Below are 57,671 nucleotides of genomic sequence, written 5' to 3'. Positions count from 1 at the left end.
AAGCTCGCGATTGAGCAGCTCTCTAAATTCATAAAGGAAACCATCGATATCAAAATTCTTTCCAAGGCCAATTACCCTTACAATAAGAGGCTTGATGTCGTTAAGTATTGCAAGATCAAGGTTGATAGTTTCTATTAAGTTGGGCCTTGTTATCTTTACAGCGACCCTTTTTCCATCAAGCTTTGCTTCATAGACCTGGGCAATAGAAGCACATGCTATCGGCTCTGTATTAAACTCATCAAATATTTCATGAATATCAAAATATGAATTTGAAAAGGCCTCATTAATCCTTTCAGCCCCTATACTACAACTGAACCCCTCAAATGCTACCTTCATGGTATCAAATTCAAGAGGATTGACATTGTCCTGAAGGTTACCAAGCTCCTCTATGTAGATAGCAGGCACGATATCAGGCCTTTTGCTCAGTATCTGGCCCAACTTTATGAATGTAGGACCAAGTTCCTCCATGGCTTTTCTGAGCTTTACAGCTTTTTCCCGGTTTTTGGAGACAAATACACAGGGATTTCTCCTGTTGGACACATAATACTGATTTACCTCACTATACACAAGACTGAATAAACTATATTTCGAGAATACCCTAAAAATAGTAACGTACCTGCGGATTTTCCTGAACATCAGTATTACATTTGACCTGTTAGTAGATATAGATTAGCATCATTCTAACAATTCTTGTGTTTAAATAATAAACAAAACCAACTTAAATAGAATACTCATTTAAATTACTGAAATAAAAAAATATTAACTTTTGGTAACACTAAACAAGTATTTATAACAGGATTCTTATGTAGAATGAATAAAGCTCCTGTCAAAAACAGGTTTTTTGGCTGGTTGTAAAATCAACGTGTGACTATAATGACCAAAAAACCTATCGTCCAACTAAAAGGAGTATCCTATTTCTACGCAAGCAGCAAGACAAAAGCTCTTGACAACATCAATCTTGACATATACCCCGGAGAGAAGATAGCCATCCTTGGGGCAAACGGAGCTGGAAAATCTACACTTTTCAAACACCTCAATGGCATAATTAAACCTGCTTCCGGAGAAGTACTTGTAAAAGGTGAAGCCATTTCAAAAAAGAATATCAGAAATGTACGCCAGACAGTGGGAATCGTGTTCCAGAATCCTGATGACCAGATACTTGCACCTACCATCGAACAGGACGTGGCATTTGGCCCTATCAACATGGGACTTGATGAAGAAGAAGTTGAGAAAAGAGTTAAAAAGGCACTAGAACTTGTGAACCTTTCCGGATTTGAAGAACGTTCACCCCATCATCTCAGTGGAGGGCAGAAAAAACTTGTTGCCATTGCAGGAGTACTGGCAATGCAGCCTGAAGTGGTTGTACTGGATGAGCCGACTGCAGGACTTGACCCCTTAAGTGCTGAAAATATTATGAAGATAATAGACGGCATGAATAAGAAATTCGGGATAACTGTTATCCTGTCAACTCATGACGTCGATATAGTTCCACTTTTTGCAGATATCGTCCATATAATGCACCACGGAAGAGTAGAAGCCAGTGGCACTGCCATGGAGATATTCCAAAAACATGAAGTACTGGAGAATGCACACTTAAGGATGCCGCGAATAGCAGAAGTATTCGAACTCCTGCAGGAATCCGGCCTTGATGCAGAAATAAAGATAACACCCCGGGACGCCAGGGATGAGATCATACGACTTGTTGAAAATAAAAGATAGACCTGCCATGGAGATTACACTTACTGATATTGAAAGGGAAGCATACAAGGACAGCACTGTCCACAGACTTGATGGACGAGTAAAGATACTTGCAACCATTGCAATTATTGTTTTTGCTGTCAGCCTTCCGCGCATGGATGAAGCGAACTTCATGAAACTTGCAATCCTTGAGCTTTATCTTATATCAGTCATGGCAATTGCAAGGCTTAATCCTGTGTATACGATTATGAGGTTCCTTTCAATACTGCCTTTTGGACTTGCTATTGTGATTATACAGCCATTTGTCAGGCAGCCATTCATCGAATCCTTTACGACTTACCCTATAGACCTTCCACTTGGAATAAACCTGACATATGAAGGGATATTCTTTGGTATGGTGCTCCTCGCAAAATACATAGTCTGCATAACAGCCATTGTACTTATGTCCTCAACGATGAAAATGAGTGACATGGTAAGTTCTGCAAGACGTCTTGGAATGCCAGCAGAGTTCACCCTGATACTTTCAATGATGGTAAGGTACCTTTTCGTATTCTGGATAATACTCAAACGCATAAGAATTGCACAGAAGACACGTCTTTTCTATATATGGAACAGGGATGTACCGCACCGATGGGTACTTGAACAGGTTGCATATACCATCAGCTCTTTGTTCATCCGTTCTTATGAACAAGGCGAAAGGACATATATCAGCATGCTTTGCAGAGGATATTCAAGTACGAGCAAAGTGTATGTGCATAAAAGCAAAATCAAAAACACAGATATCCTCTTCTCGATAATAACTATCGGAATATTACTACTTGCTTTTGCAGTCTCATAAAAAAAGGAAGAAAGAAAAGGGAAAGGATTATTTCTTTGCGAGTTTTCCAAGTCCAAAGCTAATTCCCAGTACAAGAAGAGTACCTGCCACAATTGCAAGGATTTCACCTGTCTTGCCCTGGCCTTCAATTGCATAGTCTGGCATTGGAGATTCCACGAAAGGAGCAGATGTTTCCATCTCAGATAATGTCGCTTCATCCATGATATTTCCTGCAGCACTTTCCAGACCATCAGGATCAGGAGATGCTAAAAATGGCGCAAGGACAGATATAAGTAAAGCAATTGCAATTCCCGCATACAGGAATTTCATATTCGTACCTTTGCTGACATTCACACTCATGCCTCCACCCCTGTAGCACTGGTGACAGATGAGTCAAGCAGATCAGGTCTTGCTTTTTCTATGGCAGTGATGACTATGGCAGTGATGAGACCCTCACCTACAAATCCTATAATCAGATGATAAAGACCCATTGCTACAAGTCCTGCTTCCAGAGGGAAAGTGCCTGCGACATACATCTCTATGGCACATGCAATTGCAGAGACAAACAATCCAAGCCATGCTCCTACAAAAGCGGCGGCTTTTATTCCTGCCTTGTTCTTCAGGGCTGCAAATGTATAGTATCCTACAAAACCGGAGATAACTCCCATGTTTACGATATTTGCACCCATCGTAGTTATTCCACCGTCACCAAAGACAAATCCTTGAACCAGCAGCACAAGTGTTAGTACAAGAACGCCGGCCATGGGACTTCCAAATATAATAGCAACAAGTGCAGCGCCAACCATATGTCCGCTGGTACCCATGCCTATTGGAATGTTGAGAGCCTGTATGGCAAAAATTCCTGCAGCAAGTGCTGCCAGGATTGGTACTTTCATGTCGTCTAGTTCTTTTCTTGCCCATTTCAGGGATAGAAATATGAAGGGTAGAGCAATGACCCAGTAGATGATTGCCTGGCCCATAGGTATAAATGAATCAGGTATGTGCATTTTAACTCCTCATAATGTAATAAGTTGTAATGTGAAAATATTAATGTTTAGTAACACTTGTGGATACGTAATCAGAAGTATATATACTTAATGAATTAACATTATGAATAATCGTATTACATCACCTGGGTTTGCAAGACCAAGATATATAAAAGAGAAAGTGATAGAGCAAGTAAAAACGGATGAGAACACCATGGCAAAATATTCCCCTCTTATTGCTGCAAAAGCAGTCTGGCAGATGCGGATAAGAAAACGTCCCTTTGTATTGTCCCATGCCATTAACTCCAGATGTAACATGAAATGCTCTTTTTGTGACTACTGGAAAAACGAAGGCAAAGAGATGGAACTTAATGATGTCTTCAAGCTACTGGAAGACGCAAGAGCTTTCGGAATACTGGTTTACAACGCATGGACAGTGGAACCCCTCCTAAGAGAGGACCTGCCTGAAATACTGGCCCACGCAAAGGAACTCGGCATGGTCACTTCCCTCATTACCAACGGACTCCTATTAGAAAAAAGAGCAGATGAACTGGAAAACCTTGACTACCTCTCAATATCTGTAGACGGAACTTCAAGCTACAAAGACATCAGAGGAGTAAGCCTTGAAAAGATTATGCCAGGAATAATTAAAGCAAAAAGCATAATCAAAAACCCACTGCTGATGAATTGCGTGATCAGTGGCAAAAATCTGGATGATATTGAAGAGCTAATCACCATGGCAAAGGACATGGATGTTAAGATATCATTTGAACCCATGTACGAATTCCAGGGAATAGACAAAGACACATGGGAAAATATGGGTATCAGAGATACCGACAAATATCGCAAGACTGTGGACAGGATCATCGCAATGAAGAAAGAAGGTTATCCCATCATCAATTCCTACACATACCTGAAGATGGTAAGGGATCTAAAGACAGAGTTTGTCTGTCACGCCAATGACATTATACTTGACGTAACCGCAGACGGAAGTATTGAGAACTGCAGGATACACCGTAATCCAATAGGTAATATCCGCGAGGGAATTGGAAATGTATGGCAGAAGACAAAGAAGCTCAGGAAAGATACGGCACATAATTGCGATAAATGCCTTTTCTTTGGTTATGTCGAAAACAGCCTTATGTATAACTTTAATATGGAAGTTGCGCAACATTACGAATGGATGTAAGCATCCCCATAATGTGAATAAAAAGAACTATTAAAGGATTTAGAATCAGTCATTGCTGATAATTCCTATTGTTATTTCATTGCCGTTATTCAAGTGCAGCAATTTAGAAGCACTTCCATGATTTACTGCTATCTCAAAAAAACCGTGGCTTCCTATTAGTGACAACAACGTCCCCTTTGGAACTTCACCATACGTCTTGAAAAATGGCATTTGCCTTCCTGCAATTGAGAGGACAGCACCCTGATGCAAACTTTTAACGAAATTTCCTTCCGGAATATTAGTAACCAGGTTGCCAAACTCATCGATATAGATCACTTTTGTTTTGATGTAATCTTTCTGTATCATATACCCTGAAAAATCAAGATTAACATATTCATCAGCAATCCGACCAATCTTTTTCAGATCCATCCCCTTTGAGAGATATGCGGCCACCGGAGCAAAAATATCCCTTCCATGGAACGTTGAAGACACTTCATCAGGTATCAGCTCTGATTTTATTTCATAGACTTCCAAGTTCCCAAGAAATGTTGCAGCAGGTATGAGCAAGCCATTGTCCGGACCGACAAAATACTGACCCCCAGCACGTACAACAATAGCCTTTCGATCTGTGCCCACCCCAGGATCGATTACAGCAACATGTATTGTACCCATAGGAAAATGACTGACAACAGAGTACAACGCAAATGCACCGGACTGAATATTTGTAGGTGGTATTGAATGAGTAATGTCAACAATTGTTGCAGCAGGATCTATGCGGAGTATGATCCCCTTCATAGCTGCAGGATAGAGTGAACCAAAATCCGTTGTGAGAGTGATTATTGCCATAAGATGATTTTAGTAAGTTTTGATATAAATATATACTCTGGAGATTCGGATATATTGAACAATTACAACTAAAGATAAGACAACATAAAAATACATGCGAAGTGATTGTTTTGAAAATGATGTTCTTAGCTGTACTTTTAGAGAATGAATATAAACCATAACATTAAGTAAAAAGGAGGAACAAGCCTTTGCGGAGCATTATAGTCCCAGAAGAGATTACTAAGCATATACTCCAAAATGAGAATACTCACTGAAAAGACAATTATCACTCTAAAATCGAGATAACGGAAGAAAAATAAAAAGAAGAAAATAATGCCTGCGGCATTATTTTGCGAGGTTAAAGCTCTTGTTCACGATTTTAAGTGCGCAGAAGTCACCGCACATTGTACATGCATCTTCGTCTGCTGAGGCTCTCTCGGTTCTGACTTTTCTTGCGAGTTCCGGATCGAGTGCAAGACCGAACTGCTTTTCCCAGTCAAGATCTCTGCGTGCCCTGCCCATTGCAAGATCCCAGTCACGGCTTTCCTTGTTCTTTACCATGTCACCAACGTGAGCTGCAATCCTTGATGTCTTGACACCCTCTATAACATCTTCAAGGTTTGGAAGTGCAAGGTGCTCTGCTGGCGTTACGTAGCAGAGGAAGTCACAGCCTGCTGCTGCGGAAGTTGCTGCACCGATAGCTGTTACGATATGGTCACGGCCTGCACCGATGTCAGATACCAGAGGACCGAGCATGTAGAATGGTTTCCCACCACTCATTGATTTCATGAGCTTAACGTTCATTTCAACCTCGTCGAGTGGTACGTGACCTGGACCTTCTACGATTACCTGAAGGTCGTATTTATCGTGTGCTTTTTGTGCACATTCAGAGTTGATGATGAGCTCCTGAACTTGTGCCCTGTCGGTTGCATCGGCGATTGCACCTGCGCGCATTCCATTACCTGTTGAAAGGGTAACTTCGTGTTCCTTGAGAATCTCACAAAGATAGTCGAAGTTTTCATAAAGTGGGTTTTCCTTCTCATTGTGGAGCATCCAGGTACTCATGAATGCACCGCCACGGGAGCAAAGGCCACCGTATCTGCCGTGTGCCTTCAGTCTGTCAAGGACAATGTTGTTGACACCTGTGTGGATAGCCATGAAATTTGTACCGAGCTTTGCCTGCTCTTCGGTTGCACTCCATAGGTCGTCCTCTGTCATGTGGACAATAGAACCATCTCTCTTTGCTGCGGTGATGAATGCCTGGTAAAGAGGTACTGAACCTACTGAAAGGGAAATTGCGTCACATACCTGTTTCCTGATACCAAGGAAATCCCCACCGGTACCGAGCTCCATAAGTGTGTCTGCACCTGCTGCTTCTGCTGCCTTTGCCTTTGTAACTTCCATATCTACATCAACGATATCTGATGATGCGCCGATGGATGCATTGACCTTTGTCCTGAGTCCTTCACCAATACCACAGAGTTTGATGTCCCTGTATGGGGTCATAGGGATTACAATCCTTCCTGCAGCAATTCCACGCCTGATGTATTCAGGGTCTTTGTTCTCATTTGCTGCAACGATCTTCATCTCTTCTGTGATCTTACCACTTTTTGCATCTGTTACTATTGTCATATTTATACCTCAGAGTTTGATGTACCCTAGTAGAACTAAATCGTATATAATAGTTGTCGAAAAATTAACTTTCGATAAAATCAAGTTAACTTTATTAAATGAAAAATAGCACCCCGTGTATGACAATACACGCCATAGCATATGATAGAAAACAGATACAATGGGCACACTACACATAACAAGCATGGACAGTACGAAGATTTACTTTAATTCAAAACAAATAAAGTTGTTTTGTTTTACACTTGTTTTGATTTGTTTTTTGCTTCAAAAACAAGAGTATATGAATCAGGTCCGAATTTAAAATATGAAAGCAAATATACCGAAAAACATGTATTGTTGAGAAGGAAGCGACTATTGACCTATCAATTGTCGATACAACAGGACTAAATGCTATTTTTGCAATACTTGCTAACCAATTAGTTATGAAAGAACAAAAACATAAATTAAACAACTGTTATTTCTTCTTATCTTCACTTAGCACCCTGAGCATACGCATGTTTTCCCTGTGAAGGGTTACCACAAGGTCACTCAACATTCCAAAAACGAACATCTGGAAACCTGCTATGATAAGAAGAGTAGTAAGAATGCTCATAGGTATGCGGGTAACTCCCTGGAACCACTGTATTACAACATAAGTACCAACTATCAGTCCAGATACAATGAAAATCCCACCAATTATGCCAAAATAGAACATAGGATTGTGAAGCCGTGCCATTTTATAAATGGTAGAACCAATCCTGAAACCATCTTTAAGAGGATTTAACTTGGTGGCTCCCTCGGTATGCCTTGCAAGGTAAGTAGTAGGAACTTCTAATATCCTCAGATCTTTCTTAACACTCTCGATCGTAATTTCAGATTCGATCTCAAATCCTAATTTTTTCAATTCAAATGATTTGATAGCCTTTTTGTTAAAAGCCCTGTATCCAGTAAGAATATCTTCAAGCCACACGCCATAGGCCAGCCCAAACATCTTGTTGATTATTTTGTTGCCGAATAGGTTAAGCCTGGTAAATGCCCCTTTCTCATAGTCCACTAATCTGTTTCCCATGACATGGTCAGCTTTCCCTTCAAGAACAGGGTTGAGTACCGCATGGATATCTTTTGCAAGATTGGTACCATCGCCATCTGCCATAACGATGTATTCTTCATCTATAAGTTCAAATGCCTGTTTTATTGCCTGTCCTTTGCCCTTCCCGGTCTGAACTACAACCCTGGCACCTTCGGCTTCTGCAATCTCACGTGTCCTGTCCTTGCTGTTGCCATCTATAACAAGTACATTGTCAAAGCCTTCTAAGCGAAAGTCCCTGATGACCTGACCGATGGTAGCCTCTTCGTTTAGAGCAGGTAACAAAATGCAGACATTATCATTTGTCATTGCATCAAAAATGTAAATAATAGGCCTTAAAGCAGACCCATGCTGTCAAGCTGCTGCCTTACGACTTCAACACCCTGTTCACAGTTTTCAGGGGATTTTCCGCCGGTGACCACAAGCTTTCCGGAACTGAAAATAAGCACTACGACCTTAGGATCATCGATACGGTAAACAAGACCAGGGAACTGTTCTGGCTCATATTCGATGTTCTCAAGACCAAGGCCAATTGCAATAGCATTGAGATTCAGTACTGCCTTAAGATCTGCAGATGCCACAATGTTCTGCACAGTTATCTCAGGGTCAGCAATTGTTTTCATTCCAATTCCATTAAGTTTTTTGGCCATGTTGCCTATGACAGTATGAACATCAGCTACATTCTTTGCACCAGTACATACCACCTTACCGGAAGTAAATACCAAAAATGCAGCTTTTGGGTCAGTAACACGATAAACAAGACCAGGGAACTTCTGTTTGTTATATTCCGCACCCTCAAATTCAGCTTCTATCTTTGTAAGATCGAACTCCTCTGCAAGTTTGGTAGATGCAACCACATTTTCAATTTTGATGTTATAATCTGACATAGTATAATCCTCATATTTAAAGCAGGTTGGTTATATTCAACAATTCAGTATATAAACTTATACCCCCTTGTTTATATAAGTATTTAAAGATAGCATAAAATGAAAAAAGTAACAAGGAATTTTTGGGTATTTCTTCTATTTTTCAACTATCTTCCAGCTTCTTCAGTCCTTCTATAACAGCATCGTATTTGCTGCATACCCGGTCTAGCAGGTCACCATCCATGTTCCTGTGAGTAGGTATCAGTATGTCGGCTCCTTCTGAAACATCAACACCATCTGTAGATGTACCATAGTCAGGAGCTATTACAATTCCCGTGGATGACACGCCTAGTCGTAAATCACTTACAATGCGCGCAACCATCTCTGTGGCAGGCTGAACTTTCTTGCTTATGACAAGAGCCTTTGATGTATATCTTTCCTTAAGGTCCGTCACCAGACTAATACTCGACTCCGCCCTTTCATGATCACCTATACCCTCAAGAAGTTTGATCGAGTCAATCAGGTCATCGAATGTAGTTGAGCTTACTTCAACTATTTCTCCATCATAGTGTTTACTTACCTTTTCCAGATAGCCTGTGGAGATTATCAGTTTATAAACATCCTCAAGCTCATCCAGTTCTTCTTCTGTAGGGTCGTAAGCATTGATAACTTTGTATTCCCTTATGCCGCACATTTCCATAAGAGACTCATACATTGGAGTGACACCAATAAATCTCCTGCCAAGCCACTTGTTAAGGCCACTCTGTCCACTCTGAAGACGTGAAAGCTCAACGATCTTTTTCTTTACAAGATCAGGATCATTGGAATCAAGACCGAAGTAATCTGCAAACAATGATGTGGTGCGAAGCATCTTTGTCCTTCCGTGCGGCACTGCCTCCACAAGTCCCCTTTCCTTCAGCTCCCTTATGTGATCATAAGCGGAATTTCCCCTCATATCCACAAGATCTGATTGGATAAGCGGTTGATGATACGCGATCATTGAAAGCGTCCGCAGCATGGGTGCACTCAGTTCCTTTGGAGCAAATGACCTTACCATATCAGTATACTTTGGCTTCACCTGCATAACATAACGTTCACCAAGGTCTATAATCTCAAGACCGGTTTCCCTTGAATCATACTCATTCATAAGATCAAGGGCAACAGAAATAACATGTTTCTTTGACTTGCCTACAAGTTTTCCTAAGGTTAACGCATCAATTGCGCCCCCTGCTGCAAAAAGCGCTGCTTCGATAACTTCCCTGTCACTCACACTGTTACTCATAATTGGCAATGCACCCCTTAAACAGCCTCGAGAGCCGGAGCAAATGGATAAACATATAATTCACCGAATAGTTCCTTCTGCGCTAGCCAGACTTTTTTATCAGTTGCAAGGAACAACAATGAGACATAGGTCATAATATTCTCAGACCTGTCATCGGTCATTAGGTCAGAAAAAACGACACGTTCACATTCCTTAAACGACTCATTAAGCATTGCTTCCATATCCCTGACACGCCCAAGTATGTCTTCTTCGTGGGCAATACCAAGAACCTCATCCGTTGTCACTGCAGATCTTTCTTCCAGTCTGCGATAAACACTGCGATCCTTTCTGCGGGTTTCGACTTTCTCAGCCTTGCGCAGCTCCACAATCAGTTCATGAAGAGTCACCGGACGTGTAGCCCTGCGGCGGATGGGGAATTTTGGCATCGGATACTCGTCCACTTCATAGAAATCCAGTTCGGAGTCAAACATTTCAAAGCAATCTTCTTCCTCTACTTCCTGGACTATCCCCGTGGATTTCATGCGCAGAAGGATGGCTGCATAAAGAAGTGTCCTGCCGGAAATACGAAGATCCAGCATCTGCATAACTTCAATGCGTTCAAGGAACATGTCAGTAACATTTACAATATCAATTTCCCATGGATTGATGGCACCATCCTTTGCAAGATTCATGAGAATCTCCACGGGTTCGCTGAGTACATCATCGGGGAACTCAAGGAGAGCTTCATCGACACCCAGCTCCCTTAAAGTCTCAACAAAAGCAGGGTCGATGGTGAATGGCGATAAAATGCCAGCTACCGGAGCAATGTCAACTGCCGGAACCATTTCCGTGTCTTCTGCTATTTCGTTCAACGTAATTTCACACCCGTAATACTTGTAATGTTATTTTCCTGCATTGCAACTCCGATGGTACGCTCTGCAGCCTCTATCATTGGTTTTCTGAGGGAGACTACAATAAACTGTGCATTGGCAACAGCTGTTTTAACGCGTTGTGCAACCTTTCCTGCATTGGCACCATCGAGGAACATGTCGATCTCATCAAATGCATAGAAAGGGGCAGGCCTGTACTGCTGGATAGCAAACACAAATGACAGGGCAGTGAGACTCTTCTCCCCTCCTGACATGGCCTCCAGGCGCTGCAGGGTCTTTTCCTTGGGCTGTGCTTTTAATGTCAGTCCGCCTGCAAAGGGATCATCGTAATTGTCAAGAACAAGCTCACCAATACCATCCGAAAGTTCATTGAATATTTCCTTGAAAGGCTCATTGATACCTTCATACGTTTCCATAAAAGTATCTTTTTTGAGCTGCTCGTATTGCTTTATACGCTCAAGTATCTGCTCCCTTTCCGAAGACAGGGTATCGCGCCTTGTAACGAGTTCATCAAGCCTTGACTCTACTTCATCATATTCATCGATCGCACGCATATTTACAGGTTCAAGACGCTCCATAGCTTTTTCGATGGAAGCTATCCTTGTGCGCACGGTCTCATAGTTAGGAACCTCCTCAGGCTCCTCAATTCCACGCCTCTGTATCTCTTCTGCCAGTTCGACCACCTGTTCAGCAAGGGCATCCTTTGTGGCCTTCAGAGCCATCATCTGCCTGTTTCCATCGTCGAACCTGACACGTATCTTCTCAAACTCCCTCTTCACAACCATATGTTCATCATGAAGACGGACACGTTCCTGCTGTAGTTCCTTCAACTCTTCAGTAAGCTCACTTTCACGATGCTGTTTTTCTTTGAGAGTTTCTTCAAGTTCGGTGATCTTTGTCTTAAGATCAGCAACACGTTGTTTGTGGCTAGCCTTATTTTCATCCATTGATTTAATAAGATCCCTGTTCTCTTCAATTTTTGAAGTTGCGTAATTATGATCAAGATTAAGTGCATTCAAAGTGGAATCGATGTCCCTTACACGACCATCCAGACGCCTGATCTCCTCATCAAGCTGTTCTGCCTGCCTGTTAAGTTCAGGAACCTCTGAGCCTGCAAGCTTTTCTTCCAGAACCTCAATGTCCTTTTCGAGAGAAATGACAAGTTCTTCCTTTTCCTGCTTCTGGGTTACAGTCCTTTCCATATCTTCCCTGAGACCTTTGCGTGACTCTTCGATCTCTAAAAGTTCATGGCTCTTAGCCTCGATGAGCTGAGTGAGACGCTCTCCCCTTCCTGCAATCTCATCGACCTGCATCTGTTTCTTGGAGATTTCTTTGTCATGCTCATGGATCTCATTATTGATCTGGGAAATATGCCCTTCAACCTGATCAAGTTTCTTAATAGCATTTGCACGCTTTGAATCAAGTTCAGTTATCCTCTCAGCAATCTTTACAAGCTTGTCCTTTTCAGAGGCAGCAAATGAAAGACCGGAGCTCTGTTGCTGAGAACCGCCCACCATTGCACCACTCTTCTCAATAACCTCACCTTCCAGAGTGACCATTCTAAGACCACCCATGAGCCTACGAGCATTTGTGAGGGTGTCAACAATGAGAGTATCCCTGAAAACATACCAGAATGCAGCTTCGAATTTATTATCAAAATCTATAAGATCAATAGCATAGCCAACCACGCCTTCCCTGTCAGAAAGATTTTTGTATGGTCTGCGGGATTCCATTTTATTCAATGGAAGGAATGTAGCTCTTCCGCCTCGTCTTTGTTTAAGGAAAGATATTGCTCTGGAAGCATCTTCATCGTTTTCCACAACAACTGCCTGCATACGTCCGCCTGCAGCAATACCAAGAGCATTGGAATACTTCTGATCAACACTTCCAAGTTCTGCAATGGTCCCATAAATACCTGGCAAACCATGGTGCTTTTTCTCATTCATCACCATGTCTACAGCTTTGGAATACTTACTATGGTCCTCTGCAGCACGCACTCGCATCTCTATTTTTGCATAATCATTCTCATGTTTGCGAAGCTCATCTTCGAATTCCTTAACAATCGTTTTTAGCTGGGAGCGATTACTTTCAAGATCATCAATATCCTTGGTGAGAACATCGATTTTCTCATTGAGCTTTTGAATATCGTACTCAACCGACTTCGTATCACTGTCAGAAGACTCTGATTTTGATTTTGCATCTGCAAGCTCACTTTCGATATCCCTTACCTCTGCAGATTTTCTTCTAAGAGAATCAAGTAAACGATCCTCCTGGCGCATGAGTTCATTCTTCTCATCTTTTACAGCTTCAAGCTTAGACTTAAGAGTGCTGAGCTCATCCCGGGTCTGGGCAAATTTTATGTCCACATCGGCAATCTTGCTCTGGAGGATCATACGCTCAGTCTTACGCTCAGACATCTCAGCCAGGATGCTTTCCTTTCTCATTGTTTCTTCTGAGATATTAGAATCAAGCTCTTCCAGCTTACCTTTTATTTCATCAATTTCGACAAAAATCTTCCGGCGCCTTGATTCGACATCTTCCATTTCCTTTTCAGAAAGCTCGATGGTGTCAACGCACCTTGACACTTCACCCCTGATACCTTCAATATCCTTCTTGATCTGGATCTGCTCATCCTCACCCATCCTTTGGATGTTCAGGGTCATTTCCTCAAGCTCCTGTTCGAGCTTCTCCACAGCAAACTTTTTAGTATCGAGATCAAATTCCAGTTTCCCAAGAACTTCTTCCTTGGCAAGAATGTCATCACCAACGGATAATAGTTCTACCTTGGCATCCTTGAGTTTTGCAAGCAGAACAAAACCCTCAAATTTCATCTTTTCTTCTTTAAGAGATTGGTACTTTAATGCCTGGTCACGCTCTGTTTTAAGCTTTCCAAGCTGCTGACCGACCTCTTCGATGATTATGTCAACCCGTTCTACTCTTTCACGCACTATCTCAAGTTCACTGAATGCCCTGTCCCTTTTACTGTCAAATTCAGCAACACCGGCAATCTCATCGATGATCTTACGTCTCTCGGTAGGAGTCATGTTGATAATACGGGTAACGTCTCCCTGCATAACAACATTATATCCCTCTGGAGTAACACGGGCTTTAGCGAGATGATTGTGAACCTCAGTAAGGCTCACAGCCTTGCCGTTCAAATAAAAATAACTGTAATACCCGGAATCTGTTTCACGTATCTTTCTTGTAATAGTTATCTCATCAGCATCATATGGCATTTCACGATCATTATTATCAAAACGAATCGTCACCTGTGCAAAATCAGGCTTTTTTGCAGCTTCTCCATTATAGATTAGATCAGTGAGCTTTTCAGCCCGCATGGTCCTTGAGCTTGATAAACCCAGTACAAAGAGAATGCCATCTATTATGTTAGACTTACCACTGCCGTTTGGCCCGGAAATTGTGGTAAAACCATCAAAAAAAGGTATTTTTACCTTTTTCCCGAAGGATTTGAAGTTTATAAACTCAAGTTCCTTGATATACACGCGATTCCTCTGTTTTTATAAAAAGGATTATTTTCTTCGTGTGGTGACTACTACCGCATCCTCATCCTCACGAGCTTCAACCGTTTCGTATTCATCGCCCGGATCCTGGCAGGTAGGTTTGTCCTCTTCTGCAACGATATAATTGCAGGAGCTTACCTCCTTGCGCGAGGTGGTGTCGAGCCGAAGCTTGCGTTCATCATCTGTTTCTGCAATAATATATTCGGACCTGTGAGCAGGTTCGGACATTTCAGGCTGCTTTACTGGAGGGACTTCTCTTATATTAAAATGCACATTTGAAGAGGATGATTCTGATCTACTTCCTGAAACTGATGTCTTATCATCAGACCTGACAGAAACTCTTGAATTAATAGGTTTTGCGGAAGGTATTACATCTTTTGGAACTGACTGAGTAACAGAGGGATTTACTTGTGATGGCGGAACAGGCTCTGATTTTAATGAGGGAACAGAAGATTCAACCGGCTTAGGTTCCGGCCTGTATACTTTCGGAGTTGTTGTTTCCTCTACAGGAGGCATAACTGAAATTCTTTGATCCACTTTCCTTTCACGAGGGACAGATAATTCCCCCAGGGAACGAAGCATTGATTTCTGGTCAAGAAGTTCATCCATAATGCCATTCAGATTGCTGCTCAGGGACTGAACTTTGCGCTCAAGTTGGACAATGCGGTTATGAAAATCAAGGTCATTCTTAAGATCGCTTCTTATCTCACGGAGTATAGACTCGCGGAGATTAGTTTTAATATCGTCTAATTCTGCTTCTTTTTCCTTGAGCTGGCGCTCAAGGCGTTCAATGACAAAGTCCCTGTTTTCAGTGTTCATGAAAAGCCTCGTAAATCCATTCAGTCCCTCATCGCTGTTAAGCGAAATACCACGTTATTATATGAATAAAAGTATAATATACCTTATGGTCATCACGTGTATTTTTTTCAAGCAATAAATAAGTATTTAATCTGCTTTACCGGGCGTAAATACAAGAATTATTGGTAACGGGGTCCTTCTCAACTGCAAATACATGGTCGGCAGAGTCAATAAGAGATTCATCATGGGAAACTATGAGAATCTGCGCCACTCCTATATCCCGCATCATATCTATAAGTTTGATCAACTGGTGTACATGCCCCCTGTCAAGGAACACTGTAGGTTCATCCATTATAAGAGGAGGAAGCCCTGCACCATCACGAGAAGACGTACCAAGTGAAAGCAGCCGATATATTGCACAACGAAGCACAAGGTTAAACAATGCACGCTCGCCGCCGCTGAGAAGTTTTGGTTCAAGGGCAGTACCATCCTTTTCAAAAACAGTCAAATTGTAATCTGCATCCAGCGTCACATGAGAGTAAGCGTTGTTGGAGTACATAAATGAGAAAATCTCGTTTATCAACATGTCAAGGGTCTGTATATTACTGGAACGAAGTTGTGCACGTATGCGTATGTACATGCTTTCAAGCTCTTCAGCGTCGGAGTAAACTGCGTTTAGATAGTCCCCACGGTTCTTTAGCTGACTAAGATTTGTTTTCATATCTGAAAGCCGTTTTCTGTCACTCTCGGCCATTCCAGCTTTCTTCAGGATATTTTCTTTTTCAAGATTCAGCTTTTCTATTTCAGAATTTATACCCTTTAAGGCAAGTCCATAATCTCTGCTTAGGGATTCGAGTTCTTTCCGGTCAAATTCCCCTATCCTATCATCAATTTCTTTCAGAGATTCTTTTTTCTCCCCTATCTGGCCTTCAAATAATGAAATCATTTCCTGAATACTTTTAATCTTTTCTTCCATCTGCTCTATCTCTGAAGTGATTTTAGCAAACTCACCAAGAATTTTCTGCATCTCCCGGGCAAGTGCAAGACTTTCAAGGAGCTGAGAGTGAACCTTTAAAGCAGAATCTTCTTCCTGCCTCATCTGCAATACTTTTGCTTTGGTTTCAGCGAGGGTTTTTTCCAGAACTTCTTTTCCTGAATGAAATTCCCTGATCTTCTGTTCATTCTCCTTTACATGCAGGTCGTATTCTTCAATTCTCTTCCTGTCCCTTTCAATGGCTTCCCGGGAGGAGACCATATCCCTGACAACATTATCAATTTCAGACTTGTAACTTCGAGCAGACCTGACTTTCTCCACTCTTGCGTCTGCTTCAGCCTTTTTTACTTTAAGCTCTGAAAATTCGGATTCGAGTTTATCCAGGGACTCATTATCTGAAATTGTTGACTCTTCAACACAGGAACCTTTAAGGTCCTGTCCGCATGTGGGACATTTTCCAGTACCCAGCAGCTGCTTTGATTTCTCAAGCTTGTTTTTAAGTTCAGATACCTTTACCTTCAGTTCCACCTCCCTGCCGTGGAATCTCTTCTGCTGGTCATTGAGAAGGTCAACAACTTCGTCGATATTCTCTAATTTTTCCAGACTGAAACCTAGGGACTCTACTTTTGATACGATATCCTTGTACTTTGTTTCAAGTTCTGTAATATGTCCTTTATACGTATTGATCCCAGAGTTAACAGCCATTATTCTGGATTCGGCTTCCTTCGTTGAAGCCTCAATGGATTTCACCTGTTTTTCGGCATCCTTTGCAGACTGATCAATATTAAGAAGGTCTTTTTCATAAACCGCTTTTTTGCTTTTCAGATCGCTGAGATTATCCCTTAAAGAACGTTCATCCTCATCCAGCTTTGCAACAAAAGATTCCACATCTTTTGAATCCATTTTTAACTGTGATTCTATTTCAGATACCCTTGACTTCTTGACTTCAAGAAGCTCCTTGCGGGAACGTATATCCTTTGAAAGGGAATCAATTTTAAGGAATGATTTTGATTTCCGGTCTGTGATGTCCTTTATCTGCTGCTGAACAGAATCTTTCCTGCCGGATAGCTCATTTAACTCGGATATTCTCTTTGAAACCTCATCTATTCGGGAAAGTGTTCGATCCCTTTTCTCATTCATGGAGGAGATTTCTGTATCAATCTCACTGGACCTTGTCCGTAAAACTGCCAGCCTTCCGCTGGGATCACTATCCTCTATAAGTTTAATTTCAGCAGCAACTTCTTTGGTGCGTCTTTCATTGTCCCTTTGGTGACGTCCCACACCCACCCTGGCACTTGAAGCTCTCTCACGGTACTCCTCAAGTTTACCCAGCTGCAAAAGATCATCGATCATCTTCTGACGGTCCTTAGGCTTGGAGTTTATCAGGACATCGATCTCCCCCTGACGTATGTAGACACAATTCCGATAAGCCTCTTCATCCATATTCAGAAGCGATGTCACTGCGTCATAGGTCCGCGTTGCCTGATCAAATATTATTTCCCCGTCTTGTTTGAAGACTGATTTTGTATTGGAAGCACGTCCTTTTTCAGGATCGTTCCTAAAAGACTGCTCCACGGAATAATTATGACCATTCTGCTCAAACTCAAGTAACAGGGATGCCATTGGAGCCCCTTTGGTGATGATATCGGAAAGCACAAAATCCTTATCCAGCGTTTTACTTCCGAAAAGTCCGGTGAAACATGCCTCAAGAAGACTGGATTTGCCACTTCCGTTAACACCGGAAACTACCGTAACACCATTTTTGAATGAAATGTCAAGCTCTTTGTAGCTTCGGATATTCTCAATTTTCAGGTGTTTTAGCATCACAGATAATCACCCAGATTATACTGACGTGGTTTTACGGGTTCATGCTCTTTTTTCCCTTCGCCCACTGACTTTTTTTTGTTCTTTTCGACTTCATCAGATGTGTCTACATCCTCACCTTTTGTGCTATTGTCAGTTACATCCGTATCAACAGGTGATTCAGCAGGCACTACACCTATTGATTTTTCAGTCACATAAACATCCTTACTCTCGGAAACAATATTCTGCAAAACCGTATTGGTCATATATTCTGTCGATGTGTCCTCATCTTTCACTTTTATGTCGACAACATTACCTTTATCCGAAACCAGAGTTTCAGTTTCTTCATCTGCAACCATGGAGATAACAGGAATATTAACAGGAATAGGCTGACTAAAATCAATCTTTTCAAGAAGCTGACCTAGTTTTAACTCGGCCTCATCGCCAACCCGGGTCTTCACGATCAAAGGATCCCTTATGATATCGTCAAGCAGGAGCCCGCCTGAGCTAAGGTTCATTTTCTTGATCTCTTCTTTGACAACATCATCAGGATCTGAGAAAGATACTTTCAGAGAAGGGTCTGCCAGTGTATCAACACCGGTACGAAGATCCTTAATTCCTGGTACCAATGCACCCCTTGATAGAATAAATCGCTCAATTTCACTGAAATCCAGCTTTGCTTTAACATCACCAAAAAGTTCCACAAACACAACTTTTTCAGAAATATCATATTCCATTATTGTAGAAAAAATATCCTCGTGGTTGTCAGGCCCTCCTGTGAGAGTTACAGGTATGAACACGAATTCACGGGTCGGTATTATACGTTTACTTATCTCTATACCATTTTCCCCGACAGCGACTATATTATATGACCTTGGTTCACGCTCTGAAGTACTGTTACGTTCTGTGCTGCCGGAGTATGTAACCCATGTATCGCTAACTTTTGTGATATCATACTTGTGATTGTCCCCCAGAAGCACTGCATGCAGATCAAAGGGAATGGAATCAATAACCTCTTTTATATCCCAGTCACCAAAAGCGAATGGCTTTACAAGCTGGTGCATCACTAGCAGATTATATTTTGCGTCAGTTGCCTTGTCTTCAAAAACGGTAAAATCAAATAAGGGAATCTTTGTCTTTGGAACACTGTCGATACCATACAGTGCCACTTCACCAAGCCTGTAGGCTTCATTTCCAAGCCGTATTACAAGACCCAGACTGCTATAGAGGTCAAGCCACTGAGTGCTCTGTTTACTCTCATGATTACCAACAATGGCAAGCAGAGGAATACCTGCTTTTTGCAGCTTTGAAAAAAGGCCCATGGCATCAAGAATATCATCAAGTGTGGGATTCCTGGAATCAAACAGGTCCCCGGAATGCACTACAGCATCCACACCCATATCAATAGCATCATCTATCACAGTGGAAAACGCATTGAGAAAATCCTTCCTGCGCACATCGCTATGATACTGCCGGTATCCAAGATGTGTATCCCCTGTGTGGACTATCCTTATCTCATCCATCAGGGATTATGATATGTTTTTTCAGTTTTTAATTGTTTGGGATACAAGCAACATTCACAATGAGCAATAAACTAATAATATATCGGGTACATACTATAATAGCAGATAATATAATTAGCGCTATATTATATAGAGGAGTTATGAATTCCAAAGGCCAGATAACCATAGATTACCTTATCAGCGTTACCATTTTCCTGTTTGCAATTGTTTTCGTATTTAACTATACATCAGGAATATTCACACCTTTTAGTTCAAACTCTGACGAAGTAACGCTTCTTGCTGACAGAACAGCAACCGTCCTTGTGGAGAAACTTCTCAACAAGGGAGATGAGACAGTCCCAAACATGGCCAATGAAACAAAAGTCGAGAACTTCCTGACAGAACTTGATACAAACTACGATGCCACCATTGCGTATCTGGGTCTGACCGGCTCGTATCTCAGATATGATCTCAATGTCACAATGGAAAATGAAAGTGGTGTTGTTGGCATGGCAGGAAAAGTAATACCATCCGGAGTAAATGTTGGACAGACAAAAAGAGTAGTGTTACTGAAATATGAGGAAACAGGCAATACAGAAACTGTCATGATGTCATTCAGGGTGTGGTGATGCAGACATGAATATATTTTGCAAAAAAATGAATTCATCTGCTCAGATGCATACACTGGAAGCACTTATGGCTTCTATGATAATGATAGGAGTCATTGTCTTTGCAGTGGAAGCAACCTCCCTTACACCACTTACCTCATCAACTGCAAATGCTCATATTGAATCCCAGTTGTAAACATTGGGCCAGGATATGCTAAATGCCCTTTCCTACGCAGGCTATGGCCATGGCTCTGACCTCAAGAGTGATGTAATGAACTGGGATGGAAAAGAATACGTATGGAACGGTACAGCATACCAATCAAGGGACTCAAGTAACATATCCCTTACAAACAGCTCCCTGGGAGATATATTTACATTTATAGCAATTCCAAGAGGAATTGCCCACAATGTCCATTTCACATGGATCGATGATAACGGGATTACGGCTTCAAAGCCTTACATTTACAACGGAGATCCATCGGATAATGCCGTTATTATCTCGAAAAAAGTGTATCTGTCAGACTATGATATAGGGAACACTTCAACTTTCATGATAAATACAGGCATACCGGATGCTGACAACAGTACTGGTTTTTACAATATAGTTAATGTCAAGATGACACTCTGGAGAATGTGAGAATATTGAAACGTGATGGAATAAGATCGCTTGATGAAAGTGCACAACTGCTCCTGATAGCAGGATTTGCAGTAGGAGTTGGTATAGTTGTGCTTACTATCATGCTGAATAATGTAATCTATGCCAGTAACATCGCCTCAGAATCAAGCATAGACACCTCACGTTATGATATAGCAAATGCAATCCAGATGACAACTGAAGCTTATGAAGATGCCTACAAAGCTGCAACCGAATCAGGAAGTATCAACAACACAACATTTGAAAATCAACTTCAATCTTATGAAATAATGGCTTCCAAAAACTTTGCCATATCAGGATTCACATTTAATTTTGACAATAATACCCGATATGAACCATATTTCACCCAGAACGGTTTAGCCAGCGGCCGGGACAATTGGACAATTATCAGCAATGTCAATACAACTGATATGTTCCTACTGGAAATCAATGATAATACACTTGAAAACAGCTCTAACAGCCTTTTGATAACAGCAACTAATAATACAGGATTGCTATGGTCCGTTGAAATTTATAATTCAAGTGGAACCATACAGATTAATGTTTCAAATGCTACAGCAATATTAAATACAGATTCATTCCCCGCTTCTGGTATATCTTCATTCAACATAACAGGAGACGTTTCAACATTCCAATTCCAGTCCTATACTGAAGGAAATAATTACTCTATAAATGTTATAGGTGGAAGTAATTCAGCCGGATGGTGCACCTTTTCAGGTAATCTGACAAATGGAGAGGATTACAGATTTGCAAGACTCTGGGTAGTAAACCCTACTATCACAATGCATTCCTATGAAATGGAAATTGCCCGCACCCTACCAATCTCTTTGCCAGGGAGGGTTATATGAAATTAAATAACTTCAGAGAGGATGACAGTGCAGTTTCAATTACTATAGGATTCATTCTCACGTTTTCAATAACCGTTATTATACTTATGACAGTGCTTAGCTCGTTCTATTCTCTGATGGACAAAGCTGAAGAAACAGTCATGCGTGATGAATTCGAGATACATGGAAACGATATTGCAGTGCGTATTGCAACTATCGATACTATGGTAGGAACTGCCGTTGATTCCGGGTCAGATGTTGGAGAGTTACGATATAAGATATCACTTCCAGACAAAATCGCAGGAAAAACATATTCTGTGGAGTTTGTAAATAGCACCAGGGATATTGTGTTCATATCAGAAGAAAGAAGTGGAACCATAGTAAAAGTTCCATATTATGCAGAAAACACTGTCGTTCTTTCAACTACAATACACAGTCCCAAGGCAGAATTTGTGATAAGATACGATCCTGGAGCAGAGGCCATAATCATATCCTGATGAGCAGGGAATAAAATGAAAAGAAGAGACAAACTACTTGACTCCAATGATGCAGTTTCGGAAATACTGGACTTTAGCATTACACTGGGAATAATGGTCCTGGCAATCAGCATCATAGGTCTTGCAGGTTATCCCCTGGTCGAGCATATGAAAGAATCCGGGCACATTGAGAATATAAAGCAGAGTTTTTCGGTACTTACACCAAACATGAATAAGATCGCATCAGGTAAAGCCCCTTCACAATCAGTAGAACTGAAGATGTATGGAGGGAGTACCGTTTCTGTCAGTGGGAACAGCTACATGAATATCACCATGGATGTCTGGAATGCTACTGATTCCTCAGTGGATATCATTCCTTTTGAAAGACAATTGCGCATGATAGAAAATGAATATGCAGATACCTCAATAGCCTATGAGAATACAGGAGCATGGGCAAAGTATCCCATGGGAGAATCTGTAATGATATCAGAACCGATCTTTGCATATGGCGATGATTCCCTGATCATACCTATAGTGACAATAACCGGAACCAGAGCAATCTCAGGTTCCGGACTTATCAGAGTTATATCAGATGGTGGGCAGCTTTCAGTTGAGATGTATGAGAACGTATCGAACGTGGAAATAACACTTTCCAGCGAGTACTACAGGGCATGGGAAAAATATCTGAATGAATCAGTCGGGATGCAGGTCAAAAACATTAATGACAGCACTAAAACCATTATTATGGAGAAGGATTACACCCCGAATAACATAGATGTATTCATAACAGTATCCCCTATGAGTGTGACTGTGGAATAAAAAAGGGTTAATGGGTGGCCAGCATGAAAAAGTTAATTCAATCTGAAAATGCCGTATCGGCGATTATAGGAATGGTAGCAATACTTGCACTTACGATTACATCTATAAGTGTGATCTTTCTTTACGGGGTTCCTACTCTCTATAAAATGGAAGACATGGCGAATGCACAGAAAGTTGAACAGGCCTTCACTATATTCGACTCAAGAACAAGTAAGGTCGCACTTGGAGAATCACCAAGTCAGACAACTTCATTTTCAATGATGGATGGAGATATTATAGTCAAAGGAGACAACACCTCATATGAGAATAGTAAAATTGTTGTCATCTCAGTTGATATTGATGCTCCATGGTATAGTGGCAGTGGTGGCTTTGAAGATAAAAAACACAACTGGAAATCATGGGATAGTTATGTCACCAATATTGGTATGAATGAATTCAATTCATCTATGGGAAGTATTGTTTTCACAAATGAGGACCGTATAATCGGATATGAAGGCGGAGGCGTATGGTCAAAATACCCTAACGGAAAATCCATAATGATATCGCCTCCTGAATTACATTACAATGGGGAAACCCTGACACTTCCCATAATGAGGATAGAAGGGGATGCCGTATCAACAGGTGTATCCGATGTTGCTGTTACAGTCAGTTCAGATAACATGCCTACTGTCCTTTATCCAGACCCCAGTTCAAATGCAAACAGAACAAATCCCCTTACTTCAGATAAAGTTATTATCTATATCAAAAGTGAATTCTACACTGCATGGGCAGATTATGCGAATTCCCTTGCGTATGCCAGTGCCACAACAGATGATGCAAATCAGACTGCTGTCATTGAACTGGAAGTTATTCCTGCCATGGGAAAGGATTCACTTAAACAGAATTTTAAAGTCGGAGCAGTGAACCAGAATAATCCTGCACCCATATACAATTTCTCCTTTGATCTTGAAGCAAGGGGAAATGCCGGACTCAATCCAAGTAATTATAAGATTACTGCAAGTTCCGGCACAAGGTCCCTCACTTATACCCTGCAAAAGAAAGGAGGACAGAACAAACTTCTAATGGATGTTCTTTATGAAGATATTGCACCAGGAGGAGGTGTGGAAACATGGGATGGACAAGGATATTTCCTTATCAATGGTACACAGGACGATGCAGCATCTGTTGTTGAACTTTTAGACCAGACTTTCATATTTGAATATGATGAAAGCAGTGATTTCTCCTGGAATAACAGCAGTTCTGTCGGTACTGGACCGGATATGAACTTTGAAGATGGAGATACGACATCACTCTATAATCTTACCCAGCACTACATGAAACTCATAACAATGGACGGATCTGTGGTGTTCAACCTGAACCATCCTGGATACGGAGGAAACGGCAATGGAGGAGGATCTGATCCTGTGGACTATGATGAATCAACCATCACGTTATATTATGATGGAATGCCGGGAAGTATAACATATCTGCATGTGAGCAGAAATGATCTGACAGCAACTTTGAATTAAAGAATATGAGTATGTTTGCACAAAGCACCATTATATGTGTATCATTCTTTTATTTTTAAACTTTTTCAATTATATTATTTGGCTGATATACAATTCGAATAATCATTGAGAATCTGCAACACTATATAAACACAATTTTAACAAATGTTTTTATATTAAGCATACTATATATTCACAAGATGGTTGACGACAGGGGACAAATTGCAATCGACTTTCTACTAGGGATATCATTATTCCTTATTGCCCTTATTTTCACTGTGCAGTTCATTCCGGGCATGTCCATGGCCGGATCAGCGAGAGAAGGCAGTCTGGATTATACAGCATACCGTACAGCCACTATCCTTGTCGAGGACACTGGATGGTGGGGAAACAATACAAGTAGTGGAACAGATTGGGAATCACATCCAACCGACAACATAGAGAGAATCGGACTTGCCGTAGATGATGATCCTACCTCCAGACTTACAAATAGTCCCAACATACTATCAAAAAACAAGACCACTCAATTGATGCTTCTGAATGAGAATGATCTGACAGAGACACTCGGATTATATAATCAAGTGGATAACACACATTTTTCCTATGGATACAATATATCCATCACAAAAAATAATGCACCTCTTGTCCTGAATAACACTCCTGTGCTTTTAGGAGAAACTGTCCCATATGACAGAGAAACGTCAAAGATTACACGCATAGTGTTAGTTGAAACCGGAACTATAGCAGACTTCAGCGGAGAAGAACTTCCCATGAAGGCTGCTAATCAGGAAGAATACCCATTAATTGACATCACAGGCCCGTTGAATGAGGAGGTTACACTGTATATTAGTAATTTTAATATAACTGGTGGAGACCCAGGTTTCAAAAAGCTACGGCTGGATGGGGCACCCCTTAGTGAGGTATCTGATTATTTAGCCTATAAAATATCCCCTAACGGCACTATCGAAATTATTGGAACTACCGGAAAAATAGACAACGATGACGTAGTCGCATTTGTAATATACCAGGGAATTTTAACCGGGAGCCAGACATATCAACTGGAATTCCAGTTTAAGGATATCGAATTTGGACCAACTTCATTACCTGTCCCGGAATATCAGGACGTACTTACTACATATTACGAACCAGCCTACCTGACGGTGGAGGTGTGGAATTGAACGATAAAGCACAATTACATACCATGGAGGGACTGCTTGCTGCAATATTAATGACGATGACAGTGCTTATGATCACACAGAGTACTGCGATAGTAACTCCCCAGAATGAACTGGCAATAGATGTTCAACTGGAACAAATTGGTTCAGATACACTAAAGGTAATCGACATTGCACCTCAAACATCAATTATTCGTAATAACCTGACTGAGTGTGTTGCAAGCTGGGACACAACAACAGAAGCCAGTTATCCTACGAATAATCTGGAGATTCTTGATAACAGTATCTCAAACCTTATGCCTGAGATACTATACAATGTGAATTTTGCTTACACTCGAAATGGGAACCTGACCGTTAAAAAAGTAATAATTCATGGACAACCGGCAGATAATGCAGTTGTTGTCAGGCATTATGTAACACTCACGAACGAGACTGTAAAAACTATGGGTGGCGGGTGGAATCTTGCAGATGATGAAATAAAAGTGGTTGAAGTGAGGATGACAACATGGAAAGTCTGAAAAAAGATACAAGGGGACAGTGGATAGCTCTTTCCGGGCTGGTCTTATCACTTATACTCATTGGTCTTGCAGCGCTGGCTAACCAGGCACTAATAGCAGGATACCACTCATCAAATGCTGTACTTGAGTTCCCAAAAGAGAACATCCGTGAATTGAATTCTCATACGAGAGACAATGCAGAGATATTAAAGAGCCTTTCATTTGAGATAAATAACTCAACCAACAATACAGTACCTGTGATCTTTGAGCAATTGTTTGATAATTACAGCACACAGATGGAAACCCTCTATGCAGCCCACGGGGAAACTGTTGATATATCGTTGGTTTCTATCAATTCCAATAATGGTACCTACAATAATAATAGTGACATAGATGTAATTTTTGTAAATTTAACCTATAACGATGGCAGTACCCATTACGTATCAGAACCTGAGGTTATTAGGGTGACAAAATGAAAAGATTAATTGAAAACGAAGAGGGAGTATCGGTTATAATCGAATACATATTGATCTCTCTTATTTGTGTTGGTTTTTTCATGATAATAACCATTAACTCCGATGCAGTCTTCCTCGACACTCCAAATGACGTTGTGATGGAGCGCGAAATGAGCGATGTTGGGAACATGATGAGCACCATGATTACTGATATGTACCTCATTCTTCCTGACAATGGATACATTGATACCGAATATAGAATACCTGCAAAAGCAGGCAGAGAGACATACATAATCGATGCGGATGTCGCATTTACTGATCAGATAATTGAGGTCATCTCGCCATCATCCGGAAAGAAAGTAAGAGTAACAATCGGCGGAATTGCTACGACAATGCCGATCAACGGTACTGCATCAAGCAGTTCCACAAACCACAAGATCAGCTATGAATCAAGAAAATAGAAAAGAAGCAGCCGTTTCCGAAACACTTGGATACATCCTGCTGTTTGCAATCGTTACGCTTTCAATGGGCGTTATCTACGCCATAGGATACCCGGCATTGCAGTCAAACATCGATGCTAATATATTCGAAAGTGCAGAACAGAGTTTCATTGTACTTCAAAGCAATATGAATAGGGTCGCTTTTGACCAGACACCTGTAAAGGAGCTCAAGATCAATCTTATGAGCTCTTCAGTTTCAGTAAGTAACGAATCATCCATCACTATCGATGATGGCATCAATCCGCCGTTGCTTATACCCACTGGAGAAATAGTCTTTGAAAAAGATGGTAAGACCATTGCTTATGAGATGGGAGGGGTCTTTAAAACATACCAGCGTGATGCCACGGTTATGGTATCAGAACCTCCTATATACATTACAGAAATTGATGGTACCAACGTAACCACCATAGGACTTATCTCAGTTAATGGATACTCCTACGTATCAGGAAAGGGAATAACCACACTTACCTTAAAACATAACTCGAGTTCTCTGGAAAAGAGTACTGGCACTGTTCCATATGTTGAGGTCGAGATTAACAGTATCAATGCCCCTAAATGGGAGCAGTACTTAGAAGAAGCTGGCTTTACAATAATATCCCCTTCTAATGGATCATCTGTCACTGCTCAGAAGAACAACACAATGTTGATTCTTAGCAGGCATATTGTAGATGTAGATATTGACTAAAATAAATAATCCATTGATAAACATATCAATAGGTGTTTCTCTTTTTTATTATTTCTGAATGACCGGTATTAACACCGGAACTAAATAGGGATTTGCAAACAACATAAAATGCCCTGCATTTCGTGTTTTACAAATAAATGATAGTGGATCTGCTAAGATCCCTTCATCTCAATAAGTCAAATATGAAGAGTGCTTCCTAAAACAAGGCGCACACTTCCATTTATGTGAAAATTATACATAGCTAGTCTGCATTCATAGCTTTTACCGGCGGTTCAATTCATTGAACAATTATTTCATGTAAGGCCACACCATATAAAGATACATATCAGAGCTTATGTCAAATATTCTATAAGACGCCTACAATCTCTTTTTCAATATAAAGATAAAACAAAAAAGAAGGACCTGATAAAACAAATTCTAATCAAAAAAGGAAAAATCAATGCTTCGAACATAGCCCGAAGCATCTGTTCTTAGCTGATAGTTATTCTTCCCATTGGCCTGACAGCAATCATGTCCCAAGCCCCAATAACATCACTTGCATTATTAAGATTGTATGCATAAGCTGTTATATGGGCTTTGCTGGCAACAGCACTTGTGAAGTCAACATTGTCAGACCCTACAACTGTCACATTGATAGGATTCTCATAATTTCCAAAATATCCAACATCAGTATAAAGGTGCACATAAGCAGCACTATTATCCCCATTTGTATCCTTGACTGACAACTGTATACTTGTAGTATTGTCAACAAATACTATAGACCTGTCAGGAGCCATGTTAAAAGTACCTAGCAAATAGGAACTGATGTTCCCAAAACCACCACCTACACTTGTACCACCTGATGCAGGTATGATAACATTGACTACTTCAGAACTTAGATCAGTATATGTTACTGAGGATGTTGGCATAATAACGGGTATATAGCCTACACCTTCTATCCTCAACTGGTACCATACACCCCATTTATCACCGGAATCCATGTTTGGCAAATACCACTGAAGCCTTGTTCTATCACTTAGTGACGTGATAGAAGGTTCAGCATTACCTGTAGAAGGTGCCTTTGGAACTTCAAAATAAGACTCGTTACCAATTGTGGAATTGCTGCTTCCTGAGATATAAGTAGTCTTTGCAACAGATAGTGGAGTGACATAGTTGTAAGGGATGTCAATGTTCATTGCAGTACCACTTGTCGAGAAATTGGTGATCTGGGCTGCAATTCCCCTGAAAATGTCTTTCAGGACACTGGAGTTAGGTGCAAAATAGTATTCTCCACCGGTTATGATTGCAATTTCTTCCAGCATAGGATCTACTTCAGATTCATCATTACCGAATCCTACTGTATAAATCACGGAATTGTTGTCCCTTGCTCTATATGCTTCTTCCAGCAAGGAATGATAACCTGCATTATCCAGTCCGTCTGACATTATAACAATTGTAGAGTTACCTTCCACTGAGGAAAGTTCGTTGTTGGCAACAAACAAACCTTCATCAATTGCAGTTAAACCGTCTGCATTCATCGTGTCTATTACGCTTTCAAGATGAGTGAGTGAGTCATTGTTGAAAGTTGATTCCGCACTGGCTGTCCACTCGTTCCATACAACAGGAGTATCCTCAACAATATTTTCCTTGTCATCAATTACCAGATCAAAGCATTCAAATAGCCTTGTGGATGAGGCTTCCATTTCATAAATGTATACCCACGAAGAACCATTCCATTTCTGGACATTAATATCATGACCACCATCTGAGGTCATAAGGAAAATCTCATCGGTTTCAGGTATCGACGTTAGCTGCACCCAGCGCGTATAACCGCTTCCAAGATTGTTTGCTGAGAACTCACTACTCCATGCTGAACCGTCCCATGTACGATACTTGGATATGTATGAATTATCACCCCATACAACTATACCTTCACCACCGGAGGCTTCAAAAGCAACATCTACGGATCTTCTGTTAAGTTCATAAACATTGAGTTCAACTTCGAGTGGCACTTCCCATGACAAGCCATCCCATACGGTTACATGAACATCTTTATATTCATCCTGTGTTGCCAAGAGAATTTCATCTGAATTCGGGTTGCTTGCCATCTTTATCCAATACACATGTTCAGTAGAAGAATAAAGTGTCTTTACAGGCATCCATAGATTTAAGCCATTCCAAATACGGTATTTTACAGAACCGGACTGGTCATACCATGAAACCATTGCCCTTCCAGAGTCGTGCTCATACACCACATCAAAGCACTGATAGCCGTCCATGCCTGCATTGATTGATAGTTCTTCAAATTCATCCCAGGAAGAACCATCCCACACACTACCATAAAGATGTCCTGCATCATCAAGTGTCATAAGAACCATATCATCAGACTCCGGATCTGTAGCAAGCTGGATCCATTCAATACTACCATTTCCTGTTGGACTGAAACCTTCTACTGCAGTAGCGGAACTCCATATAGAACCATCCCAGACTCTGTACAGAGGTGTGGAATTGCTTATATTCATATCCATATAAACAACGATAGCATCCCCTGATGTCTGTTCATATTTGATGTCAAAACTTCTTGTGTAATAATCGACTGATGCATCTAAATATGGCTTCGAATCCAGATTCTCAGAGAGTACTTCTACATCACTCCATGAAGAAGCATCCCAAACCTGTGCCTTCAAGTCAAGGAAATCATTTGCGGTACACATGATTACCTCAGAATTTAGCGGATTGGACTCAAGTTTCAGATAATAAGGCCATCCACCTACGTGATTGGCATATTGTTCTGCGGACCACGAATTACCTTCTTCCAATGTACGGAACTTAGGAGTAGAACCGTCTCCACTGGCATCATAATATGCAGCCATGATATTATCCAGTACAGTTGTTGAATCCTCTATTGTGAATTGTGTATCAGTGAGAGAATTATCCCCTTTGACAATATCCAGATGATACGTCTTCCCTGCTGTAAGAGTCTTGGAAACTTCACAGGAGGAAGTTCCGCTTGATGAGGCCACGATGTCTGCACCACTATAGAGATTTACATCCATCAGTGAACCATCATCCCAGGAAATATCAAAAGTGTAATAACCATCTTCCTGTGCTGTAAAATACCCTACCCAGGTACTATTATCCAGAACGTAACTTGTTTGAGTATTACTTAATACCAGGTCTTCAAAACTGTAAAGGACAAGTCCTGCCTGGTCGCCCCTTGTTTCATCGAAACTGGATGTGAATGCATGAGAAGACAACTGAGTCGCACTCTTCTTGTCTATATATGTAGAGATGGCAAAATCCTCTGAACCTGTACCAAAACCTATGACTTCAACTGTCCAGGTGCCCATTTCAACTGCATCTACATCGTCATCTGGATAGGTAGTGAACACCGGACGAATCCAGATATACTCGGATGTATTGCTCTCTGCATAGTATCCACGACTATCGTTAAGAGTACCATATACATGCCCTGAAGGACTTGTCAGCTGAAGATGAAGCTCATTAGCATCATCCTCCCAATCAAGCTGGACCTTAATATCATTTATCGTTTCGTTGATAACAAACGTGTTGTTATAAGAATCTGTATTGGGCAGATCCCAGGAGAAAACATAAGGTTCACCGTTCAAAGGAAAAACACTTGAATTAGATGCTATCGAATAATTATTCCAGAAAATTCCTACGTTCCTTCCCATATTATCATAGGCAGATAGATTCAGATACTCACGGTACTCGTAGAATGTTAAATTATTTGAAACTGGATTCAGATAACCGCTCATGTTGTATTCGTACTCTACCCATTTTCCATTATTAGCGGGTATGTTAACAGATGGAATTAATGTGAAGTTAGCCCCGTTCACCTGGACAAGACACTCTCCGGCATTTGCTCCACCGAACTGGGAACCTGCATTAAAAACAGTATCTAAGTCATATCCTTCAAATTTAAGAATAACAGAATCTTCATCTAAAGGACTATCCATTTCAAGGGAATCATGGAATATATAATCATAAGGAGTAAATCCATCCACACCAAATTCAACATCTACCGCGTCATAGTCACTTAATTCCTGAGCAATACTGGCGTATATCCCTTTCAATTCGGAACTTGTTGGTGCATTATAATATTTACCACCTGTTTCTGAGGCTATATGCATTAAAAGAGATTCATCCAGGTTATTTCCCAAACCTATCGTGTAGATAACAATTCCATTATCTAAGGCATTATTAATTGCACTATCACCCTGTTGGTCCTCACCTGCATTAGTATTTCCGTCTGTTAGGACTACCATTGCTCTTTTGGCAATTGAACGGCCATCGTTAATAAGCATATCATTTGCATCCCCCATACCTTCACCCATTGCAGTCGAACCACCATCCACTATAGCATCAATTGCATTGTGTGCAAGACTGGTGTTGGTGTATGAGTCCAGGTGAGTAAGACCCAAATCCGTAGAACTAGTGCCTGCAAATGAAACAAGACCGACCTCTGCGTTAGAAGCAAGGTGGTCTACAAATTCTTTTGCTGCTATTTTTGCATCTGCAATTGGCGTTCCTGACATACTTCCTGAGCGGTCCATCACAAGAACAACATCAAGAGGATTGCCTGCATAGTAGTCAGGATCCATACTACCTGATCTGTCAAGGACAAGCATAGCACTTGCAGCTGGCCTTACAATCGGAAGTTCACCTTCAACAGAGATTACTGTCGTTACATTTACAAGTGATCCACTGTCTACCGAAGGTGGGTCTACAGTAATCGATATACTCAGAAAAGGTTCGTCTTTGACAGTGACATTCGTTAATAGACTGAAATTACCACTTGTAGCTATAATGCTTGAATTTCCTGAGATATTACCGGTAAATGTAGCATATAATCTACCGTCTGAATCAGTACTGGCATTGATGTAATCAGTTAAACCGATACCATCTACTCTCAATGTTCCAACTGTTGTATTGGTGTTATTAAGAGTCACAGGGATATCTGGTAATGAATGTCCCCACTGGTCCAGAGCAACTAAAGTGATAGTTGAGTTGTGGTTTCCATTTTGAGTATAATCCAGTACCATATTAGGAACTGCGTAAAGATCCAGCGAATCCAGCTCATCTGCTGTAAAATTTAATTCGGTGCTGTTGGTGAAGCTAGTATATCCGGACTCATTTCTGTAGGTAGCTGTTATCGAAAGAGATTCCACATAAGGGGTTGGGCCAACCTTGATTTTTGCGCTTCCCTGACTGTTCAGTGGAACCAACACTGAACCACTGCTTGATGTAAATCGTACCTGCTTTTTGATGTTGCTTATGGTTGGTAATATTGGATTTTTGAACTGATCTACAGGACGGGCTGACAAAGTATAGTAGTCCATATTATTTGCTATAGCATATTCGGGAGAATGAGTAAGGAAGAGCTCGTCGATACTATCTGCAATACCGGTTATTGTGATATTATGTTGAAATGAACTGTTTGCCACACCTATACTTACTATGTTGTCACCTGATCTCTTATCGGTTGTAAAAACATTGTGTAACTGTCCATCGACATCAGTTAACCCGCCGTTGACATTTACGGAAGCGGAATTGTATGTAATCGGACTGTTATAATTTGTATTTGCAGGCGAGCTTGCATTGAATTTAACATATGCATTTTCGATAGGGTTTGAATATTGATCATAAACAATGACATTAACATTTGAACTTGTATTAACAGTATAATCAGCATCATATGAAACCCTCATCAAACCCGGGGAAGCAGGAATTATCTGAAGGTATGTACTGTTTGAAGCAGACCCTGCAGTTGAATTGATGTAAATACTGCCTGCAATTGTTGAATTTATCTGCAGTACAGCACCGTTGACGGAGTCGTTTATGTATGATTGACTTGAATCTGTTTTATTGGCTTCTAAAAGTTTGACATTGCCAACAGTAACAGATAAATCAATATCATGAAGTAGGATTCCAAACCTGTCATTTATGATGATGTTTAAAGAGATTGCTTCACTCGAGTTGATATTTCCAAAAATATCAATCGGATAGAATGTAATGTTGGTGAGGTTGCCTGCAGCATTGACAGAATAATTGGATTCAGCAGGCAAGGACGTAATTTCCAGTGGAACAAATGTTACATCTGTCAGGTTATATGCACTGCCTGCACTTGCATTGAGATGTGCAGTTCCTGCTATAGTAGAATTAAGCAAAACTTCTGCAATACCTGATGAATTTGTGTATCTAAAAGAAGGACTAAGGATTCCCAGGTCTGCTGTGAAATTCACCAGCGTATTATTGACAGGAGTGCTATTGCCAGTGTATGTAACTAATACACTAATATTAACAGGAACACCTGCGTTACTTTGAAGATCAGTTGTTAAAAATTCAACATCCAGCGCTGAGGCCGATATTGAAAAGAAAAGAAGAATTAGAGAGATATTGATTGATTTTTTTAAAAGTTTCATGAAGATACCTCAAGCTCACCCTATTGTCAACCTGTTTATTGAAATTAAATACCGTACATTATAGTATGTGTAATAGATATATAAGTGCAAATATAAATTAGTTGTTATACTATATGTGCTCATAAAATTAACCCATATTATTAAGCTACCTTACAGAAACACTTAAATCCGGCACACCCATTAACAAATCTCATTAAGGTGAAATTCATGAAGAAAGCAATCATCGAAACCGACAAAGGAACCATCACTCTGGAACTGTTCGAAAAGGATGCACCAAAGACTGTTGCAAACTTTGAGAAACTCATAAAGGAAGGCTTCTATGACGGACTTACGTTCCACAGAGTAATCCCCAATTTTATGATCCAGGGAGGATGCCCAACAGGAAATGGAACCGGTGGACCAGGATACTCAATAAAGTGTGAAACAAAAGGAAACCCACGCAAACACGGTAAGGGCGCACTTTCAATGGCACATGCAGGGAAGAATACCGGTGGAAGTCAGTTCTTCATTACACACTCACCACAGCCACATCTTGATGGTGTACACACTGTCTTTGGTCAGGTAATTGAGGGCATGGATGTCGTCAATAAGATCAAGGGAAAAGACGTAATGAAAAAATTGACTGTTGTTGAAGAATAACTCAACATCAACTTATTTTGCAGCATCTTTGGTGCTGCTTTTTTCTGTTTTTAAGCAAATCTGTTTATCCATTTGAAATACTCCTTAACTTAGCAGTATCCCTGCCAGGAAAGATACTTATATCAAAAGAAGGAACTGTTGCGTTATGTTTAGTTGAACATAACGCATGAAGAACATACCTTCACCGCAAAGTGCAACTGAGCAAATATGGAAAGGTAATAATTATGGTACAAAGCAAAATACTCATTCTGACTATTGCAGCCATACTTACAGTTGTACTCTTTGTAAGTGGATGTGCAGACACCGGTAATGATAGTGGCATGGAATCAGAGCAGGAAAAAGTTACAATAATAACAGTGTCCGCTGCAGCAAGCCTCACCGAGGCTTTCACAGATATTGAAGAACAATTCGAAGACGAGAATCCGACAATAGATATCAATTTCAACTTTGCAGGATCAGGAACCCTCAGAATGCAAATTGAAGGCGGTGCACCTATCGATGTGTTTGCATCTGCATCACAGAGTCACATGGATATATTAAACAACCAGTCCCTTATCATTGAAGACTCAAGAAAGGACTTTGCAGCAAACACAGTCGTTCTGATAACACCTGTTGACAGTGAACTGAATATCAGCACACCTGAAGACCTTATCTCAGAAGAAGTAGAGACAATATGCATCGGTAACCCTGAGACAGCACCTGTTGGAAAATATACTGTGGAAGCACTTGAAGAAACAGGCCTATGGGATGAACTTGAATCAAAGACATTGCTTGCAGATGATGTTAAACAGGTTCTCGTATATGTTGAAAGAGGAGAGGTTGACGCAGGATTTGTCTACAGTACAGATGCAGCAACATCAGAACCTGACACCATCGAAATTAAGGCAACAGTACCTACAGTAACTCCCATAAATTATCCGATAGCAGTGCTTTCAGCATCAGAACATCAGAATGAAGCACAAACATTCGTAGACTTTGTTACTTCCGATGAAGGAAAGACAATACTGGAATCATACGGATTCACAGCATAAACAGGAAATAAAACACAATGCCTGACCAGATCTGGTTTCCCCTTGTAATCACGCTGAAAATAGCAATCCTATCTACCTTTGTAGTGGCATTGATAGGCATAATCATATCATATATTCTCGCAAGACGTGATTTCAGGGGAAAACTGATCGCAGATTCTCTTGTCACTTTGCCCCTTGTACTCCCACCAACTGTAACAGGATATCTTCTGGTGGTGTTACTGGGAAAGAACGGATTTCTTGGGAACATATTATATGACCTCACAGGATGGACCATACTTTTCACATGGGAAGCAGCCGTCATTGCAGCTTTTGTAGTATCACTCCCACTTATGGTGAAAACAACTACTGCCGCCATTGAAGCAGTGGACAGGGAATTTGAATATGCCGCATTCACCCTTGGAAGAAAGGAACTTGAAACTGCACTTTTCATCACACTCCCGCTTGCCAAAAAAGGAATACTTGCAGGAACGGTCCTGAGTTTTGCAAGAGCTGTTGGTGAATTCGGTGCAACACTTATGGTTGCAGGAAATATTCCCGGAAGAACAAACACAATGTCCATTTCAATATATAGCGCATTCCAGGCAGGGAACAGCGAACTTGCCAACATGCTGGTGATAATACTTGTAGTCATGTCCCTGCTCTCCATGGCCATAACTGCAAAACTTGTCAATAGCTGGAAGATATGAGGTGTAATTGTGGGCATCAAGGTCGATTTCAGAAAACGGTATTACAATAAGAAAAGTGACAAGAAAAGGGGTATAGCCGCCACTTTTACTCTTGATGTCCAATTTGAGGTTGGAAATGAACTGGTGGTGCTTTTCGGACGTTCCGGCTCCGGAAAGACAACAACTCTGCAATGTATATCCGGACTACTTGAACCAAATGGCGGCAAGATAACCGTTAATGACAACGTGTACTTTGATTGTCATAAAAGGATTAATCTTCCTGTGCAGCAACGCAGCCTCGGATACGTGTTCCAGAACTATGCCCTTTTCCCGCATATGGACGTGAATAAGAACATTGGCTACGGGCTTAAAGGATGGGATAAGGAAGAAAAGGAGAAAATGATCCGGGAAATGTTGCAAATGCTTCAGATAGATGGACTGGAGAATAATTATCCCTCCCAGCTTTCAGGTGGACAGAAACAAAGAGTTGCTCTTGCAAGAGCCCTTGCCCCTAAACCAGATATCCTATTGCTGGATGAACCGTTCTCTGCACTTGACATGGTTGTTCGCATGAAACTCCGGGAGAAGATCAAGGAGATACAAAGAGAACTAGAGATACCTGTGCTTTTTATCACCCACAACCACGTAGAAGCTTTCACAATTGCGGATAAGGTTATCATATTCCATGAAGGACGTGTACAGCAAACAGGAACTCCTGAAGAAGTGTTTTATCACCCTAAAAACAGGCATGTTGCTGAGCTTGTGGGACTTTCAAATATCTTTGAAGACACCGTGGTAAATGAAGAAAATACACCCGGCACACTAACACTCAAATGCGGAAACCTGCAGGTAACCGCAAATAAGCCGGATTTTGATTGTAATATATCAGAGAGGATAACATGGGGAATCCGACCTGAGAATCTGCGCATATTACCTCTTTCCGATAGTTTAGAGAGTGGAGAAAATACATACCAAGCATGTGTAAAGAGTGTTGTGAACAAGGGAGCCAGCAGGGTTTTGGCCCTTGAGATAGAAGAACACGAAAACCTGCTTATCGCTGAGATTGCAAACCAGTTATTTGAGGATGTGGATCTTAAAGCCGGTGACAAGTGCCTGGCCATGATCGAAAAGAGCAGGATAGTCATTTTTTAAGCATTTTCCCGGACTGCATTAATTTAACAAAAAATACTGTCCAAAAATCATATAAAGTTAGATTGCATCATTTAGTAGAAGAGATGAAGCTTATTGAAAGGCTTTTTGGCAAAAAGCAGGAAATAGAAGAAACCCGTTCAGCTGTTTTTGATTTTGAAAAGCTGCCGGGTACTGTCAAAGATGAAATAAAACGACAGGAGACTGTGCTCAGACCTGTTGTAAAAGATAAATATGAGGGTATCAGACAGGCACTCAGAGAACTGGAAATATTAAAAAAAGAACTGCTGGCAGCAGAAGCTATTGAGGGGGCAAGCAAAAGAGGAGAAAAGCTTGGTGACTCAAACAGGGATAATGTGGCCAATAACCTGAAACTCATTGATGATAAACTGAAGGTTCCGGGAAATACATCGCCTGCAACAGCTTCAGAATTCTACACTGATGCAAAATCAACTATGAAGAACGTTCTGGATAATACCCGCAAAAGTCTGCTCTACATAAAGGCACTTTACCCCCGGGAACACCAGAAAATAAACCAGGGGCTGGCAGATCTTGAAGACTCGCTTGACGAACTCTATTCCTCAATAATAGAAGGTAATGGAAGGATAAATGAGTTACAAAAGATTGCAGGAGAAATAGATATTATAGAACGGGTCAACAGGGAAATAGAACAGAGCACTAAAAAGATAGTAGATCTGGACGTAAAGTACGAATCTGTTAAAAGTAAACTTTCTGAACATGATTCAAAGCGGACAGAACTTGAAAATGGCAGTGAATTCGAAAGAGCAAAGCAACTAGAAACTGAGATTAGACTTCTTGATACAAATATCGCGGATGTAGGTTCTGAAGCAAGAAGACTCTTCACACCCCTTTCAAAAGCTATTTCCAGAATGGAAAAACAGGATGAGAATGAGAGATGCGTGCTCTCGCCTGAGAACAGGGAGACACTCAAAACCATAAATGAGGATCCTGCTTCTGCAATTGAATATGACCTTAGTCATTTTCTCTCAGAACTTACAGGCAGGATAGAAAGCGGAGAACTTGGACTGAAGGACCAGATGTGTGACAAGGCCCTGAAACAGATACAGGTTGTGAATGATAAGAAAATAATATCTGCACTTGTAGAACAGAGAAAAAGTTATCTTGCGGAAAGAGAGAAGCTGATAGAGGAATTGAACAGCCTTAGTATTTACCAGGAAAGAGAAAAGATAGAGAGAGAAATCGAAGCGCATCAGAATCATGCCAGTTCTGCAAACAGCGATATTGATTCAGAAAGAAAACATCTGAACAGCCTGGAAGAAGAAATTGAAAGAGCAAGATCAGTCCTTCTTGCAGATATAAAGCATGTTTTTGGTAGTGATTCAGAGATTAATTATGATTCTTTACCAGAATCTCTTTGACCTGAACTGTTTGAAATCTTCACATACTGTTTTTCAGTTCAGGAAAAGTAAAGGAAAAGAAGAAGACAAATTATTATTTTGACTTCTTCATCCAATAAACTGAGCCCAAAACCCCAATTAGAACCAGAACGGACAAAACAAGAGTAAGATTAAAGGAGTCATCCTCTGAACCAGCCGAAACTTCTGATTCTGTACTTGAAGGAAATGTTCCATCATCGATGTTGTTCATAGACGAACCAGCATTTACAGGCTCTTCTCCTGGAACATCAGCACATATAATAAATGGTGAAAAACCAGTGGTTATTGCTTCAAAGTGGAAGTTATCTTCATCTTCACCTGTCACAACAGTTGGAAGCCTATTCCACTCGCCTTCGGAGAAATGCTCCATATGAATATCAGATTCATCAAAACCATTTGATCCAAGCCATTCCTTTGAGACTGAGAATCCTATAGTCGCTTCACCTACTCCTGATGAGAATGCATCACCACCAAGAACAATATCCATAATCTGGTATACTCTGAATGAAGTGGAAACAGGAGCATTTTCAGGCAGGTCATTCAAAAGGTTGACAGTTGCCATGACATACCCTACATTGGTATCTGCTTCAAAACTGATGTCAGTGACCGGTGTACTTCCATCTGTGAAAACATACTGTATTTCAGCATCCCTACCTACAACCCGGACACTTGAATCCATTGCAGCGATATTTGATGGAGAAGATGTGCTGGTTGGAATCCTGACATGTATACCATCGTTGCCGTTCTGGGAACGACTTGCAACAACTTCTTCTGGTTGTTCATCATTACTTGTCAGCGGGAGAAAATCGGTATTATTTACATCATTTCTCAGTTCATAGGGCTGGCAGAAACCATTTCCAATTGAATAATGAGTCTCACTCCAGCCAGTACCGGATGGGGTTGCCCAGAAATTTCCCCCAACGTAAGTTCCGTTGATAATATTAATGCCAGCAATCATTGAAATATTCCAATCGTTGGAACCGTCCCCCGATACATAGACATTATTGCTGCTATTGAAATAATTGTTTTAGATCAGGTTGTCGTTACAATCCTTAAGTAAGATACCATAAGACAAAATATCACTTATATTGCAACTGTGAACCGTACTATTAACTGATGAGTCAAAATAGAGACCATATTTATTTTCTGTGGACGTACAATTTGAGATTGTGACGTTGTTGCTGTCGTAGAGACTCAACCCATAGTAGTTATTCTCTATTTCCAAATCCTCTACTGTTATGTTCGAACAATTGATCAGATGAACAAGACCAGCATTGGTACTTGCATTAATTACCTGATCCGAACTGTTCACAAGATAATATATAGGCTTCCCTTCAACCAGATTACTCATTCCCACAACATTGGGATTTGAATCGAAATACGAATTGTAAGTGTTGTTTTCCATTGAATTGTTATTCAGGATATTATTCACCGAGTTTCGTAAACGCAACCCGTATTCATTCTCACTCAAAGTACAGTTTGAAACTATAGTATCCTGAGAATTATAGAGATAGAGACCAAAGAGATTTCCAGAAGCATAGCAATTGCTTATGTTACATCCACTTGAAGTAGAAACAATTCCTATATAGCCATCTGCAGCAGTGACACCTGAAATAGTAACGTTATCTGCCACGACATAAATGATAATATCATCTGAATCCGCTGAAACAATTCTGACATCTGCAGGGTTACCAGTAGATGATATAAGACTAATGTGTTCTGTTTTCAAATACAGGTTCTCAGTATATGTCCCGGGTTCAATAACGATTGTATCACCATCTGATACAGCACCAATTGCTTCGCGAATCGTTGCGAAATCAGCACTACCACTACCATTGACAACAATTGTTGAATTGAGAACATGGATGAAAGAAGCACTTACAGAAGTATTGCTTCCTGCAGAGTTCGTTACATTGAGAGAAACATTATAAACTCCTGTATTTGCATAAGTATGCAGAGGATTCTGAGCTGATGATGTGGAATTATCTCCGAAATCCCATTCCCATATAGTCGGGGAAAAGAGACTTGCATCGTGGAAGTCTACGGATTCGTTGACATGGACATACTTAGTACCTGCAACAAATGCTGCTTCAGGTTCTTTTTCTTCTGTTGTGAATGCTTTGATGCATACATTTGCATCGTATACGTTTATGTCTTCCCATTCGGTTCCATTGTGACTTATGTAACTCTGGCCGGGTTCTGCATGTGCATTACTGCTGTAACCTGATATTGGTGCTTCGATAGCAATTGGATAATTGTAAGTAGGAGTCGTAAATTCTACTACCACGGAGAAATTCTGTCCTGTCCTGAGTAAAACATTGTTATCAAGATCAATTGTATGATAACCAGCCAGAGGGATAGTACCATTCTTTAAAGAAATCGGACCTGAACTATTAACAGGACCGGATTCGGGATCCATATATACAGAGATGTTGTAAAATGAATTTGAGTCCACAGTATAGAAACTCACTGCTTCCAATGTCTCATTTGTTGTTGCAGTGAACACATTTGCCCCATAGGCAGTACTATTGTTGTACCCAAAATAGTAGCACCACCCAAGTGGATCATACTGGTAGATGTGATCATAATTGCTGACATTTTCTGCTGTGAACAAGAAATTACGTGCATACGGCTTAGTACCCAACCCAAACAATCCTATATCAAATCCAGTAGCATTGTCATAATATGATATGTAAAAATATCCATCTTCACCCCAATTGGTACCCCAGGAATTCTTGACAATAAAAGCTCCATTACCTGGAGCTGCCGGAGTGAAATTATGTCTGTCGAAATTATCATCCCAGCCCACTAAAGTTACAGCGTGATTTGTACCCCTTGCCTCATCATAGTAATAGTAGGTATTGTTCTCTGAATTGAAATATGAGTTATCAGACCACATGGATACTGAGATAGCACCACCGTTAGTGATTATCAATTTGAAGAGATTGTCAGAATGATTGACACCGGGAAGAATCTGTATCTCCTGAACATGTTTTGCCACTGTGTTATTAGAAGGAGATACACCTGAAAGATCATTATATGGATCATCGGATTCAGCTATCGGACCATCCCATCTTGTAAGATAGGCAGCTGTTATCAGGTTGTTTCCTCCATTATCATGAGTCCGGTCAAAACCATCCTGACTGGAGTACACCATAGTATTCTTTACATTGTTTTCGGAAAAGTCCCATATTTCAAATCTGTTGTGAAGAAGATAGGACTCCAGAGAAGCAATTGTGGAGTGAGCCCAGCAACTGCCGGCCTGACCCTGATCCCTCACATCTGTGACACCATTGACATCACGCAGGTCATAACGAGAAGGATACGCCTCCACATCAGTTAGCCTGATATCTGAAGACATTAAACCATATTCTTCACTTGCCATCAGTTCTTGCATATTCACAGGAGATAGATGGGAAAGATCCACAGGGGAAGGAATAAGTCCGGTAGGATGTACAAATTCACCCTCATCCAATGGAGACAAACCATTTAAAAGATTCAAGGAGGAAACATTCACAGTATCTGATAATAGGAGAACAGATGTAGTAAATGTGTTCGTATCTACATAAGCAGGATTCTGGTTCTGTTCCAGCTCATCCTGATATTGTACAAAGGCAGGATTGAGGGGTGCTATTGATATGTGTGGAACGGAGGATTCATTAAAATAGGGAACTACATCCTGCGTAATGTCAGCTGCATTACAGGGAAAGGAAAAAAATAACAGCACAAGACAGCATACAAACAGTAAAGGATATGATAATACTGGATTTTTCATATATGAGTACCTTCTCTAAATAAATATGTTGCTAAAAGTATATTAATGCATTATATATGGTATTCCATTGAATATTTGAGATCTGCAGAACAGTAAAAACCTAAAAATATCGTAAGAACATGAGGAACATTTCCCTCATGTACTTTTTGAGTTTCATCAAAAAGAGATTATAGTTTACCTTTTGACCTCTTTTTAATCAAGTAAACTGACCCCAGAACTGCAATTAGAACCAGAGCAGACAAAACCAGAGTAAAATTAGCTGAATCATCTTCTGAATCAGTCTGGGCATTTAATTCTTCACTTGCCGGAATGTTCCCTTCATCAATCTCATTCAGAGATGAACCGGCATTTATGGGACTAGCTCCTGAAACATCCACACATATCATGAATGGTGAAAAGCCTGTGGTTGTTGCTTCAAAATAGAAATAGTCTTCGTCCTCACCTGTCACCGTAGTAAGCAATCTGTCCCAGATACCACTGGAAAAGTGTTCCATAAGTATATCGTCCCCATCAAGACCATTAGAATCAAGCCATTCCTTTGAAACTGAGAATCCGATTGTGGCTTCACCTATTCCAGATGAGAATGCATCATCACCAAGAACAATATCCATACTCTGATACACCTTGACCGAAGAAGATGCAGGAGCATTTTCCGGCAGCTCATTCAAAAGATTGACAGTTGCCATGACATACCCTACATTGGTATCTGCTTCAAAACGGATGTCAGTAACAGGTGTGTTCCTGTCAGCAAAAACATACTGTACTTCAGCATCCCTACCTACAAACCGGACACTTGAATCCATTGCAGCAACATTTCCCGGAGAGGCAGTACTGGTAGCAATTCTGACATGTACACCATCATTGTGACTCTGACTACTGCTTTCAACAACTTCATCTGGTTGCTCTTCGTTAGCTGTCAGCGGAAGGAAATCGGAATTATTGCCATCATTTGTTATCTCATATGGCTGGCAGAAACCATTTCCAACGGAGTATTGTGTCTGGCTCCACCCTGTACCGGATGGATTTGCCCAGAAGTTCCCACCAAGATAGCTTCCATTAATGATATTGGTTCCATTTGTCATTGTGATGTTCCATTGATTGGACATTCCTGTGGAAAGAAGGGCGTTTGATGCACTATTGTTGAGATAGTTGTTATAAATGAGATTGTCACTTGAACCACTGAGTGCAACACCAAATAAATTATGACTCAAATTAGAAGTGTGCATTGTATTGTTACCTGAAGAAAGAAGGAACACACCATACCCATTATATGATGATGTAAAGTTACTAACATTAACATTAGTGCAGTTATACATAAAGAAACCACAGTTATTGTTTTCGATACCGATGTCCTGTACTGTTATATTTGAACAATTGATAAGGTGAACAAGTCCGGCATTTGAACTGGGACCAAGGACAATATTAGAATAATCTACAAGATAGTAGATTGGTTTGCCATTTATTGTATTGCTCGTATCAACTGAACTTATCTCATCATCAAAAGCACAATTAAACATACTATTCGCTACTGAGTTGTTTGCTAAATAATTATTTGCAGATCTCATTACTGCCAGACCATAGCCAGTATTATCACTCATTGTGCAATTCAGGATCGTGTTGTTCTGTGAATGATAAAGATAGATGCCAAACATACTATTGTCCATAGCATAGCAATTAGTTATGTTACAACCATCTGATCTGTAAGCATATATCCCCGCAAATCCTCCAGAAACATTTACCCCTGAGATAGTAATATTGTCCGCCGTTATGTGTATCGTATACTCATCAGAATCCGGGGAAACGATATGAACATCTTCAGGGTTATCAGTTGAAGATAACAGGCTTATATTGGCATCTGAAAAAACAAGGTTCTCAGTATAAGTACCAGGTTCTACAAGTATAGTATCCCCATCTAACGCCACATCTATGGCATCTCCTATAGTAGTAAAATCAGCACTGCCACTGCTATTTACAATAATGGTTGTATTAACAACATGAATGAAAGAAGTCCTTAAGGAAATGTTATTTCCAAAAGAGTTTGATGCATTCAATGATACATTATAAAAACCAGCGTTAGAATAAGCATGAGATGGATTCTGAGATGATGAATTTGAATTATCTCCAAAGTCCCATTCCCAGCTTTCCGGTGAAAAGAGACTAGTATCATGGAAATCTACTGTTTCGCTAACATGAATGTACCGCGTTCCTGCTACAAATGCAGCCTGTGGTCCTTTTTCCTCTGTTGTGAATGCTTTGATACATACATTCTTATCAGATTCTGAAATATCTTCCCACTGGCTGCCATTGAGACTCATATAACTCTGACCTTTTTCTGCATGAGCATTACTACTGTAATCAGCTATGGGCATTTCAATAGCTATTGGGTAATTGTAATCAGGTGTTGTAAATTCTACGACGATCGAAAAATTCTGTCCGGTATTGAGTGAAATATTTGTATCAAGGTCTATGGTATGGTATCCTGCTATGGCAATTGATCCATTTTGTATGGATGCCGGACCGGAAATATTGACTGGACCAGATACAGGTTCCAGATAAATAGAGATATTGTAGAATGAATTCGAATCCACCGTATAGAAGCTCACTGCCTCCAGAGTCTCATTAGAAGTTGCAGTGAATATATTAGCTCCGTAGGCGGTGGTATTGTTGTAACCTGTACAGGCAGTCCATCCAAGTCCATCATACTGGTATATGCGGTCATAACTACTGACATTCTCTGCAGTGAACATGAAATTGCCACCATATGGCTTAGTATCCAGACCATCTATACCTTCATTGTTTCCCATCACAGCATCATAATAAGAAACATAAAAATATCCATTCTCACCCCAGTCATTACTCCATGAATTCTTAATGATATAAGCACCATTTCCAGGAGCTTTCGGAGTGAAATTAGAAGCAGAGTAATTGTCATTCCAGCCAACCAGAGCTACGGCATGATTTGCATATGTGACTTCACCATTGTAATAATAACTGTTATTATTTGAATCGAAATATGAATTACCATACCATAAAGCTACGGACACTGCACCATAATTGGTCACCATCCATTTGTAAAAAGTATCATTACCTTCAAAGCCCGGCAGAATCATGATCTTTTGAACATGTTTTACAACTGGAAGATTATCTGGAGACACACCGGATGTAGCATCATAGGGATCGTCGGATTCCAGCACAGGACCGCTCCACCTTGTAAGATAGGCAGCCGTATAAAGATCAAATCCTCCATCATCGTGGGGACGATCATATCCGTCTGGATCAGTCGATACAAGAACGTTCTTAACATTGTTCTCAGAAAAGTTCCAGGTTTCATATCTGTTGTGGAGAAGATAGGACTCCAGAGAAGCAATTGTGGAGTGAGCCCAGCAACTTCCAGCCTGACCCTGATCCCTCACATCCGTGACACCATTGGCATCACGCAGGTCATAACGGGAAGGATACACCCCCACATCAGTTAGCCTGATATCTGAAGACATAAAACCATATTCTTCACTTGCTATCATATCTTGCATATTCACAGGGGAAAGATGGGAAAGATCTACAGGAGAAGGAATCAGTCCTGTTGGCAGGGGAAAATCTTCGGTTAATCCATCATCCTCGAAAAAAGAGAAGCTGTTAAAAACATCAGGAGAGGAAACATTTGTAGAACTGTCTGATAATACGAGACCTGAAAGAGTAACTGTGTTTGTATTTACAGGGACAGAAGCTTCATCCTGACTCTGTTCCAGTTCTTCCATATATAGGACGAATGCGGGATTTAGAGGTGCGATGGATATTTGTGATCCCGAGGATTCATTGGGTCCGGATATGAGACACGGGTTGGTATCTGCCGCACCGCTGGAAATGGGTAACAGAATCAGTACAAGACAACATATAACTAACAGATTATATGACAATATTTGATTTTTCATGATTCATCCCTGATAATATAGATTCTTAACAATAGCTAGACATTATTAATATTTAAATATACTATATATAACATGATGCCAGGTTATATACCACAAAACAAAGAAACTATACGTGAGACAGATTACTTATCCAAAGGAACTATTACATAAATTGAAGAACTAAAAACCGGAGGGAAAAAATGGGAAATGATGAAACAAATATGCACAGAATAAAAGAAGTCACTGAATTTGTTAAAACAAGTAAAAACGAAAAGAAAGAGGAAAAAAATAAGGATAAGAAGAATATCCTGGGCTTGAATGATTAAAAAACCTATTTATTTGCCTTCCACTTCTGTGAATACTATTGCAATTATGACCGTACTTTTTTGCATATTTGAGGCAATATGTAAAATGGAATAATGTTTCTTCACGGTCATCCCTTTTTCTGAAATGTATTTTTCCATAATTTCGATCCATTTTGGTACTGACTTGTACGGACCATCAAAAACCTTGCTGAGAAAAGTGCCCGACATTGTTACGTTCTCAGAATCCGGAATTTTTTGTGACAATAATATATAGCTCTAACTTCCATAATGATGGGTCGTAGGCAAGCAGGAAAAAATCACCCATTTCAGGAGAGGCAGTTGCTACATGAACCTTTTGCCACATCCTCATTAAGGCACGTTTGAAGCTAAATGGCAATGGAATGTGGAATAATTGAGGGACATAATCCATTATAAACGGTTTTTTATCCCATACATTTATTCTGTTGTCCCGTCCCATTCAGGACAGCAGGATACTGAATCCTGTTGAATTATCCTTAATAAAGCATCCGCTTCTGTGGATAAAAAGATTATGAGAAAAGGAAGTAATGCGAGGGCAACAGAGAAGACTAAGATTATAATACCCTATTACCCTCTTGACGTCTTAATATTCCGACCGGCAAACATACGCATTCCATTCAGAGTATCGCTCTGATATGGGCCAATCGAAAGCTGAAACATAGTCTCACAGTCTTAATAACTCCAAGCGTTCTATACTCAGCAATTTATTATATGGAACTCATCCAATAAACATTTTTTGGTCGGTGCTATGACACGGAGAAAAACAAAAACAAAACGATGAATGCTTTAAAAGAATAAGCGATCCCGGAGGGATTCGAACCCACGACCCTCGGGTTAGAAGCCCGATGCTATATCCTGGCTAAGCCACGGGACCGCTGACGATTGACTGGAGTCTGAAATAGGTTTTCTAGCATAAAAGCCTTTTGTAAGAATGGAGCCACATTTGTAAATTATGTGTGATGTATATGTGAATACAAATATATAAGAGTTTGACATCAAGATTAACAACAATTACAATGCTGAGGCTTTACACATGAGTGAACTATTAATTTATTACAATGGTGACTATGTCCCGAAATCAGAAGCCACAACCTCCGTCTATGACCATGGTTTTTTGTATGGGGATGGTGTCTTTGAGGGTATAAGAGCATACAACGGACGTGTCTTCAAGTTACGTGAACATGTTGACAGGCTCTATGATTCCGCAAAGGCTATCGCTCTTAACATACCACTGAGCAAGGAAGAGATGGAAGAGGCTATTCTGGAAACGCTCCGGAAAAACAACCTTACAGATGCCTACATCAGACCCATTGTTTCAAGAGGTGTTGGTGACCTTGGACTGGACCCCAGAAAATGTCCAAAGCCAAATGTGTTTATCATATCCCAGGAATGGGGGGCTATGTACGGCGACCTTTATGAAGTTGGTCTGACCGGTGTCACAGTCTCAGTCAGAAGAAATTCCTGTGATGCACTTTCTCCAAACATCAAGTCACTGAACTATTTGAATAACATCCTTGCAAAGATAGAGGCAAATGAGAAAGGCGGAGACGAGGCAATTTTCTTCGACCAGAACGGTTATCTCTCTGAAGGTTCAGGAGACAACATATTCATTATCAAGAACGGAAAGGTTTACACCCCACCGACGATCAACAACCTCAGGGGTATAACCAGAGCAACAGCAATTGAACTACTTGCAGACATAGGAATTGACACCCACGTTGAAAATCTTGGAATGTTTGACCTCTACACTGCTGATGAGATATTCGTAACAGGAACAGCAGCCGAGGCAGCACCTCTTGTAAAGGTCGACGGACGTCCGATAGGTGACGGTAAACCGGGGCCTATCACCGGGAAGATGGTCGCAGCTTTTGAGCACATAACCACAACAACCGGAACTCCTATTTTCCCTTAAATATGAAGAGTTAGCTCTTCATATCTTTTCGTCTTTTTATTTCTTCAAAACATTAATTAGGCATTAGTCCAGTAACCTCTTATATTCATTGATTATTATATTGGAAACTGAAATTAATGAGGTTTAAGAATGGAGAAAGAGGATGAAAAAGAAAGAGTAATAATGGAGAACCTGAAATACCTGAACGATTCCGTGATGGCTATCTTACTTCTTATGCCAGTTACTCTTGTAATCACCTTTGAAGCACTTGACGATACACCCAATCTGCAATGGATATCAATTGCAACATGGATCGTATTTTTGATGGGGCTCTGGTATGTTGCTTCAAGAGTGTTCACACTTAACAAAACACTTATAGGTTATCTTGACAAAAAGTAGACCGAACAGAATGGAACGCAAGGAATTCAGAGATTTAACATCCGTAGAGGATGCAAGGAAGCTGGTTGAACAGATCAGAGTCCAGCCAGACACTATTATTTTACCTATCGATAAGGCAGTAGGACACATCATAGCAGATGACATCCCTTCTGGTGTGGATGTACCTGCATTCAACCGTTCTGTCAAGGACGGGTATGCCATTCGGGCAAAAGATACCTATCAGGCAAGTGAACCAGAACCGCAGGAACTGAGATTTATAGGGTCTATTCCAGCAGGTTGCACAGATAAGTTCTTTGTAAACGATGGAGAAACCATAGAGATATCCACAGGTGCACCGATTCCCGATGGTGCTGATGCTGTAGTTATGGTGGAGAATACAAAGCAAACAGGTGATTCTGTCCTTATTTACCAGCCGGTGCACATTGGCGAGAATATAATGCGTGCAGGAACCGACATCATGAAAGGTGAAAGGATCCTGAGAAAGAATACACGCATCGGCGCCCGTGAAATTGGAGTACTTGCTTCCATAGGTATGAATGAAGTACCTGTCAAGAGATTGCTTGTGGGAATCATATCAACGGGAAATGAGCTTATCAAACCCGGAGAAACACTGGAAGCCGGAATGATATATGACGCTAACTCCTATGCTATCGCAGCAGCAATAGAGGAATGCGGAGGAACTGCATGGATATATGGAATTGTGCCTGATGATGCAACATCGATGGAAGAGGCTCTTGACAGGGCGATCAATGAATGCAACATTGTACTGACATCAGGAAGTACTTCTGCAGGTGTTGGAGATATCATGTACATGATAATTGAGGAAAAGGGCGAAACCCTTACTCACGGAATTGCCATCAAACCGGGAAAACCTGTCGTAATCGGTATGATAGGAAACGTGCCAACCATAGGACTGCCAGGAAATCCTACATCCGCACTCAGCATTTTCAATGAGTTCGTAGCCCCGATAATATATAATTCACTTGGTGTTAAGCCCTCTTTTAAGACAAAGGTCACTGCGGTCATGGGAACCGGTATCCGCTCAGGTGGAAGAGAAGAACTGTTCCCCGTAGGCGTGGTCAGGGGCAAGGCATACCCTGCAGACAAAACATCGGGAGCGATTACAACACTTTCGGATGCTGACGGAATAATAGAGATCAGGGCACATACAGAATACGTTGAAGCAGGTTCTGAGGTAGAGGTCACTATGTTCGGCAACGTGAGAAGTCCTGATCTGATGTTCGTTGGAGGACAATGCCCGGGAGTTGACTTGCTGGAAGAGATGACGGGGCTGGTATTCAGGACTTTGAAAATGGGATCAAGTGCAGGGTTTACAGCCATTTCAGGCGGCACTACAGATATTGCCTGCGTGAACATGGTTGACAGCGAAGGCAATTACAATTCATCAGTTATAACAAAAATGAATCTTGAAGATGTTGTTCTGGTTAAAGGATACAGGCGTGAGCAGGGACTGATATTCAGCCCTGACAACCATGTGTATGGACTGAAAGATATAAGCGGCCTGCATCTCATCAACAGGAACCGGGGATCAGGAACCAGGGCACTTCTGGACAGGGAACTCGGAATACTGGCAGAGAATATGGGCATCCCAAGGAGTGAGCTAATAAAAAGCCTGAAAGGCTATAATTCAGGATCAAAGACCCACAGGTCTGTTTGCGATGCTGTGAAAAGCAGGAAGGCAGATGTTGGTTTTGGGCTGAGGGCTGCGGCAGAGGAAGCCGGACTTGAGTTTATCCCTGTTGCAGAGGATGAGTTTGATTTCGTGATACGTAAAGACCTTCTGGATATTGAGGAGATACAGACATTCCTGAGTGCACTTCGGTCTGAAGATTTTTCAAAAAGACTTCCAACTGGAATGTATACGTATGAAATGACCGGCAGTATAATATCCTCCTTTTGACGTTAATCCAGTCTATAAAAATCAGGAAAACCTTTTTTATTTTGACGTTATGGTAGGTTCAAATGGGAATACATGAGGATATACAGGAAGTAGAAGAGGAGATCAAGAAGACTCCCTACAATAAGGCAACATCCCACCACATCGGTAAGTTGAAGGCGAAACTTGCACGCCTTCGCGATGAAGTTGTCAAGAAATCTGCCAAGTCAGGTGGTGGCGAAGGATACTCCGTGAGAAAATCAGGAGATGCCACGGTGACACTTGTAGGTTTCCCGTCTGTGGGAAAATCCACTTTACTTAATAAGCTCACAGATGCTCATTCAGAGGTCGGTGCCTATGAGTTCACAACCCTGGATGTAATTCCGGGAGTGCTTGAACATAATAATGCAACTATACAGATACTTGACGTACCCGGACTGGTCAAAGGAGCAGCCAGCGGCAGAGGCCGTGGACGAGAGGTTATTTCTGTTGTGAGGAACTGTGACCTTGTGATCTTTATGCTGGACGTATTCCAGAACTATCACCATGGAGTCCTTACGCAGGAACTTAACGATGCGGGCATACGCCTGAACCAGAAAGCACCTGATGTTGTCATTAAAAGGCAGGACCGTGGTGGCGTCACCATTAGCAGTACTAAGGAGCTTGACCTTACAGAAGACCTTATAAAGGCAATTCTTAACGAATATAAGATTCACAATGCTCATGTGCTCATCAGGGAGAGCATCGATGTTGACCAGTTGATAGATGTCATCATGGGCAACAGGGTATACATCCCTGCCGTTGTTGTTGTGAACAAGGTGGATATGGCAGATGAATATGTGCTGAAGAAATGTAAGGAAGAGTACCCTGAAGCAACGTATATCTCGGCTGACAAGGAAGAGAACCTTGAGGCTGTCAAGGACCTGATATATGACGCATTGGACTTTATCCGTGTTTATCTTAAACCACAGGGCGGACCTGCTGACATGGAAGAACCTCTCATTGTACGTAAAGGAACTACAGTTGGAGAGGTATGTGACCATCTGCACCGTGATTTCAGGAGAAAGTTCAGATATTCACAGATATGGGGCACATCATCAAAGCACCCCGGTCAGAGGGCAGGCCTTGACCATGTACTTGACGATAAGGATCTGCTAACGCTTATCATTGCAATGTGACAGCCAAACCGGCTGTCCTGCATAACAAATAAGTATTATTATGCATTTATTCTGCTAATCATTGTAGTCCCGTAGGGTAGTGGTCAATCCTTTCGGCCTTTGGAGCCGAAGACGGTGGTTCGAATCCGCCCGGGACTACCAATTTCTTTTGAGCCTCTAATGACGTTTAATAAAAGAGCCTTGGCTCTTTTAGCAATTCCATAATGAAGCCTGTAAGGAATAGTTAAAGCATAGAAATGGTGTGACGTTAGTCACACCTTGTCCAGCCACATGCTGAACAACTTCTACATCCATCAATGCGTCTTATAGCTTCACCACATTCCGGGCAAACACCCTTCAATGATGTCTGTACTCTAGTAACTTCTCGAGTACTTTTTGGTGCTTTGATTGCTTTTTGTATAGTGCTGGTAGCCGTACCTTGTGTTAATGATCTGATGTAATTAGCCACGATAGAAGGACATGACTTACCATCAGTATCACGGCCTTTACATGCATCACACTGGATCTTACTCCAATGATGCGTAAGACTCTTGATATTCGCTCTTCCCTGCAATGCAAGTGATACAGTAATTGCCAGTGCAGCAGAATGAGCTTTGCATCCACCACCAACAGTGGTCATGAACAACTCCCAAAGAATCGCATCACTACCATCTTCTATTGGATTCTCGAACGATTTGCAATATAACTCACCACATCCGGTTGTGAACTTTATCCTTTTACCGTTTACAGTTTCCTTTGGATGCAAATCAATTTTTGTATTGTAATCCAATCTGAAGAGATTTACTCTCTGAAGAAGCTCACACTTCTCTTCCGGGGATAATCCTTCCATTGCAAAAGCAAGGGTATCAGGATTCATGATGTCAATACAAGTAGGAGCGATATCTTCTCCAATATCAGCGTCTTCAAAATCCGTATCTCCGCATATTTCAAGGAACTTTATATCATCCTCGTTTGATTCTTTTGCAGCAACGATCACCTGATCATCCCTGGAGCCATCACGATAAACTGTGAGACCCTTGCATCCAAGTTTCCAGGCCATCATATACAATTCCCCTATTTGCTCAGGTGTAGCATCATAAGGAAGATTTATGGTCTTTGAGACAGCGTTGTCAACATACTTCTGGACTGTAGCTTGCATCTTCACATGGTCTTCCGGTGAAACATCGAAAGCCGTGATGAAGTATTCCTTCACATGATCTGGGACTTCAGTCAAGTCTCGCATCTTCAGAGATGGAGTTGTCCGGAGTTTTTCCATCAGTTTTTCAGAGTAGAAGCCTCCTTCCTTCGCCATTTTCTCAAAGAGAGGATGAACTTGAATGAATTCGCTATCAACAATCTTCCTCTTATACACGTAATTAAAGTTAGGTTCAATTCCAAATGATACACCAGCGAATGTTGCAAGTGTACCTGTTGGTGCAATTGTTGTAATCTGACAATTTCTTGGAGTCTTCTGTGAGGGAAGGTTTTCCTGCTGGAACTCAGGAAAAGTGCCGAATTCATGACCAAGCATGTTTGAAGTAGCCCATGCAACATCATCAATGAACTTCATGACCTTTCCGACCATTTCACGGCCTGCATCACTATCATACGGTAATTTCATGTACAACAACATGTCTGCAAGTCCCATGACACCTAATCCAATAGGTCTGGTCTTGTGTGCCATATCATGTATCTCAGGTAATGGGAAATGATTGATGTCAATAACCTTATCCAAAAATGTGACTGCAATTTCAGTGATCTTCCTGAGACGATCAAAGTCAATCACATAACATCCATCTTCTGCAGGTTCCAGCATATTGACCAGGTTTATTGAACCGAGGTTACACACACCAAAAGGAATGAAAAAGAACTCACCACAGGGATTCGATGATTTGATTGCGCCAAGATGAGGAACAGGATTAGTGGAGTTTACTGTATCAATGAATATCATTCCGGGTTCGCCGGATTCCCAGGCATTCTCACATATGATATCAAATATCTCACAGGCATCCACAATGACTATTTCTTTATTATGAGGATGCATCAGTTCAAAATCATCACCCTTCTCAACAGAATCCATGAAAACGTCAGACACAGCAACGGATAAATTGAAGTTTGTCATCGTCTTATCATTCTTTTTACAAAGGATGAAGTCAAGAATATCCGGATGGTCCACACGAAGAGTCCCCATGTTTGCACCACGCCTCATACCACCCTGTTTGACCTCTTCTGTAGTTGCATTGATAATTTTCATCCAGCTTAGAGGACCGGATGCAACACCATTTGTTGATGATACCGGGGAACCTTTTGGTCTGGTTGAAGAGAAATCAAAACCAGTCCCTCCACCGCTTTTATGAACAATAGCCGTGTTTTTGACGGTCTCCATTATTTCAACCATATCATCTTCTACAGGTAATATGAAACATGCAGAAAGCTGTTGTCTGTCACCTTCTTTACCTGCATTTGCTAATGTAGGTGAATTGGGCAAGAAATCAAGATTGTACATTACATCAAAGAAGTCATTTGCTAATTCTTTGTCACCATTTGATACTACAAGTGCTACTCTTTCGCATAGTCCTTTCCAATCCTCCCCTTCCTTATAATACCTTTTACCAAGGATATCTTCAGCAATGGAACTAAGTGTTTTGCATTGTGTTGTTATTCCCATATTTTTACCTTATAGTATTAAATAAACAAATTCATCATTTATACGTCAGCAATCATTCTTCTTTATTTAAAGATTTTCTAAACCACAATCGAATACTAATAAAACTGAATTGGTAACAAGACTGATATCATTTGATTTGTATTGTAATCAAATCCTCAACCCACTGAAGTCCCCACCAACGGCCATTTAATGTACTAAGATGCATATAAATTTAATAACGGGGAGATGATTAAAATCATTACATTTTTTCCAACATCCCCCTTGCCTTATCACTCTCCAAAACCAACTGCAATATTATTTTTTGTACGATTCATATTCCTGTTCACAAGATTAAACTAAAAATATAAACCAACTGTTGAAGCTATTGAAACCTATCAATTTCCATCAAATTGATAGATTCTGATACTCCCAATTCTCCTGCACAGCAGATATAAAGTAGAACAGGGTAGAATACTATCATAAGAGGAATTATACCATGGCAATGAAATGCGCTTTATCTGAAGAGCTGCCTGTTGATGAATATCTGATAACGGAAGAGCCTTACTACGTTCCTGTGGGTAACGAGGTCGAGATATTCACAGCCGCTTACAAAAACCTGCTGCCGGTTAACCTGAAAGGACCAACCGGTTGTGGAAAAACACGGTTCATAGAATACATGGCTTACAAATTGCAGCGTCCGCTGATAACAATTGCCTGCCATGAGGATCTAACTGCAACAGACCTGGTAGGGCGCTTTTTGATCAAGGGAGAATCCGTGGAATGGAGCGACGGACCTCTCACAAAAGCTGTAAAAGGCGGAGCTATCTGCTATCTTGATGAAGTAGTGGAAGCCAGAAAGGACACAATAGTAGTCATACACCCGTTAACCGATGACAGGCGCATAATCCCTATCGACAAACTTGGAGTAATAGTTAAAGCACCAAAAGAATTCATGCTCTCAGTTTCATACAATCCCGGTTACCAGAGCATTATCAAGGACATGAAACAGAGCACAAGACAGAGATTTGTTGCAATTGATTTTGATTACCCGCCTGCTGAGCTGGAAAAGCAGATCGTGGCTCACGAAAGCCAGCTCGACGAGAAAACAGCAGGTCTGCTTGTGGAAATCGGTCAGAGCATCAGGAACTTCAAACACCACGGACTCGAAGAAGGAGTAAGCACACGCCTGTTGATCTATGCAGGCAAACTCATCCGTGAGGGAATCGAGCCTAAAGAAGCCTGCAGAATAGCAATGGCAAAACCTATAACTGACAATCCCGATCTGCAGAAAAGCATCGATGAGATAATTGCCGCCATAATGGAGTGAATATTACGCCGGCAGAAGATAGAGATGAACAAATCCCTGCCACAGCGGAAAAGATAAGCGGACTGATAGCATCCCATTTTTCAAAACTTACCGATTCCGTCGACAGTTATGAGATTTCCAGATTAACAGCAGGGTTTGAAGATTTAGACGATGAAGAACTAGAAGCAGTGCTTCACGCCGGAAAAGGTGCCTTCAGGCGTGGCATGAGAGTACTTGTCGCCTACCTGGGTGCTGCTCCCAAAGTCTACAAGTCCATCGGAAAAAATGAATTTGAGAACTGGCTCTCCCTTGCAAGGAACATCTCAAAACTGAGCGTGTCCTGTTGTGAAGGATTCTTTGACTCATCAATGCCGATCATCAAAAAAGGTGGTATGGAGCTTCTCGAAAACTGGACAAACACAGGCATAACCCTCTCTGAAGAAAACAAATGGATGGCAATTGCATATTTCAAATACACTGGAAAAGTAGTCGTATCCACATATCCTGAAAGATTCCACGAGCTTGTAGAAAAAGGAAAGGAACTTGGAAATATCAATGTAAAGGTTTCAGAAGCTTATTTTGAACACCTCATCCAGCTTCATTCGTTACTCAAAAGCGAAGAATTAACCCTGTTCTGCCATATCACGGAAAGAATAAGCAAAAGCCACTGGCTCACTGCAATAGAACTCATAAATCTGGCAGGAAAGATGCTTCCAGCTGTACAGCCACAAAGAAGAAAAGAACTCCTCATTTCAATGGACGATGTCCTGAAATTCAGTGAAGCACCTGCAATGGCATTGTTCAGGAATGCAGGAACAATAATGGAGACGGCTGATGAGCAAGATCTTGCCTTTCTCATGAATATTGCGACTGACCTTGCGAGTGCCGATAACGAAAGTGCAAAGTTATTTTTGAACACAATTGCGCAATATTCTGGCAAACTGGAACTAACTGAAGTGGATGAATGGAAAGATAAAGGCATAGCCTCTTTCCCGAATAACAAAAAAGC

The 57,671-nt window shown here is 40.9% G+C and carries 43 protein-coding genes, 2 tRNA genes and 2 pseudogenes (2 of these 47 running past the window's edge); 28 read left to right on the top strand and 19 right to left on the bottom strand.

Features of this window, described 5'->3' with window-relative positions; translation table 11 throughout:
- Nucleotides 1-636: the 5' portion of an AarF/UbiB family protein gene (locus tag QZZ23_RS06880; RefSeq protein WP_292468113.1), read on the bottom strand. The gene continues 996 nt to the left of window position 1, outside the view; only the first 636 of its 1,632 coding nucleotides appear in the window; its start codon is at nucleotides 634-636; its stop codon lies off the left edge, out of view.
- Nucleotides 637-873: 237 nt separating this feature from the next.
- On the opposite strand from QZZ23_RS06880, the gene QZZ23_RS06875 reads away from it, so the two are divergent.
- Both QZZ23_RS06875 and cbiQ read left to right on the top strand, forming a co-directional pair.
- On the top strand, nucleotides 874-1,719 hold the full coding sequence (locus tag QZZ23_RS06875) for an ATP-binding cassette domain-containing protein (RefSeq protein WP_292468112.1): 846 nt from the start codon (nucleotides 874-876) through the stop codon (nucleotides 1,717-1,719).
- Nucleotides 1,685-2,536 (top strand): cobalt ECF transporter T component CbiQ, encoded by an 852-nt coding sequence (gene cbiQ / locus QZZ23_RS06870; RefSeq protein ID WP_292468110.1) that lies wholly within the window; start codon nucleotides 1,685-1,687, stop codon nucleotides 2,534-2,536. Before QZZ23_RS06875 ends, cbiQ begins: the two co-directional genes overlap by 35 nt.
- 27 nt (nucleotides 2,537-2,563) lie before the next feature.
- On the opposite strand, the gene QZZ23_RS06865 is transcribed toward cbiQ, so the two are convergent.
- Both QZZ23_RS06865 and cbiM read right to left on the bottom strand, forming a co-directional pair.
- Nucleotides 2,564-2,875 carry a PDGLE domain-containing protein gene (locus tag QZZ23_RS06865; protein ID WP_292468107.1) on the bottom strand — a complete coding sequence of 104 codons (312 nt, stop codon included), beginning with the start codon at nucleotides 2,873-2,875 and terminating at the stop codon, nucleotides 2,564-2,566.
- Nucleotides 2,872-3,522 carry a cobalt transporter CbiM gene (gene cbiM, locus QZZ23_RS06860; RefSeq protein WP_292468105.1) on the bottom strand — a complete coding sequence of 217 codons (651 nt, stop codon included), beginning with the start codon at nucleotides 3,520-3,522 and terminating at the stop codon, nucleotides 2,872-2,874. Before cbiM ends, QZZ23_RS06865 begins: the two co-directional genes overlap by 4 nt.
- A 103-nt stretch (nucleotides 3,523-3,625) precedes the next feature.
- On the opposite strand from cbiM, the gene QZZ23_RS06855 reads away from it, so the two are divergent.
- Entirely contained in the window at nucleotides 3,626-4,690 is a 1,065-nt protein-coding gene (locus QZZ23_RS06855; RefSeq protein WP_366931324.1) for a radical SAM protein, read from the top strand.
- 45 nt (nucleotides 4,691-4,735) lie between these two features.
- On the opposite strand, the gene QZZ23_RS06850 is transcribed toward QZZ23_RS06855, so the two are convergent.
- The 10 genes from QZZ23_RS06850 to QZZ23_RS06805 form a co-directional block, all read right to left on the bottom strand.
- Nucleotides 4,736-5,515, bottom strand: a complete 780-nt coding sequence (locus QZZ23_RS06850; protein ID WP_292468104.1) for an S-adenosyl-l-methionine hydroxide adenosyltransferase family protein — start codon at nucleotides 5,513-5,515, stop codon at nucleotides 4,736-4,738.
- A 324-nt stretch (nucleotides 5,516-5,839) separates the two neighbouring features.
- Nucleotides 5,840-7,126: a phosphomethylpyrimidine synthase ThiC gene (gene thiC / locus QZZ23_RS06845; protein ID WP_292468102.1), complete on the bottom strand. Its 1,287-nt coding sequence runs from the start codon at nucleotides 7,124-7,126 to the stop codon at nucleotides 5,840-5,842.
- Nucleotides 7,127-7,580: 454 nt separating this feature from the next.
- Nucleotides 7,581-8,501: an S-layer glycoprotein N-glycosyltransferase AglJ gene (aglJ, locus tag QZZ23_RS06840; RefSeq protein WP_292468100.1), complete on the bottom strand. Its 921-nt coding sequence runs from the start codon at nucleotides 8,499-8,501 to the stop codon at nucleotides 7,581-7,583.
- A 26-nt stretch (nucleotides 8,502-8,527) separates the two neighbouring features.
- Nucleotides 8,528-9,079, bottom strand: coding sequence for a TATA-box-binding protein (locus QZZ23_RS06835; protein WP_292468097.1), 552 nt, complete (start codon nucleotides 9,077-9,079; stop codon nucleotides 8,528-8,530).
- Nucleotides 9,080-9,221: 142 nt separating this feature from the next.
- Complete coding sequence (gene scpB, locus QZZ23_RS06830; RefSeq protein WP_292468182.1) at nucleotides 9,222-10,328, bottom strand: SMC-Scp complex subunit ScpB; 1,107 nt, start codon at nucleotides 10,326-10,328, stop codon at nucleotides 9,222-9,224.
- A 29-nt stretch (nucleotides 10,329-10,357) separates the two neighbouring features.
- Nucleotides 10,358-11,191, bottom strand: a complete 834-nt coding sequence (locus tag QZZ23_RS06825) for a ScpA family protein (protein WP_292468095.1) — start codon at nucleotides 11,189-11,191, stop codon at nucleotides 10,358-10,360.
- Entirely contained in the window at nucleotides 11,188-14,712 is a 3,525-nt protein-coding gene (gene smc, locus QZZ23_RS06820) for a chromosome segregation protein SMC (RefSeq protein ID WP_292468092.1), read from the bottom strand. The genes QZZ23_RS06825 and smc overlap by 4 nt, the downstream gene beginning before the upstream one ends.
- A gap of 27 nt (nucleotides 14,713-14,739) precedes the next feature.
- Nucleotides 14,740-15,549 carry a hypothetical protein gene (locus tag QZZ23_RS06815; protein WP_292468090.1) on the bottom strand — a complete coding sequence of 270 codons (810 nt, stop codon included), beginning with the start codon at nucleotides 15,547-15,549 and terminating at the stop codon, nucleotides 14,740-14,742.
- Nucleotides 15,550-15,685: 136 nt separating this feature from the next.
- Nucleotides 15,686-18,346, bottom strand: coding sequence for an AAA family ATPase (locus tag QZZ23_RS06810; protein ID WP_292468180.1), 2,661 nt, complete (start codon nucleotides 18,344-18,346; stop codon nucleotides 15,686-15,688).
- Nucleotides 18,346-19,848, bottom strand: coding sequence for an exonuclease SbcCD subunit D (locus QZZ23_RS06805; protein ID WP_292468088.1), 1,503 nt, complete (start codon nucleotides 19,846-19,848; stop codon nucleotides 18,346-18,348). The genes QZZ23_RS06810 and QZZ23_RS06805 overlap by 1 nt, the downstream gene beginning before the upstream one ends.
- Nucleotides 19,849-19,988: 140 nt before the next feature.
- Between QZZ23_RS06805 and QZZ23_RS06800 the strand changes: the two genes are divergently transcribed.
- The 12 genes from QZZ23_RS06800 to QZZ23_RS06745 all read left to right on the top strand — a co-directional run bounded on the left by QZZ23_RS06800 (nucleotide 19,989) and on the right by QZZ23_RS06745 (nucleotide 28,011).
- Nucleotides 19,989-20,456 (top strand): hypothetical protein, encoded by a 468-nt coding sequence (locus QZZ23_RS06800; protein WP_292468087.1) that lies wholly within the window; start codon nucleotides 19,989-19,991, stop codon nucleotides 20,454-20,456.
- A 7-nt stretch (nucleotides 20,457-20,463) separates the two neighbouring features.
- Nucleotides 20,464-20,631 (top strand): hypothetical protein, encoded by a 168-nt coding sequence (locus QZZ23_RS06795; protein WP_292468084.1) that lies wholly within the window; start codon nucleotides 20,464-20,466, stop codon nucleotides 20,629-20,631.
- Nucleotides 20,632-20,634: 3 nt separating this feature from the next.
- On the top strand, nucleotides 20,635-21,072 hold the full coding sequence (locus QZZ23_RS06790) for a hypothetical protein (protein WP_292468083.1): 438 nt from the start codon (nucleotides 20,635-20,637) through the stop codon (nucleotides 21,070-21,072).
- Nucleotides 21,069-21,938, top strand: coding sequence for a hypothetical protein (locus QZZ23_RS06785; protein WP_292468081.1), 870 nt, complete (start codon nucleotides 21,069-21,071; stop codon nucleotides 21,936-21,938). The genes QZZ23_RS06790 and QZZ23_RS06785 overlap by 4 nt, the downstream gene beginning before the upstream one ends.
- Nucleotides 21,935-22,414: a hypothetical protein gene (locus QZZ23_RS06780; protein ID WP_292468078.1), complete on the top strand. Its 480-nt coding sequence runs from the start codon at nucleotides 21,935-21,937 to the stop codon at nucleotides 22,412-22,414. The genes QZZ23_RS06785 and QZZ23_RS06780 overlap by 4 nt, the downstream gene beginning before the upstream one ends.
- Nucleotides 22,415-22,429: 15 nt before the next feature.
- Nucleotides 22,430-23,212 carry a hypothetical protein gene (locus QZZ23_RS06775; protein WP_292468076.1) on the top strand — a complete coding sequence of 261 codons (783 nt, stop codon included), beginning with the start codon at nucleotides 22,430-22,432 and terminating at the stop codon, nucleotides 23,210-23,212.
- Nucleotides 23,213-23,235: 23 nt separating this feature from the next.
- The gene (locus QZZ23_RS06770) at nucleotides 23,236-24,720 is read left to right on the top strand and encodes a hypothetical protein (protein ID WP_292468073.1); all 1,485 of its coding nucleotides are present in this window, start codon (nucleotides 23,236-23,238) and stop codon (nucleotides 24,718-24,720) included.
- Between the two features lie 179 nt (nucleotides 24,721-24,899).
- The gene (locus tag QZZ23_RS06765; RefSeq protein WP_292468071.1) at nucleotides 24,900-25,877 is read left to right on the top strand and encodes a hypothetical protein; all 978 of its coding nucleotides are present in this window, start codon (nucleotides 24,900-24,902) and stop codon (nucleotides 25,875-25,877) included.
- Complete coding sequence (locus tag QZZ23_RS06760) at nucleotides 25,874-26,392, top strand: hypothetical protein (protein ID WP_292468069.1); 519 nt, start codon at nucleotides 25,874-25,876, stop codon at nucleotides 26,390-26,392. Before QZZ23_RS06765 ends, QZZ23_RS06760 begins: the two co-directional genes overlap by 4 nt.
- The gene (locus QZZ23_RS06755) at nucleotides 26,380-26,847 is read left to right on the top strand and encodes a hypothetical protein (RefSeq protein ID WP_292468067.1); all 468 of its coding nucleotides are present in this window, start codon (nucleotides 26,380-26,382) and stop codon (nucleotides 26,845-26,847) included. Before QZZ23_RS06760 ends, QZZ23_RS06755 begins: the two co-directional genes overlap by 13 nt.
- The gene (locus tag QZZ23_RS06750; protein WP_292468065.1) at nucleotides 26,844-27,287 is read left to right on the top strand and encodes a hypothetical protein; all 444 of its coding nucleotides are present in this window, start codon (nucleotides 26,844-26,846) and stop codon (nucleotides 27,285-27,287) included. The genes QZZ23_RS06755 and QZZ23_RS06750 overlap by 4 nt, the downstream gene beginning before the upstream one ends.
- Nucleotides 27,271-28,011: a hypothetical protein gene (locus tag QZZ23_RS06745; RefSeq protein WP_292468063.1), complete on the top strand. Its 741-nt coding sequence runs from the start codon at nucleotides 27,271-27,273 to the stop codon at nucleotides 28,009-28,011. The genes QZZ23_RS06750 and QZZ23_RS06745 overlap by 17 nt, the downstream gene beginning before the upstream one ends.
- 470 nt (nucleotides 28,012-28,481) lie before the next feature.
- Here the strand turns inward: QZZ23_RS06745 and QZZ23_RS06740 are convergent, their stop codons facing one another.
- A complete protein-coding gene (locus QZZ23_RS06740; RefSeq protein ID WP_292468060.1) occupies nucleotides 28,482-34,436 on the bottom strand; it encodes a VWA domain-containing protein in 5,955 nt (1,984 codons plus the stop codon).
- Between the two features lie 207 nt (nucleotides 34,437-34,643).
- Between QZZ23_RS06740 and QZZ23_RS06735 the strand changes: the two genes are divergently transcribed.
- The 5 genes from QZZ23_RS06735 (at nucleotide 34,644) to QZZ23_RS06715 (ending at nucleotide 39,320) form a co-directional block, all read left to right on the top strand.
- The gene (locus QZZ23_RS06735) at nucleotides 34,644-35,075 is read left to right on the top strand and encodes a peptidylprolyl isomerase (RefSeq protein WP_292468057.1); all 432 of its coding nucleotides are present in this window, start codon (nucleotides 34,644-34,646) and stop codon (nucleotides 35,073-35,075) included.
- Between the two features lie 224 nt (nucleotides 35,076-35,299).
- Nucleotides 35,300-36,106 carry a molybdate ABC transporter substrate-binding protein gene (gene modA, locus QZZ23_RS06730; RefSeq protein ID WP_292468055.1) on the top strand — a complete coding sequence of 269 codons (807 nt, stop codon included), beginning with the start codon at nucleotides 35,300-35,302 and terminating at the stop codon, nucleotides 36,104-36,106.
- Between the two features lie 17 nt (nucleotides 36,107-36,123).
- The gene (gene modB, locus QZZ23_RS06725; RefSeq protein ID WP_292468052.1) at nucleotides 36,124-36,792 is read left to right on the top strand and encodes a molybdate ABC transporter permease subunit; all 669 of its coding nucleotides are present in this window, start codon (nucleotides 36,124-36,126) and stop codon (nucleotides 36,790-36,792) included.
- 9 nt (nucleotides 36,793-36,801) lie between these two features.
- The gene (locus QZZ23_RS06720) at nucleotides 36,802-37,923 is read left to right on the top strand and encodes an ABC transporter ATP-binding protein (protein WP_292468050.1); all 1,122 of its coding nucleotides are present in this window, start codon (nucleotides 36,802-36,804) and stop codon (nucleotides 37,921-37,923) included.
- 83 nt (nucleotides 37,924-38,006) lie between these two features.
- Entirely contained in the window at nucleotides 38,007-39,320 is a 1,314-nt protein-coding gene (locus QZZ23_RS06715; RefSeq protein WP_292468048.1) for a hypothetical protein, read from the top strand.
- Between the two features lie 73 nt (nucleotides 39,321-39,393).
- On the opposite strand, the pseudogene QZZ23_RS06705 reads toward QZZ23_RS06715, so the two are convergent.
- Nucleotides 39,394-42,699 (bottom strand): annotated as a pseudogene (locus QZZ23_RS06705) (lectin like domain-containing protein).
- A gap of 581 nt (nucleotides 42,700-43,280) precedes the next feature.
- Complete coding sequence (locus QZZ23_RS06700) at nucleotides 43,281-47,042, bottom strand: lectin like domain-containing protein (RefSeq protein ID WP_292468045.1); 3,762 nt, start codon at nucleotides 47,040-47,042, stop codon at nucleotides 43,281-43,283.
- A gap of 179 nt (nucleotides 47,043-47,221) precedes the next feature.
- Here QZZ23_RS06700 and QZZ23_RS06695 point away from each other — a divergent pair, with 179 nt between their 5' ends.
- Nucleotides 47,222-47,347 carry a hypothetical protein gene (locus QZZ23_RS06695; RefSeq protein WP_292468042.1) on the top strand — a complete coding sequence of 42 codons (126 nt, stop codon included), beginning with the start codon at nucleotides 47,222-47,224 and terminating at the stop codon, nucleotides 47,345-47,347.
- Nucleotides 47,348-47,356: 9 nt separating this feature from the next.
- On the opposite strand, the pseudogene QZZ23_RS14680 reads toward QZZ23_RS06695, so the two are convergent.
- Nucleotides 47,357-47,756, bottom strand: a pseudogene (locus tag QZZ23_RS14680) (hydrolase).
- Between the two features lie 408 nt (nucleotides 47,757-48,164).
- A tRNA-Arg gene (locus QZZ23_RS06685) sits at nucleotides 48,165-48,239 on the bottom strand.
- A gap of 159 nt (nucleotides 48,240-48,398) precedes the next feature.
- On the opposite strand from QZZ23_RS06685, the gene ilvE reads away from it, so the two are divergent.
- The 5 genes from ilvE to QZZ23_RS06660 all read left to right on the top strand — a co-directional run bounded on the left by ilvE (nucleotide 48,399) and on the right by QZZ23_RS06660 (nucleotide 52,871).
- Entirely contained in the window at nucleotides 48,399-49,277 is an 879-nt protein-coding gene (ilvE, locus tag QZZ23_RS06680) for a branched-chain-amino-acid transaminase (protein WP_292468038.1), read from the top strand.
- A gap of 129 nt (nucleotides 49,278-49,406) precedes the next feature.
- Nucleotides 49,407-49,655, top strand: coding sequence for a sodium:proton antiporter (locus tag QZZ23_RS06675; RefSeq protein WP_292468036.1), 249 nt, complete (start codon nucleotides 49,407-49,409; stop codon nucleotides 49,653-49,655).
- Nucleotides 49,642-51,576: a molybdopterin biosynthesis protein gene (locus tag QZZ23_RS06670; RefSeq protein ID WP_366931323.1), complete on the top strand. Its 1,935-nt coding sequence runs from the start codon at nucleotides 49,642-49,644 to the stop codon at nucleotides 51,574-51,576. Before QZZ23_RS06675 ends, QZZ23_RS06670 begins: the two co-directional genes overlap by 14 nt.
- Before the next feature lie 62 nt (nucleotides 51,577-51,638).
- Nucleotides 51,639-52,730 (top strand): GTP-binding protein, encoded by a 1,092-nt coding sequence (locus QZZ23_RS06665; RefSeq protein ID WP_292468034.1) that lies wholly within the window; start codon nucleotides 51,639-51,641, stop codon nucleotides 52,728-52,730.
- A 65-nt stretch (nucleotides 52,731-52,795) separates the two neighbouring features.
- Nucleotides 52,796-52,871 (top strand) — tRNA-Gln (locus QZZ23_RS06660).
- Between the two features lie 106 nt (nucleotides 52,872-52,977).
- Here the strand turns inward: QZZ23_RS06660 and QZZ23_RS06655 are convergent.
- Nucleotides 52,978-55,377: an adenosylcobalamin-dependent ribonucleoside-diphosphate reductase gene (locus QZZ23_RS06655; RefSeq protein WP_292468033.1), complete on the bottom strand. Its 2,400-nt coding sequence runs from the start codon at nucleotides 55,375-55,377 to the stop codon at nucleotides 52,978-52,980.
- Nucleotides 55,378-55,852: 475 nt separating this feature from the next.
- Between QZZ23_RS06655 and QZZ23_RS06650 the strand changes: the two genes are divergently transcribed.
- Together QZZ23_RS06650 and QZZ23_RS06645 are read left to right on the top strand one after the other, a co-directional pair.
- Nucleotides 55,853-56,683: a CbbQ/NirQ/NorQ/GpvN family protein gene (locus QZZ23_RS06650; protein ID WP_292468030.1), complete on the top strand. Its 831-nt coding sequence runs from the start codon at nucleotides 55,853-55,855 to the stop codon at nucleotides 56,681-56,683.
- Nucleotides 56,680-57,671: the 5' end (the start) of a nitric oxide reductase activation protein NorD gene (locus QZZ23_RS06645; RefSeq protein ID WP_292468028.1), read on the top strand. Its footprint extends 2,497 nt past the window's final position; 992 of the gene's 3,489 nt are visible here — the first part of the coding sequence; the start codon lies at nucleotides 56,680-56,682; the stop codon falls past the right edge of the window. Before QZZ23_RS06650 ends, QZZ23_RS06645 begins: the two co-directional genes overlap by 4 nt.

The sequence above is a fragment of the Methanolobus sp. genome, from assembly GCF_016278385.1.
GTDB lineage: Archaea > Halobacteriota > Methanosarcinia > Methanosarcinales > Methanosarcinaceae > Methanolobus.
Note: the sequence above shows the minus strand (reverse complement) of the source record. Positions and strands in the feature narration are given on the sequence as shown.

Bases quoted from the DNA above. Each gene is read 5' to 3' on its own strand.
- QZZ23_RS06875 (WP_292468112.1), top strand. From the start codon at position 874: ATGACCAAAAAACCTATCGTCCAACTAAAAGGAGTATCCTATTTCTAC.
- cbiQ (WP_292468110.1), top strand. From the start codon at position 1,685: ATGAGATCATACGACTTGTTGAAAATAAAAGATAGACCTGCCATGGAG.
- QZZ23_RS06865 (WP_292468107.1), bottom strand. From the start codon at position 2,875: ATGAGTGTGAATGTCAGCAAAGGTACGAATATGAAATTCCTGTATGCG.
- cbiM (WP_292468105.1), bottom strand. From the start codon at position 3,522: ATGCACATACCTGATTCATTTATACCTATGGGCCAGGCAATCATCTAC.
- QZZ23_RS06855 (WP_366931324.1), top strand. From the start codon at position 3,626: ATGAATAATCGTATTACATCACCTGGGTTTGCAAGACCAAGATATATA.
- QZZ23_RS06850 (WP_292468104.1), bottom strand. From the start codon at position 5,515: ATGGCAATAATCACTCTCACAACGGATTTTGGTTCACTCTATCCTGCA.
- thiC (WP_292468102.1), bottom strand. From the start codon at position 7,126: ATGACAATAGTAACAGATGCAAAAAGTGGTAAGATCACAGAAGAGATG.
- aglJ (WP_292468100.1), bottom strand. From the start codon at position 8,501: ATGACAAATGATAATGTCTGCATTTTGTTACCTGCTCTAAACGAAGAG.
- QZZ23_RS06835 (WP_292468097.1), bottom strand. From the start codon at position 9,079: ATGTCAGATTATAACATCAAAATTGAAAATGTGGTTGCATCTACCAAA.
- QZZ23_RS06815 (WP_292468090.1), bottom strand. From the start codon at position 15,549: ATGAACACTGAAAACAGGGACTTTGTCATTGAACGCCTTGAGCGCCAG.
- QZZ23_RS06810 (WP_292468180.1), bottom strand. From the start codon at position 18,346: ATGCTAAAACACCTGAAAATTGAGAATATCCGAAGCTACAAAGAGCTT.
- QZZ23_RS06805 (WP_292468088.1), bottom strand. From the start codon at position 19,848: ATGGATGAGATAAGGATAGTCCACACAGGGGATACACATCTTGGATAC.
- QZZ23_RS06800 (WP_292468087.1), top strand. From the start codon at position 19,989: ATGAATTCCAAAGGCCAGATAACCATAGATTACCTTATCAGCGTTACC.
- QZZ23_RS06795 (WP_292468084.1), top strand. From the start codon at position 20,464: ATGAATATATTTTGCAAAAAAATGAATTCATCTGCTCAGATGCATACA.
- QZZ23_RS06780 (WP_292468078.1), top strand. From the start codon at position 21,935: ATGAAATTAAATAACTTCAGAGAGGATGACAGTGCAGTTTCAATTACT.
- QZZ23_RS06775 (WP_292468076.1), top strand. From the start codon at position 22,430: ATGAAAAGAAGAGACAAACTACTTGACTCCAATGATGCAGTTTCGGAA.
- QZZ23_RS06770 (WP_292468073.1), top strand. From the start codon at position 23,236: ATGAAAAAGTTAATTCAATCTGAAAATGCCGTATCGGCGATTATAGGA.
- QZZ23_RS06765 (WP_292468071.1), top strand. From the start codon at position 24,900: ATGGTTGACGACAGGGGACAAATTGCAATCGACTTTCTACTAGGGATA.
- QZZ23_RS06755 (WP_292468067.1), top strand. From the start codon at position 26,380: ATGGAAAGTCTGAAAAAAGATACAAGGGGACAGTGGATAGCTCTTTCC.
- QZZ23_RS06750 (WP_292468065.1), top strand. From the start codon at position 26,844: ATGAAAAGATTAATTGAAAACGAAGAGGGAGTATCGGTTATAATCGAA.
- QZZ23_RS06745 (WP_292468063.1), top strand. From the start codon at position 27,271: ATGAATCAAGAAAATAGAAAAGAAGCAGCCGTTTCCGAAACACTTGGA.
- QZZ23_RS06740 (WP_292468060.1), bottom strand. From the start codon at position 34,436: ATGAAACTTTTAAAAAAATCAATCAATATCTCTCTAATTCTTCTTTTC.
- QZZ23_RS06735 (WP_292468057.1), top strand. From the start codon at position 34,644: ATGAAGAAAGCAATCATCGAAACCGACAAAGGAACCATCACTCTGGAA.
- modA (WP_292468055.1), top strand. From the start codon at position 35,300: ATGGTACAAAGCAAAATACTCATTCTGACTATTGCAGCCATACTTACA.
- modB (WP_292468052.1), top strand. From the start codon at position 36,124: ATGCCTGACCAGATCTGGTTTCCCCTTGTAATCACGCTGAAAATAGCA.
- QZZ23_RS06715 (WP_292468048.1), top strand. From the start codon at position 38,007: ATGAAGCTTATTGAAAGGCTTTTTGGCAAAAAGCAGGAAATAGAAGAA.
- QZZ23_RS06700 (WP_292468045.1), bottom strand. From the start codon at position 47,042: ATGAAAAATCAAATATTGTCATATAATCTGTTAGTTATATGTTGTCTT.
- QZZ23_RS06695 (WP_292468042.1), top strand. From the start codon at position 47,222: ATGGGAAATGATGAAACAAATATGCACAGAATAAAAGAAGTCACTGAA.
- ilvE (WP_292468038.1), top strand. From the start codon at position 48,399: ATGAGTGAACTATTAATTTATTACAATGGTGACTATGTCCCGAAATCA.
- QZZ23_RS06675 (WP_292468036.1), top strand. From the start codon at position 49,407: ATGGAGAAAGAGGATGAAAAAGAAAGAGTAATAATGGAGAACCTGAAA.
- QZZ23_RS06665 (WP_292468034.1), top strand. From the start codon at position 51,639: ATGGGAATACATGAGGATATACAGGAAGTAGAAGAGGAGATCAAGAAG.
- QZZ23_RS06655 (WP_292468033.1), bottom strand. From the start codon at position 55,377: ATGGGAATAACAACACAATGCAAAACACTTAGTTCCATTGCTGAAGAT.
- QZZ23_RS06650 (WP_292468030.1), top strand. From the start codon at position 55,853: ATGGCAATGAAATGCGCTTTATCTGAAGAGCTGCCTGTTGATGAATAT.